General features: G+C 65.0%; 57 protein-coding genes and 1 tRNA gene (1 of these 58 only partly in view). 30 read left to right on the top strand and 28 right to left on the bottom strand.

Annotated features, from left to right (window positions below; genetic code table 11):
* Window positions 1-178: 178 nt before the first annotated feature.
* Both ACODS5_RS19080 and ACODS5_RS19085 read right to left on the bottom strand, forming a co-directional pair.
* Window positions 179-499, bottom strand: a complete 321-nt coding sequence (locus tag ACODS5_RS19080) for a hypothetical protein (protein ID WP_489109399.1) — start codon at window positions 497-499, stop codon at window positions 179-181.
* 88 nt (window positions 500-587) lie between these two features.
* Entirely contained in the window at window positions 588-1,178 is a 591-nt protein-coding gene (locus tag ACODS5_RS19085) for a cysteine hydrolase family protein (RefSeq protein WP_134693725.1), read from the bottom strand.
* A 179-nt stretch (window positions 1,179-1,357) separates the two neighbouring features.
* On the opposite strand from ACODS5_RS19085, the gene prmB reads away from it, so the two are divergent.
* Entirely contained in the window at window positions 1,358-2,266 is a 909-nt protein-coding gene (gene prmB / locus ACODS5_RS19090; RefSeq protein ID WP_134693726.1) for a 50S ribosomal protein L3 N(5)-glutamine methyltransferase, read from the top strand.
* A gap of 154 nt (window positions 2,267-2,420) precedes the next feature.
* Here the strand turns inward: prmB and ACODS5_RS19095 are convergent, their stop codons facing one another.
* Complete coding sequence (locus tag ACODS5_RS19095; protein WP_489109400.1) at window positions 2,421-3,203, bottom strand: hypothetical protein; 783 nt, start codon at window positions 3,201-3,203, stop codon at window positions 2,421-2,423.
* A 110-nt stretch (window positions 3,204-3,313) separates the two neighbouring features.
* Window positions 3,314-4,276 (bottom strand): alpha/beta hydrolase, encoded by a 963-nt coding sequence (locus ACODS5_RS19100; RefSeq protein ID WP_489109401.1) that lies wholly within the window; start codon window positions 4,274-4,276, stop codon window positions 3,314-3,316.
* A gap of 187 nt (window positions 4,277-4,463) precedes the next feature.
* Here ACODS5_RS19100 and aroC point away from each other — a divergent pair, with 187 nt between their 5' ends.
* From aroC to ACODS5_RS19115, 3 genes are all read left to right on the top strand, one after another.
* Entirely contained in the window at window positions 4,464-5,555 is a 1,092-nt protein-coding gene (gene aroC, locus ACODS5_RS19105) for a chorismate synthase (RefSeq protein ID WP_134693729.1), read from the top strand.
* Window positions 5,556-5,657: 102 nt separating this feature from the next.
* Window positions 5,658-6,812 (top strand): MFS transporter, encoded by a 1,155-nt coding sequence (locus ACODS5_RS19110; protein WP_134693730.1) that lies wholly within the window; start codon window positions 5,658-5,660, stop codon window positions 6,810-6,812.
* Window positions 6,812-7,348 carry an oxidase gene (locus tag ACODS5_RS19115; RefSeq protein WP_134693731.1) on the top strand — a complete coding sequence of 179 codons (537 nt, stop codon included), beginning with the start codon at window positions 6,812-6,814 and terminating at the stop codon, window positions 7,346-7,348. The genes ACODS5_RS19110 and ACODS5_RS19115 overlap by 1 nt, the downstream gene beginning before the upstream one ends.
* A 78-nt stretch (window positions 7,349-7,426) precedes the next feature.
* On the opposite strand, the gene ACODS5_RS19120 is transcribed toward ACODS5_RS19115, so the two are convergent.
* The gene (locus ACODS5_RS19120) at window positions 7,427-7,699 is read right to left on the bottom strand and encodes a DUF3509 domain-containing protein (RefSeq protein ID WP_134693732.1); all 273 of its coding nucleotides are present in this window, start codon (window positions 7,697-7,699) and stop codon (window positions 7,427-7,429) included.
* Window positions 7,700-7,966: 267 nt separating this feature from the next.
* Here ACODS5_RS19120 and ACODS5_RS19125 point away from each other — a divergent pair, with 267 nt between their 5' ends.
* Together ACODS5_RS19125 and ACODS5_RS19130 are read left to right on the top strand one after the other, a co-directional pair.
* Window positions 7,967-8,488: an ankyrin repeat domain-containing protein gene (locus ACODS5_RS19125; protein WP_489109402.1), complete on the top strand. Its 522-nt coding sequence runs from the start codon at window positions 7,967-7,969 to the stop codon at window positions 8,486-8,488.
* A gap of 61 nt (window positions 8,489-8,549) precedes the next feature.
* Entirely contained in the window at window positions 8,550-9,080 is a 531-nt protein-coding gene (locus ACODS5_RS19130; protein WP_489109403.1) for a hypothetical protein, read from the top strand.
* 224 nt (window positions 9,081-9,304) lie between these two features.
* On the opposite strand, the gene ACODS5_RS19135 is transcribed toward ACODS5_RS19130, so the two are convergent.
* Entirely contained in the window at window positions 9,305-10,243 is a 939-nt protein-coding gene (locus tag ACODS5_RS19135) for a ZIP family metal transporter (RefSeq protein WP_489109404.1), read from the bottom strand.
* A 126-nt stretch (window positions 10,244-10,369) separates the two neighbouring features.
* Here ACODS5_RS19135 and ACODS5_RS19140 point away from each other — a divergent pair, with 126 nt between their 5' ends.
* The 4 genes from ACODS5_RS19140 (at window position 10,370) to ACODS5_RS19155 (ending at window position 13,691) form a co-directional block, all read left to right on the top strand.
* On the top strand, window positions 10,370-10,561 hold the full coding sequence (locus tag ACODS5_RS19140) for a PLDc N-terminal domain-containing protein (RefSeq protein WP_217853524.1): 192 nt from the start codon (window positions 10,370-10,372) through the stop codon (window positions 10,559-10,561).
* 158 nt (window positions 10,562-10,719) lie between these two features.
* Window positions 10,720-12,795: an LTA synthase family protein gene (locus tag ACODS5_RS19145; RefSeq protein ID WP_134693736.1), complete on the top strand. Its 2,076-nt coding sequence runs from the start codon at window positions 10,720-10,722 to the stop codon at window positions 12,793-12,795.
* A 141-nt stretch (window positions 12,796-12,936) separates the two neighbouring features.
* A complete protein-coding gene (locus ACODS5_RS19150) occupies window positions 12,937-13,173 on the top strand; it encodes a hypothetical protein (protein WP_134693737.1) in 237 nt (78 codons plus the stop codon).
* A 185-nt stretch (window positions 13,174-13,358) separates the two neighbouring features.
* Entirely contained in the window at window positions 13,359-13,691 is a 333-nt protein-coding gene (locus ACODS5_RS19155; RefSeq protein WP_134693738.1) for a ribonuclease E inhibitor RraB, read from the top strand.
* A 166-nt stretch (window positions 13,692-13,857) separates the two neighbouring features.
* On the opposite strand, the gene ACODS5_RS19160 is transcribed toward ACODS5_RS19155, so the two are convergent.
* Window positions 13,858-14,664 (bottom strand): cytochrome c, encoded by an 807-nt coding sequence (locus ACODS5_RS19160; protein ID WP_134693739.1) that lies wholly within the window; start codon window positions 14,662-14,664, stop codon window positions 13,858-13,860.
* 527 nt (window positions 14,665-15,191) lie between these two features.
* Here ACODS5_RS19160 and ACODS5_RS19165 point away from each other — a divergent pair.
* Complete coding sequence (locus ACODS5_RS19165; RefSeq protein WP_489109405.1) at window positions 15,192-15,917, top strand: amidotransferase; 726 nt, start codon at window positions 15,192-15,194, stop codon at window positions 15,915-15,917.
* A 39-nt stretch (window positions 15,918-15,956) separates the two neighbouring features.
* Here the strand turns inward: ACODS5_RS19165 and ACODS5_RS19170 are convergent, their stop codons facing one another.
* The 3 genes from ACODS5_RS19170 to ACODS5_RS19180 all read right to left on the bottom strand — a co-directional run bounded on the left by ACODS5_RS19170 (window position 15,957) and on the right by ACODS5_RS19180 (window position 18,615).
* Window positions 15,957-16,928: a magnesium and cobalt transport protein CorA gene (locus tag ACODS5_RS19170; RefSeq protein WP_134693741.1), complete on the bottom strand. Its 972-nt coding sequence runs from the start codon at window positions 16,926-16,928 to the stop codon at window positions 15,957-15,959.
* Between the two features lie 104 nt (window positions 16,929-17,032).
* Window positions 17,033-17,752: a lysophospholipid acyltransferase family protein gene (locus ACODS5_RS19175; RefSeq protein ID WP_134693742.1), complete on the bottom strand. Its 720-nt coding sequence runs from the start codon at window positions 17,750-17,752 to the stop codon at window positions 17,033-17,035.
* Between the two features lie 173 nt (window positions 17,753-17,925).
* On the bottom strand, window positions 17,926-18,615 hold the full coding sequence (locus ACODS5_RS19180) for a crotonase/enoyl-CoA hydratase family protein (RefSeq protein ID WP_134693743.1): 690 nt from the start codon (window positions 18,613-18,615) through the stop codon (window positions 17,926-17,928).
* Window positions 18,616-18,905: 290 nt separating this feature from the next.
* Here ACODS5_RS19180 and ACODS5_RS19185 point away from each other — a divergent pair.
* A tRNA-Ser gene (locus ACODS5_RS19185) sits at window positions 18,906-18,995 on the top strand.
* Here ACODS5_RS19185 and ACODS5_RS19190 read toward each other — a convergent pair.
* From ACODS5_RS19190 to ACODS5_RS19200, 3 genes are all read right to left on the bottom strand, one after another.
* The gene (locus tag ACODS5_RS19190; RefSeq protein WP_167659522.1) at window positions 18,974-19,141 is read right to left on the bottom strand and encodes a hypothetical protein; all 168 of its coding nucleotides are present in this window, start codon (window positions 19,139-19,141) and stop codon (window positions 18,974-18,976) included. The two genes, ACODS5_RS19185 and ACODS5_RS19190, sit on opposite strands and share 22 nt — an antisense overlap.
* A 27-nt stretch (window positions 19,142-19,168) precedes the next feature.
* The gene (locus ACODS5_RS19195; protein ID WP_489109406.1) at window positions 19,169-21,301 is read right to left on the bottom strand and encodes a TonB-dependent siderophore receptor; all 2,133 of its coding nucleotides are present in this window, start codon (window positions 21,299-21,301) and stop codon (window positions 19,169-19,171) included.
* Between the two features lie 203 nt (window positions 21,302-21,504).
* Complete coding sequence (locus ACODS5_RS19200) at window positions 21,505-21,882, bottom strand: hypothetical protein (RefSeq protein WP_134693745.1); 378 nt, start codon at window positions 21,880-21,882, stop codon at window positions 21,505-21,507.
* A 442-nt stretch (window positions 21,883-22,324) separates the two neighbouring features.
* Here ACODS5_RS19200 and ACODS5_RS19205 point away from each other — a divergent pair, with 442 nt between their 5' ends.
* Together ACODS5_RS19205 and ACODS5_RS19210 are read left to right on the top strand one after the other, a co-directional pair.
* The gene (locus ACODS5_RS19205) at window positions 22,325-23,782 is read left to right on the top strand and encodes a serralysin family metalloprotease (RefSeq protein WP_134693746.1); all 1,458 of its coding nucleotides are present in this window, start codon (window positions 22,325-22,327) and stop codon (window positions 23,780-23,782) included.
* Between the two features lie 64 nt (window positions 23,783-23,846).
* Window positions 23,847-24,212, top strand: a complete 366-nt coding sequence (locus ACODS5_RS19210; protein ID WP_256660324.1) for an AprI/Inh family metalloprotease inhibitor — start codon at window positions 23,847-23,849, stop codon at window positions 24,210-24,212.
* On the opposite strand, the gene ACODS5_RS19215 is transcribed toward ACODS5_RS19210, so the two are convergent.
* Window positions 24,193-24,366, bottom strand: a complete 174-nt coding sequence (locus tag ACODS5_RS19215) for a hypothetical protein (protein WP_256660326.1) — start codon at window positions 24,364-24,366, stop codon at window positions 24,193-24,195. The two genes, ACODS5_RS19210 and ACODS5_RS19215, sit on opposite strands and share 20 nt — an antisense overlap.
* Here ACODS5_RS19215 and ACODS5_RS19220 point away from each other — a divergent pair.
* Genes ACODS5_RS19220 through ACODS5_RS19230 form a run of 3 tightly spaced genes read left to right on the top strand, consistent with a single transcriptional unit; the run spans window position 24,332 to window position 28,629 of the window.
* Window positions 24,332-25,978, top strand: a complete 1,647-nt coding sequence (locus ACODS5_RS19220; protein WP_489109418.1) for a type I secretion system permease/ATPase — start codon at window positions 24,332-24,334, stop codon at window positions 25,976-25,978. The two genes, ACODS5_RS19215 and ACODS5_RS19220, sit on opposite strands and share 35 nt — an antisense overlap.
* On the top strand, window positions 25,975-27,267 hold the full coding sequence (locus ACODS5_RS19225; protein ID WP_134693067.1) for an HlyD family type I secretion periplasmic adaptor subunit: 1,293 nt from the start codon (window positions 25,975-25,977) through the stop codon (window positions 27,265-27,267). Before ACODS5_RS19220 ends, ACODS5_RS19225 begins: the two co-directional genes overlap by 4 nt.
* A gap of 9 nt (window positions 27,268-27,276) precedes the next feature.
* Entirely contained in the window at window positions 27,277-28,629 is a 1,353-nt protein-coding gene (locus tag ACODS5_RS19230) for a TolC family outer membrane protein (RefSeq protein WP_489109407.1), read from the top strand.
* A gap of 129 nt (window positions 28,630-28,758) precedes the next feature.
* Here the strand turns inward: ACODS5_RS19230 and ACODS5_RS19235 are convergent, their stop codons facing one another.
* Together ACODS5_RS19235 and ACODS5_RS19240 are read right to left on the bottom strand one after the other, a co-directional pair.
* Window positions 28,759-29,958, bottom strand: a complete 1,200-nt coding sequence (locus ACODS5_RS19235; RefSeq protein WP_489109408.1) for an MFS transporter — start codon at window positions 29,956-29,958, stop codon at window positions 28,759-28,761.
* Window positions 29,959-30,127: 169 nt separating this feature from the next.
* Window positions 30,128-30,877 (bottom strand): 3-oxoacyl-ACP reductase family protein, encoded by a 750-nt coding sequence (locus ACODS5_RS19240; RefSeq protein ID WP_134693070.1) that lies wholly within the window; start codon window positions 30,875-30,877, stop codon window positions 30,128-30,130.
* A gap of 124 nt (window positions 30,878-31,001) precedes the next feature.
* On the opposite strand from ACODS5_RS19240, the gene ACODS5_RS19245 reads away from it, so the two are divergent.
* Entirely contained in the window at window positions 31,002-31,931 is a 930-nt protein-coding gene (locus ACODS5_RS19245; protein ID WP_489109409.1) for a LysR family transcriptional regulator, read from the top strand.
* A gap of 7 nt (window positions 31,932-31,938) precedes the next feature.
* Here ACODS5_RS19245 and ACODS5_RS19250 read toward each other — a convergent pair whose 3' ends face one another.
* Both ACODS5_RS19250 and ACODS5_RS19255 read right to left on the bottom strand, forming a co-directional pair.
* Window positions 31,939-32,421 (bottom strand): GreA/GreB family elongation factor, encoded by a 483-nt coding sequence (locus ACODS5_RS19250; protein WP_134693072.1) that lies wholly within the window; start codon window positions 32,419-32,421, stop codon window positions 31,939-31,941.
* Between the two features lie 2 nt (window positions 32,422-32,423).
* Window positions 32,424-32,822, bottom strand: coding sequence for a hypothetical protein (locus ACODS5_RS19255; RefSeq protein ID WP_489109410.1), 399 nt, complete (start codon window positions 32,820-32,822; stop codon window positions 32,424-32,426).
* A gap of 135 nt (window positions 32,823-32,957) precedes the next feature.
* Between ACODS5_RS19255 and earP the strand changes: the two genes are divergently transcribed.
* Complete coding sequence (gene earP / locus ACODS5_RS19260) at window positions 32,958-34,091, top strand: elongation factor P maturation arginine rhamnosyltransferase EarP (RefSeq protein WP_489109411.1); 1,134 nt, start codon at window positions 32,958-32,960, stop codon at window positions 34,089-34,091.
* Window positions 34,092-34,139: 48 nt separating this feature from the next.
* A complete protein-coding gene (efp, locus tag ACODS5_RS19265; RefSeq protein WP_060483780.1) occupies window positions 34,140-34,709 on the top strand; it encodes an elongation factor P in 570 nt (189 codons plus the stop codon).
* 128 nt (window positions 34,710-34,837) lie between these two features.
* Here the strand turns inward: efp and ACODS5_RS19270 are convergent, their stop codons facing one another.
* The 3 genes from ACODS5_RS19270 to ACODS5_RS19280 all read right to left on the bottom strand — a co-directional run bounded on the left by ACODS5_RS19270 (window position 34,838) and on the right by ACODS5_RS19280 (window position 36,861).
* Complete coding sequence (locus tag ACODS5_RS19270; RefSeq protein ID WP_134693075.1) at window positions 34,838-35,266, bottom strand: organic hydroperoxide resistance protein; 429 nt, start codon at window positions 35,264-35,266, stop codon at window positions 34,838-34,840.
* 127 nt (window positions 35,267-35,393) lie between these two features.
* The gene (locus ACODS5_RS19275) at window positions 35,394-35,849 is read right to left on the bottom strand and encodes a MarR family winged helix-turn-helix transcriptional regulator (protein ID WP_134693076.1); all 456 of its coding nucleotides are present in this window, start codon (window positions 35,847-35,849) and stop codon (window positions 35,394-35,396) included.
* 58 nt (window positions 35,850-35,907) lie between these two features.
* Window positions 35,908-36,861, bottom strand: a complete 954-nt coding sequence (locus ACODS5_RS19280) for a LysR family transcriptional regulator (protein ID WP_134693077.1) — start codon at window positions 36,859-36,861, stop codon at window positions 35,908-35,910.
* 113 nt (window positions 36,862-36,974) lie between these two features.
* On the opposite strand from ACODS5_RS19280, the gene ACODS5_RS19285 reads away from it, so the two are divergent.
* Entirely contained in the window at window positions 36,975-37,724 is a 750-nt protein-coding gene (locus ACODS5_RS19285) for a sulfite exporter TauE/SafE family protein (protein WP_134693078.1), read from the top strand.
* Window positions 37,725-37,761: 37 nt separating this feature from the next.
* Here the strand turns inward: ACODS5_RS19285 and ACODS5_RS19290 are convergent, their stop codons facing one another.
* Window positions 37,762-38,613: a LysR substrate-binding domain-containing protein gene (locus tag ACODS5_RS19290; RefSeq protein ID WP_489109412.1), complete on the bottom strand. Its 852-nt coding sequence runs from the start codon at window positions 38,611-38,613 to the stop codon at window positions 37,762-37,764.
* Between the two features lie 96 nt (window positions 38,614-38,709).
* Here ACODS5_RS19290 and ACODS5_RS19295 point away from each other — a divergent pair, with 96 nt between their 5' ends.
* Window positions 38,710-38,928, top strand: a complete 219-nt coding sequence (locus tag ACODS5_RS19295; RefSeq protein ID WP_031316004.1) for a DUF1127 domain-containing protein — start codon at window positions 38,710-38,712, stop codon at window positions 38,926-38,928.
* 70 nt (window positions 38,929-38,998) lie between these two features.
* Window positions 38,999-40,219, top strand: a complete 1,221-nt coding sequence (locus ACODS5_RS19300; protein ID WP_489109413.1) for a winged helix-turn-helix domain-containing protein — start codon at window positions 38,999-39,001, stop codon at window positions 40,217-40,219.
* Here ACODS5_RS19300 and ACODS5_RS19305 read toward each other — a convergent pair.
* Complete coding sequence (locus ACODS5_RS19305) at window positions 40,200-41,546, bottom strand: class II 3-deoxy-7-phosphoheptulonate synthase (RefSeq protein WP_134693081.1); 1,347 nt, start codon at window positions 41,544-41,546, stop codon at window positions 40,200-40,202. The two genes, ACODS5_RS19300 and ACODS5_RS19305, sit on opposite strands and share 20 nt — an antisense overlap.
* Window positions 41,547-41,663: 117 nt before the next feature.
* Between ACODS5_RS19305 and ACODS5_RS19310 the strand changes: the two genes are divergently transcribed.
* Both ACODS5_RS19310 and ACODS5_RS19315 read left to right on the top strand, forming a co-directional pair.
* Window positions 41,664-42,419 carry a spermidine synthase gene (locus ACODS5_RS19310; RefSeq protein WP_134693082.1) on the top strand — a complete coding sequence of 252 codons (756 nt, stop codon included), beginning with the start codon at window positions 41,664-41,666 and terminating at the stop codon, window positions 42,417-42,419.
* 349 nt (window positions 42,420-42,768) lie between these two features.
* Window positions 42,769-44,445, top strand: a complete 1,677-nt coding sequence (locus tag ACODS5_RS19315) for a DEAD/DEAH box helicase (protein WP_134693083.1) — start codon at window positions 42,769-42,771, stop codon at window positions 44,443-44,445.
* 84 nt (window positions 44,446-44,529) lie between these two features.
* Here the strand turns inward: ACODS5_RS19315 and ACODS5_RS19320 are convergent, their stop codons facing one another.
* Window positions 44,530-45,282, bottom strand: a complete 753-nt coding sequence (locus ACODS5_RS19320; RefSeq protein WP_489109414.1) for a DODA-type extradiol aromatic ring-opening family dioxygenase — start codon at window positions 45,280-45,282, stop codon at window positions 44,530-44,532.
* 99 nt (window positions 45,283-45,381) lie between these two features.
* Between ACODS5_RS19320 and ACODS5_RS19325 the strand changes: the two genes are divergently transcribed.
* Complete coding sequence (locus tag ACODS5_RS19325; RefSeq protein WP_489109415.1) at window positions 45,382-46,032, top strand: thiopurine S-methyltransferase; 651 nt, start codon at window positions 45,382-45,384, stop codon at window positions 46,030-46,032.
* A gap of 171 nt (window positions 46,033-46,203) precedes the next feature.
* Here ACODS5_RS19325 and htpX read toward each other — a convergent pair whose 3' ends face one another.
* On the bottom strand, window positions 46,204-47,091 hold the full coding sequence (htpX, locus tag ACODS5_RS19330) for a protease HtpX (protein WP_134693086.1): 888 nt from the start codon (window positions 47,089-47,091) through the stop codon (window positions 46,204-46,206).
* Between the two features lie 278 nt (window positions 47,092-47,369).
* Complete coding sequence (locus ACODS5_RS19335; protein ID WP_134693087.1) at window positions 47,370-48,581, bottom strand: pyridoxal phosphate-dependent aminotransferase; 1,212 nt, start codon at window positions 48,579-48,581, stop codon at window positions 47,370-47,372.
* Window positions 48,582-48,748: 167 nt separating this feature from the next.
* Between ACODS5_RS19335 and msrB the strand changes: the two genes are divergently transcribed.
* Both msrB and ACODS5_RS19345 read left to right on the top strand, forming a co-directional pair.
* Window positions 48,749-49,144, top strand: a complete 396-nt coding sequence (gene msrB / locus ACODS5_RS19340) for a peptide-methionine (R)-S-oxide reductase MsrB (RefSeq protein WP_489109416.1) — start codon at window positions 48,749-48,751, stop codon at window positions 49,142-49,144.
* 25 nt (window positions 49,145-49,169) lie between these two features.
* On the top strand, window positions 49,170-49,658 hold the full coding sequence (locus ACODS5_RS19345; protein WP_134693089.1) for a glutathione peroxidase: 489 nt from the start codon (window positions 49,170-49,172) through the stop codon (window positions 49,656-49,658).
* On the opposite strand, the gene ACODS5_RS19350 is transcribed toward ACODS5_RS19345, so the two are convergent.
* On the bottom strand, window positions 49,648-52,002 hold the full coding sequence (locus tag ACODS5_RS19350; protein ID WP_134693090.1) for a response regulator: 2,355 nt from the start codon (window positions 52,000-52,002) through the stop codon (window positions 49,648-49,650). The two genes, ACODS5_RS19345 and ACODS5_RS19350, sit on opposite strands and share 11 nt — an antisense overlap.
* A 108-nt stretch (window positions 52,003-52,110) precedes the next feature.
* On the opposite strand from ACODS5_RS19350, the gene ACODS5_RS19355 reads away from it, so the two are divergent.
* Both ACODS5_RS19355 and ACODS5_RS19360 read left to right on the top strand, forming a co-directional pair.
* Window positions 52,111-52,998: an ATP-binding protein gene (locus tag ACODS5_RS19355; RefSeq protein ID WP_489109417.1), complete on the top strand. Its 888-nt coding sequence runs from the start codon at window positions 52,111-52,113 to the stop codon at window positions 52,996-52,998.
* The gene (locus ACODS5_RS19360; RefSeq protein WP_134693092.1) at window positions 52,999-53,481 is read left to right on the top strand and encodes a GAF domain-containing protein; all 483 of its coding nucleotides are present in this window, start codon (window positions 52,999-53,001) and stop codon (window positions 53,479-53,481) included.
* A gap of 123 nt (window positions 53,482-53,604) precedes the next feature.
* On the opposite strand, the gene ACODS5_RS19365 is transcribed toward ACODS5_RS19360, so the two are convergent.
* Window positions 53,605-54,036, bottom strand: the 3' portion of a protein-coding gene (locus ACODS5_RS19365; protein WP_134693093.1) for a hypothetical protein. Its footprint extends 336 nt past the window's final position; the window shows 432 of its 768 coding nt (coding positions 337-768); its start codon lies beyond the right edge, outside the window; the stop codon is at window positions 53,605-53,607.

A 54,036-nucleotide genomic window follows, 5' to 3' on the forward strand; every position in this document is an offset into this window, starting at 1 on the left:
GCTCAGGGCAGCAGCATGAACCTTAACCGGTGTCCAAAATTACTTGACCAGATCACCTTGTGTCGCGAAAGGGCCGCAAAGCGGCCCCAGGATTTCAGCGTTGATGCAAGGAACGCCGGGGCCGCTGCGCGGCCCTTTCGCGACACAAGGCCGCTCCTACAGGGGATGGGTAAATCGGTCAGTCGTGCTTCTTCATCAGGTGCGGCGACAGGTTCAGTTCGCGCCCGCGGCGCAGGCGGATACGGCTGCGCCGCCAGAGGCGCACGCCGAAGTACAGCAGGGCCAGCCCGATGACGGTCAGTGTCGCCGACAATGGACGGTTGGCATTGAGTTCGGCCAGGGCGGCGTAGTTGCCCAGCAAGCCGGCGAAGCCGGCCATGGCCAGCAGGATGCCCAGGGTGGCCAGCAGTACCGAGAGTGCCGCGGCGGTGCGCGCGCCCCAGTTGCTCGGCTCGCGCTGGCGCAGGCGCTTGGCATCGAAACTGCCTTTGAGCTTCATTCGAATTCCTCAGGATCGGGTAGTGCTGATCCGGATTTCGACCTGCGGGTCACCTTGGGGTTCCGCCCGTCCGCCGGGCGGTCGTGGTTCAGACCAGGCTGGCGGTGGGGGCGACGCAGGCGAAGTTGTCGGCCATCACGGCCATTTCGCACTGGTGGATCTGCGCGGCAGGAATCACGCTGTCCTTGAACGCCAGGTCACGGGTCGCCGAGGCATCCTCGACCAGGGTGCAGCGATAACCATAGTCCTTGGCGCGGCGCACGGTGGTGCTGACGCTGGAGTGGCTCATGAAGCCGCAGACGATCAGGTCCAACGGGCCGAAGGCCTGCAGCGTCTCGTGCAGCTTGGTGTTCTTGAAAGCATTGGGCATGCGCTTTTCGATGACGGTTTCGCCTTCGCGTGGCTCCAGGCCCGGGATGAACTCACCCGCCGGGCCCTGCGGGTCGAAGCGACCGCCGACGGTGCCGAGGTGGCGGACATGGATGATCGGGCGGCCAGCCTTGCGGGCGGCGTCGAGCAACCTGGCAATGTTCGCCACGGCCTCGTCCATGCCCGACAGCGCCAGCGGACCGCTCAGGTACTCCTTCTGCGCATCGATGACGATCAGGCTGGCTTGGCTCAGCTTGGCCGGCGGGTAGTCGCGGCCAGTGAGGCGGAACATCGTGGTTGGAACGGACATCAAGGGCTCCTTGGGTAGGGCTTTTGTCTACCTATTCTCCCTTGCCTTGGCGCCAATGTGAATGGTTGACATTGCAGGCGGCATGGTTACTGGCTTGTGGCTATCCATTCGGCTATCGCAGGGAACATTTGTGCGGTGCGGGCTGTTAGACTTTTGTCCTGTCTGAAAAGGAGTACCCCGTGATCACATCCCGCCTGCGCACCCTGCGCGACCACATCCGCTGGGCGGTCAGCCGCTTCCATGAGCACGAGCTGTTCTTTGGCCACGGTGCCGACAATGCCTGGGACGAGGCGCGCCTGCTGGTGCTCGGCGCCGTGCACCTGCCTTGGGAAGTGGCCGACAGCTACCTGGACTGCGCGCTCGAGGATGACGAGCGGGTGCGCCTGCAGCACTTGCTCAAGCGCCGCATCGAGGAGCGCGTGCCCACCGCCTACCTGCTGGGCGAGGCGTGGTTCTGCGGCATGTCGTTCATCGTCGACGAGCGCGTGCTGGTACCGCGCTCGCCGATTGGCGAGCTGATCGAGAAGCGCTTCGAGCCGTGGCTGGCCGCCGAGCCTGCGCGCATCCTCGACCTGTGCACCGGCTCTGGCTGCATCGGTATCGTCGCCGCCGACGTGTTCCAGGAGGCCGAGGTGGTGTTGGCCGACCTATCGTTCGACGCGCTGGAGGTGGCGAATCAGAACATCGAGCGCCATGGCCTCGATGAGCGGGTCTACACCGTGCAGGGCGATGGCTTCGGCGGGTTGCCGGGGCAGCGTTTCGATCTGATCCTGTCCAACCCGCCGTATGTCGATGCCGAGGATTTCGGCGACATGCCGGCCGAGTACCACCACGAACCCGAGCTGGGCCTGGCCTGTGGCAACGATGGCCTGGACCTGGTGCGGCGCATGCTCGCCGAGGCGGCCGACCACCTGACCGACAAGGGCTTGATGATCGTCGAGGTAGGCAACAGCCAGGTGCATGTAGCGTCGCTGTACCCAGAGGTGGACTTCACCTGGCTGGAGTTCGAGCGCGGCGGGCACGGCGTGTTCATGCTGACCGCCGAGCAGTGCCGGCAGCATCAGGAGCTGTTCAAGGCGCGGGTCTGACGGATTCACGCCGTTCCCCTGTAGGAGCGGCCTCGTGTCGCCAAAGGGCTGCGTAGCAACCCCAGGACGACAGTATTGACGCAAAGATCGCTGGGGCCGCTTTGCGGCCCTTTCGCGGCGCGAGGCCGCTCCTGCAGGGATCGCGTAGGGTGGGTCAGCGGGTCGCGATCCAGATCAGCAAGCCTGCCTGGAATACCGCAAACGCCACCAGGCAGGTGATGGTGAAGCGCAGTCCGCTGTCCTCACGGCGGTACTTGGCTACCCGCTCGTCACGCTCGCGCAACTGGGCTTCCTTCTCCGCCAGGTTCTGCTCGGCCTGTTGCAGCATGCCGGCCGCCTCGAGGATATCGACGCGCTGGACCTTCTCGGTATTCCAGCCACCTTTGAGCTGGCCCACCGGCGTCTCCACCACGCGGCCCTTGAGCAGCTGGCCATCGGTGTATTCCACTGGCAGGCCGATGCTGGCCAGCACATGGTCGCGGCGCAGGCGGGTGTCTTCGTTCAGGGCATCCTTGTTCGGCAGGCTCATGCCTTCGACCTGATAGTGCGAGCAACGCTGCTGCAGCCATTGCACCGCCTGGCCCAGCAGGTAGCGGCCGACCCCGCGGTTGAGCGGTTCGAGCTGCAGGCCGGCGGAATCGCCGATGCGCACCAGGCGCTGCTCGTGATCGACCCGTACATCCAGCTGATTCTGCTCCTTGCGGGTCTTCTGTCCGGGCAGGCGGATTTCCATGCGCAGCAGGCTGTGGGCCTTGTCATGGCGCTCGGCATAGCCGAACTGGACGAAACGCAACGGGCGCGCGCCACTGTTGCGGTCGGTGGGCTGCGGGGCCAGGCGCAACAGCTGGAAGTGCTCTGCGGCAAGGTCCGCCCAGGGCAGGGGCGCGCTTTCTGGCGTTTGTTCTTCAGTCGCCTCGGCGGCGGGGGCATCGGTCATCAGGGGTTTCCTCAGGTGCACGGCGGCTGATCGATCGCCGTGGCACGCCCGCGATCATCGCCTTGTTGTCCGCGTTATCGGCAGAGGCCGCCAAGACCTGAGCCTGGTCGTCACGTCGCAGGCAATCCGCGGATGAAGGCCACCATCCGTTCCCCCAGTTCTCGCGCCAGTGGCAGTTCGGGATTGCGGTAGCTGTCGCGCTGCTGGTGCATGTCCCTGGGGCTGATGCGCAGCATGTGGTTCATGCCGTCGATCAAGGCCAGTTCGGCATCGGGTTTGGCCGCCTTGAGCCGCTCGGCGTCAGCCACGTCCACCTGCACGTCGTTGCGCCCCTGGATGATCAGGGCCGGCACCTTGAGGCGGGCGAAGGCCGCTGCCGGGTCCTGGCGCAGCAGCGAGATCAGATAGGGCTGCACGCTGGGGCGGAACACCTGGCGCAGCGGCGCGGGCACGTCGAGGCTGGTCTGCCCGGCTTGCAGGCGGTCGATCAGCGCCACCCCCGCGCCCAGTTGCGCCGGGGGCAGGCGCTGGGCCAGCTGCTCGCGCAGCACATCGGCCACCGGACGGCCGCTGCCGGCCAAGGTGATCACGGCGCTCGCGCCGGCCTGCTCGGCGGCCAGGCTGGCGATCAGCGCGCCTTCGCTGTGGCCGACCAGGATCAGCCGGCCAAAGCGCGGGTCGTGGCGCAGCGCCTGCCCCCAGGCCACCACGTCGGCGACATAGCCTTCGACGCTGAGGTCGCGCTCATCGGGGCTGGCCGGCTGGCTGGCGGCCACGCCGCGCTTGTCGTAGCGCACGCTGGCGATATGCTCGCCGGCCAGTAGCAGGGCCAGGCGCTTGAGGTTATCGATGCGCCCGCTAGCCGGGTTGTTGCCGTCGCGGTCGGTGGGGCCGGAGCCGGCGATGATCAGTACCACCGGTGGCGGGGTGGCCTGCTGCGGTAGCAGCAGGCTGCCGTGCAGCACCCCGTGGCCGGTGTCCAGCTCGATGGGGCGTTGCAGCACGGTCGGGGCAGCGGCATGGGCGAGGTGGGCGCAGAACAGCAGGAGCAGGGCGACGAGGCGCGACTTCATGGATGGGGCACTACCTGGGAAGTTGCTGCTTCGACCTTGCGCCCTGCTGAAGGTTCTCGACCTTGAACCCGGGCGCCCTCGTGGGCGCGCGCTGGCCCCGCGATAAGGCCGGTACAGGCAACCACAGCCCCGTGGTTTTCCGTATACTGGCGCTTTCGTTCACCTCAGGCTGATTCGCGGAGCGTCCATGTCCGGCAATACCTACGGCAAGCTGTTCACTGTCACCACCGCTGGCGAAAGCCATGGGCCGGCGTTGGTCGCCATTGTCGACGGCTGCCCGCCCGGCCTGGACATTTCCCTGGCCGACCTGCAGCACGACCTCGACCGGCGCAAGCCGGGCACCAGCCGGCACACCACCCAGCGCCAGGAGCCGGATGAAGTGGAAATCCTTTCCGGGGTGTTCGAAGGGCGCACCACCGGCTGCTCGATCGGCCTGCTGATTCGCAACACCGACCAGAAGTCCAAGGACTATTCGGCGATCAAGGACCTGTTCCGCCCGGCCCACGCCGACTACACCTACCACCACAAGTACGGCATCCGCGACTACCGTGGCGGTGGCCGCAGCTCGGCGCGGGAAACCGCCATGCGCGTGGCCGCCGGCGCCATCGCCAAGAAATACCTGGCCACCCAGGGCATTCGCGTGCGTGGCTACATGAGCCAGCTCGGCCCGATCGAGATCCCGTTCAAGAGCTGGGATTCGGTGGAGGACAATGCCTTCTTCAGCCCCGACCCGAGCAAGGTGCCGGAGTTGGAGGCCTACATGGACCAGCTGCGCCGCGACCAGGACTCGGTCGGGGCGAAGATCACCGTGGTCGCCGAAGGCGTGATGCCGGGCCTGGGCGAGCCGATCTTCGACCGCCTCGACGCCGAGCTTGCCCACGCGCTGATGAGCATCAACGCGGTCAAGGGCGTGGAGATCGGCGCCGGTTTCGCCAGCGTCGCCCAGCGCGGCACCGAGCACCGTGACGAGCTGACCCCAGACGGTTTCCTCAGCAACAATGCCGGCGGCATCCTCGGCGGCATCTCTTCGGGCCAGCCGATCGTCGCCCACCTGGCGCTCAAGCCGACCTCGAGTATCACCACCCCGGGCCGCTCGATCGACGTCGACGGCAACCCGGTCGAGGTCATCACCAAGGGCCGTCACGACCCGTGCGTGGGCATCCGCGCCACGCCGATCGCCGAGGCGATGATGGCCATCGTGCTGATGGACCACCTGCTGCGTCACCGGGCGCAGAATGCCGACGTGAGGGTCAACACCCCGGTGCTGGGCCAGCTCTGACAGTCCCGGCTCCATCGCGGGGCAAGCCCGCTCCCACGAATTCCAGCGTGGGGAGCGGGCTTGCCCCGCGATAGGGCCGGAAGCCTCTGAACGGACTTCCCAATGCCTCCAATCCCCTACTGGCGCCTCTCCAGCTTCTACCTGTTCTACTTCGCCCTGCTCGGTTCCACCGCGCCGTTCCTGGCGCTGTACTTCGACCACCTGGGTTTCTCCCCGGCGCGCATCGGCGAACTGGTGGCCATCCCCATGTTGATGCGCTGCGTGGCGCCCAATCTGTGGGGCTGGCTGGGTGACCGTAGCGGCCAGCGCCTGCTTATTGTGCGCTTGGGCGCGTTGGCGACCCTGGCGACCTTCTCGTTGATCTTCTTCGGCAAGAGCTACGCCTGGCTGGCCCTGGTGATGGCCTTGCATGCGTTCTTCTGGCACGCGGTGCTGCCGCAGTTCGAGGTTATCACCCTGGCCCACCTGCACGGCCAGACCGCTCGCTACAGCCAGGTGCGGTTGTGGGGCTCGATCGGCTTCATTCTCGCCGTGGTCGGCCTGGGGCGGTTGTTCGAATGGCTGAGCCTGGACATCTACCCGGTGGCCCTGGTGACCATCATGGCCGGGATCATCGTCGCCAGCCTGTGGGTGCCCAACGCGCAGCCAGCGGAGCACGCCGAACGGCGCTCAGTCGGGGGTTTTCTCAAGCAGGTACGGGCGCCTGGGGTGTTGGCGTTCTATGCCTGCGTGGCGCTGATGCAACTGAGCCACGGGCCGTACTACACCTTCCTCACCCTGCACCTGGAACACCTGGGCTACAGCCGTGGTGCCATCGGCCTGCTGTGGGCGCTGGGGGTGGTGGCCGAGGTGCTGGTGTTCCTGGCCATGAGCCGAATCTTCGCGCGCTTCTCGGTGCGTCGGGTGCTGCTGGCGAGTTTCCTGCTGGCCGCGCTGCGCTGGCTGCTGCTGGGCAACCTGGCCGATGTGCCGGCGCTGCTGGTGTTCGCCCAGGTGCTGCACGCGGCTACCTTTGGTTGTTTCCACGCCGCCAGCATCGCCTTCGTCCAGGCCAGCTTCGGCGCCCGCCAGCAAGGCCAGGGCCAGGCGCTGTACGCGGCGTTGTCGGGTACTGGCGGCGCGCTGGGCGCGCTGTACTCGGGCTACAGCTGGAAACTGCTGGGTCCGCACTTCACCTTTGGTATGGCCAGCGTCGCGGCGCTGGCTGCAGCCGTTATCATTGCCCTTTGTCTTGAAGAAAGCAGGAAACACCCCTGATGAGCATCCTCAGCGTATTCGATCCCTCCAGCCCGGACCTGCCGCACAAGGTGCTGACCCACCACGAGGACATCGCCGCGACCCTGGCCGAGCAGGGCGTGCGCTTCGGTCGTTGGCAGCCCGGCGTGCGCCTGCGCCCTGGCAGCAGCACCCAGGAAGTGCTGGACGCCTGCCGCGAACCATTGGACCGCTTGATGACCGAGCATGGCAGTGCCAGCTTCGCCGTGTTCAGCCGTGACGGCCAGGCACCGGGCCAGGCCGACCTGCGCGACGAGCATGTGCATGACAGCGAGGAGGTGTTCGCGATGATAAGCGGTCGAGCCCAGCTCAGCTTGCGCCTGGGCGGCTTCGTCTACGCGGTGCTGTGCGAGAAGGATGACCTGCTGGTGGTGCCCGCCGCTACCCGCCGCTGGCTGGACATGGGCGACACCCCGTTCTGCCTGGCGCTGCGCCTGTTCGCCAGCGAAGCCGGCGCGCAGCCACGCTTTACCGGTGATGCCGGGGCCCGGCGGTTCCTGGGGCTTGATGAACTCTGAGGGAAATGGCTCGCGGGGCGCTCCTGCGCCACTCAGTCCCTTGGTGGCCGGGGAGCGCCCCGCGAAGGGGGGCCGCGATCAACGATAGGTTGGCAGGGCGAAGCGCTGCTGGCTTTGCAGCCGCGAGATCACGGGCAGTTCGCTGGCTTGTTCGGCCAGGTCGCGGCGAATGGCACTGATGGCCCAGGACAGCTGTTCGGCACTGTGCAGTTGTGCGTACGACAGCACGCGGCGGGTCACCACGCCGTCGGCGGCGCGCAGGGTCAGCAGGACGCCGCCGTCCGGGCGGGATTGGGTGGCGACCTGGTAGGCGGCGAACACCGAGGCGAATTTTTCCTGGATGAGGTCCATATCAACTCCTGACTGTTGTGTGGGCAGACGTGAGTTGAATATTGCAGTGACCATGCCAGCTTTTTAATTGTAAAAAATCCTTATAAATCAATGTGTTGTGATTGATTTAGGATTGTTCGTCATTGCATTGTGCATGGTCGTGCATTTTGCACAGTGCAATTTGCACGGTGATAGGCTGGCTCTGTTCGCCCCATAGAATCTGAACCTTTGACCCGTGGCGGCTGCCTGACGAACACTAGGGCCCACGCCATTACCAGGAGGTTCCCGATGTCCGATCAACAGCCCAGCACCATGACCGCCGAGGAAACCGCCGCCTTCGCCGAGGAGGTTTTCGAGCGCGCCCGCCGCGGTGACGCGCCAATGCTTGCGCGTCTGCTCGCCAGTGGCCTGCCCGCCGACCTGCGCAATCACAAGGGCGATACCTTGTTGATGCTGGCCAGCTACCACGGCCATCATGATGCCGTGCGCGTGCTGCTCGAACAGGGCGCCGATCCGCTGATCGCCAACGACAACGGCCAACTGCCCATCGCCGGCGCGGCGTTCAAGGGTGACCTGGCGATGATCCAGTTGCTGCTCGAGCACGGTGTGCCGGTGGATGCCGCCGCCGCTGATGGCCGCACGGCCTTGATGCTGGCGGCGATGTTCAATCGCCTGGCGATCATCGACTACCTGCTGGCCCAGGGCGCCGACCCGGCGCACCGCGACGCCGCTGGCGCCACCGCGCTGATGGCGGCCCGCACCATGGGCGCGCTAGACGCCGCCAAGCGCCTCGAGACGCAGGCCAGCTAACCGTTCGGGGGCGTTTGCGGCTATCCTTGGCGCCTTTTACGCCAATGCGCAGGGCCCCCAAATGAAAGACCAGTTGCTCGAATTCATCCGCCTCGTCGGTGCCGGCTGCATGCGCGAGGAAGACATCGAGCGCATTGCCGCTGAAGCCGCCCAGGCCTACGCCGACCCCGCCGCCTTCCTGGCCGCCAACCCCGACATCAATTACGACGACAGCTTCCCGTTTTCCCTGGGGGAATGGGTGGTGGTCGGCAGCCTGCCGGACACCGTGCTGTTCCAGGCCGACAGCTACCAGGATCTGTTCCAGCAGATCAGCGACTCGTTCGACAAGAGCGTGCCGTTCACCCTCAAGCCCAAGCAGTTGGCGCGCACCGAGGCGCTGACCGCGCTGAACCGCATCCAGGTGCAAATGGGCGCGCTGAACAAGGAGGCTGGCGGCTATGTGCTGCTGAACTTCAGCCAGTTGCTCGACGATGAGTTGCAGATGGTGATGGTTGGCCAGCACGATCTGGCCCGGGTGCTGGAGCTGGGGGCGGTGCTGGGGATCAAGGTGGAGCCGGCGCTGGAAACCCTGAAGGTGGCGCTGCACGTCTAAGCAACGTTCTGTAGGCGCCAGCCTTGCTGGCGAAGCAAGCAACGCGGTGCATGGCACCGGCAACGCCGGTGTTCGCCGGCAAGCCGGCTCCTACAACGGTTATGACCTGCAATACCTGTAGGAGCCAGCTTGCTGGCGAAGCAGGCGACACGGTGCATGGCACCGGCTCCTACGGTATGTGTGGGTAGCCCCGGGCGGCGTTGCCGTCATTGCCTGGATAGCGCTCAACCCAACGCCGTATCGAGGAACATCATCACCGCGAACCCGCCCATGAGCCCAAGGGTCGCCGCAGTCTGGTGGCCGTTGCGGTGAGTCTCCGGAATTACCTCGTGGGACACCACGAAGATCATCGCCCCCGCCGCCAGGCCCATGCTGACCGGGTAGGCCAAGGCAAAGCCGGTGGAAATCCCCAGGCCGATCACCGCCCCCAGCGGTTCCATCAGGCCCGAGCCAATCGCCACCAGTGCCGCCTTGAAGTTCGACAGCCCGGTGGCTCTCAGGGCCAGGGCCACGGCCAGGCCTTCGGGGATGTCCTGGATGGCAATGGCGCTGGTCAGCGGCAAGCCGATATTCATGTCGCCATTGGCGAAGCTCACGCCGATGGCCATGCCTTCCGGCAGGTTGTGCAGGGTGATGGCCAGCACGAACAACCAGACCCGGCTCAGGCGCTCGGTCTCTGGGCCGCAAGGGCCGGTGCTTTCATGCTCGTGGGGGGTGAAACGGTCGAGGCCGAGCATCAGCAGCACGCCCAGGCCCATGCCCAGCACCACGGTGAAAGCCGCCGCCGGGCCATTGCCGGTGATTGCACGGGCGGCGTCCAGGCCCGGCAGAATCAGCGAAAACGAACTGGCGGCGAGCATCATGCCGGCGGCAAAGCCGAGCATCACGTCCTGGGTGCGGGCGTTGACATCGCGCAGGATCACCGCCAGCACCGCGCCCAGCGCCGTGGCGCCGAAGCCGGACAGGCCGCCGAGCAGGGCCAGGTGCAGGTTATCGGCGTGGTCGCCGTTGACCGCGTTCCAGAGACTCGCCAGCAACAGGGCGATGATCGCCAGCAGGCTCAGGGCCAGGCCGGCACTGAGCCAGGGAGTGCTCAGCGCCTGTTGGCGCCAGGCGCTGAGCAGGGACGGGGGAGCGGGGCTATGGGCGTGAGCAGGGGGCATGCGTACCTCGAAACAATGAATGACAGCAGTCTAGACAGTGACCTGCCCAGCTGGCCAAGGATTCCCTTCTATCGCCGCCATAGGCGGCTATGCTGTGCACCAGGCACATCGCACGGGAGCAGCGATATGGGTTCTACCTTCAATAGCCTGGTCGGGCTGATCATTCTGGCCCTGGACATCTGGGCGATCCTCAACGTGCTCAAGAGCGGTGCCGAGGTGGGCATCAAGGTGCTGTGGATCTTGTTGATCGTCCTGTTGCCGGTGTTGGGGCTGATCATCTGGGCCATCGCCGGACCACGGGGCAATGTGCGTATCTGAGGCCTAACTTTGTAAGGACAGGCTGCTCTCGACAAAATTTTCACACTCGATTTTTGAAAATCCGCGCCGCACAATGCGGCCTTGGTTGGACGGTCGCACCTCAGGCTGCAGGCGACTCTCGCCTTCCCGCAAACCGCAATCCTAGGATCTCTCCATTCATGGCTAACACGGACGCCTTGAAGCAACAGGGTGCGCGAGGCTCGTTCTCGCCGACCCTGAAATCCCACCTGGCCTACACGCTGCTCAGCGGCCTGGTGATCATGCTGATGCTCAGCCTGGTGCGCCTGGCGCTGCTGGTCTACAACAGCGACATGGTCGGCGACACCCCCACCGCCACGGTTGCCGAAGGCTTCTTCAACGGCCTGCGCTTCGACCTGCGGGTGGTGGTATACATCAGCATTCCGCTGCTGCTGGCACTGCTCAGCCCCTGGCTGATGGCCCGCCGTGGCTTTTTCCGCCTCTGGCTGACGCTCGCCTCCAGCGTGGTGATGTTCCTCGGCCTGATGGAGATGGACTTCTACCGTGAGTTCCACCAGCGGTTGAACGGCCTGGTGTTCCAGTACATCCAGGAAGATCCCAAGACGGTGCTGAGCATGCTCTGGTATGGCTTCCCCGTGGTCCGCTACCTGCTGGCCTGGCTGATCGGCACCTGGCTGTTGAGTCTGCTGTTCAAGGGCATCGATCGCATGACCCGTGGCACGGCGGCTGCCGCTGGTGGCGCCAGCCGTGCGCTGGCGCCATGGTATGGCCGTTTGGCGGTGTTCATGGTGGTGCTGCTGGTGGCGGTGGTCGCCGCCCGTGGCACCTTGCGCCAGGGCCCGCCGATGCGCTGGGGCGACGCCTTCACCACCGACTCGAACTTCGTCAATCAGCTCGGCCTCAACGGCACCCTGACCCTGATTGATGCCGCCAAGAGCCGCTTCGGCGAAGACCGCGCCAACATCTGGAAGCCCGTGCTCGACCAGGCGCTGGCCACCCAGACCGTGCGCGAGCAACTGCTGACCGCCAACGACACACTGGTCGATGCCGACGAGGCTCCTGTGCGCCGTGATTTCCTGCCGCCAGAAAAGAACACCCTGGCGATCAAGAACGTCGTGGTGATCTTGATGGAGAGCTTCGCCGGCCACTCGGTGGGCGCCCTGGGCAGCGATGCCAACATCACCCCGTACTTCGACAAGCTGGCCAAGGAAGGCCTGCTGTTCGACCGCTTCTTTTCCAATGGCACCCATACCCACCAGGGGATGTTCGCCACCATGGCCTGCTTCCCCAACCTGCCAGGCTTCGAGTACCTGATGCAGACCCCCGAGGGCGGCCACAAGCTGTCTGGCCTGCCGGCGTTGCTCAGCGCCCGGGACTACGACGATGTCTACGTGTACAACGGCGACTTCGCCTGGGACAACCAGTCCGGGTTCTTCGGCAACCAGGGCATGACCACCTTCATCGGCCGCAATGATTTCGTCGACCCAGTGTTCTCCGACCCGACCTGGGGCGTGTCCGATCAGGACATGTTCGACCGGGGTAACCAGGAGTTGGCCAAGCACGACGGCAAGAAACCGATCTACGCGCTGCTGCAGACCCTCTCCAACCACACGCCGTACGCCTTGCCCACCGAGTTGCCGGTGGAGAAGGTCAGCGGCCACGGCCGCTTGGACGAACACCTCACCGCCATGCGTTATTCCGACTGGGCGCTGGGCCAGTTCTTCGAGAAGGCGCGCAAGGAGCCTTATTTCAAGGACACCTTGTTCGTCATCGTCGGCGACCATGGTTTTGGCAACAACCAGCAGGTCACCGAGCTGGACCTGGGGCGCTTCAACGTGCCGCTGCTGTTGATTGCCCCCGGCATCCAGGAGAAATTCGGCGCGGTCAACCATACCGTCGGCACCCAGGTCGACATCGTGCCGACCATCATGGGCCGCCTGGGCGGCCATGCCCGCCACCAGTGCTGGGGCCGCGACTTGCTCAACCTGCCCGAGGGCGACCAGGGCGTGGGCATGATCAAGCCCTCCGGCAGCGAGCAGATCGTCGGACTGGTGCAGGGCGACCGGATCCTCATCGAGTCCAAGGACATGACCCCGCGCCTGTACCGCTATCAGCTGGGCCGCGAGTTCAAGGCCGAACTGATCGAAAGCCCGGACCAGCCGGACATGCTCAAAAGGCTCGAGGCCTATATCCAGACCGCGACCAAGAGCCTGCTGGACAACACCGCCGGTGTCGTCCACGGCACGCCGAAGTAAGCCGGCCGCCGTCATGAACAAGCCCGCCGTTGCCCGGCGGGCTTTTTTCATGGTGTTTGATGCGCCCGGCTGAACATCGTCTGCTGCCCATGGTCAAGCTAGTACGGAGTGTCATTCACCGTTTCCAGCGAGGGCTGATCGATGAAAGCGTGGGAAGTCAGCTTTGCCAACCAGAAGGGCGAACCGCAAACCCTGCTGCTCAACGCCGAGCAGTGCCCCAGCGAGGAAGATGCCGCACGGGCGATTCGCTCGCGGCTGTTTCCATTGATGGACGAGCTGGACCTCAACGACTTCCAGGACCGCAGTTATTCCCCTACGGCACGCTGGCTCAAGGAGCAGAGCGGGGTGATCATCACCACCATCCGTGAAGCGCCCTGAAGGAGTCTGTCTGGCGTAGTGCCTGTACAGGCGCTACGCTGCAATGAGGCGCCGGTCTTCTCTGCGGGCCGCCGCCGTTTACATTCGCGTCTCGCAATCCGCTCGTAATGTCAGGCATGACCTTGTTGCCAGGCAGGTGCGTTGTGCACGGAAAGTCTATCCATTGCTTTGCAGGAGGACGTTTCATGAGCAGCTCGAACGACGATATCAGCAGCAGCGTCCTGCGCCAGATGAAAGCTGGCGGTTTCGATTTCACCCGCATCCATCCCATCGAGTTCTATGCCGTGTTCCCCGACGAAGTCGGTGCGCGCCGGGCGGCTGGGCAGTTTCGCGGCGAGTCGCTCAACGCCCAGGTGAGCGAGCGTGACGACGGCGCCTGGCACCTGGAACTGAGCAAGGTCATGTACGCCACCCATGGTGGTATCGGCGCTTTCGAGCAGGCTTTCGAACTGGTCGTGTCGCCTTATGGCGGCGAGGTCGAGGGCTGGGGCGTCAAGCAGGAACGGCCCATCGCCTAGAATGGCACCGGCAAGTCGATTGCAGCGTGCTTCAGGCCCGTAGGAGCCAGCTTGCTGGCGAACCAGGCAGCGCGGTGGATGGTACCGGCGATGCCGGTGTTCGCCGGCAAGCCGGCTCCTACGCGATTGCAGCGTGCTTTGGACCCGTTGCTGGCGAACCAGGCACCTACGGGTGGACCTTGCGTCCGGCCATGTGCCCCAGGTAGGCCAGCAGGGCATCGAGCTCCTGCTCGTTCAGCACCTGCGGGGCAAACCCGGGCATTTTTGCCTGGGGCCACTGGCGCAAGCTTTGCGGGTCGCGGATGTACTGGCGCAGGAACGCCGGCTGGAAATACTCGGTCGGGTTGTGCGGCAGGTTCAGGTCCGGGCCGAATTGCGCATCACCTGCGCCATTGAGCCGGTGGCAGGCCAGGCAGTTCTGCTGGAACAGGGCGAAACCTTGGCGCACCGGGTCGTTGGCCGCCAGCGCCGGGTCGGGCAGCAGGGCCGGAAAGCGCGCTTCGACCGGGGGCAGCCGGCGAATGGTGGCGATCTGGAACGGCCACTGTTCGGGGCGGATGCCGCTGGCCTGCGGGTTGTGCCAGACCAGGTAGAACGGCCCGGCCCCGGGCTTGCCCTTGGCCAGTGGTGGCCAGGGCTGGCTGGGGTCCTCGATGGCCAGCCAAGCCTGGGCCGGCCCAGCCTGCAACAAGGGGCCGGCAGGCATTTCCGCGGCGAAACCGTCCAGCGCCACGGCCTGCAGGTGATCGCCCGGTTGCACGCCCTCGAGCAGCACGGCCAGGGGAATGGCGCGGTAGTGCATGGCGCGCTTGTAGGCAACGTCTTGCTCGACCCTGAGGTCGCGGGTTTGCGGGTGGGCGAGCAGTTGCGCGGTTTGCCACTGGCGACTGCCACCCTCGAGCTTCAGGGTCAGTTGCGCTGCCGACAGCGGCAAGGCGAACAACAGGCAGAGCAGGGTGAGGCACAGGCGCATGGGCAATCTCCAACCGTCAGGGCTGGCAGATTACCTGCGCATGGGCGGCCAGGGCCACTGCCGTTTCAGCCGAACAACCGGGTAAGGTTGGGCAGGATCAGCAGCAGCGTCGTGGCGAAGAGAATGAGCCCGGCTTGGCGTACTTTCGATTGTCTGAACATGGCGGACCGCCTTCTTGTTGTTATTCCTGAATAACCCTTGGCTTCCTTGTCGCACGTCGGGTCGATCGCAGTGGCTTGGTGAAACGCCGAACCTGCTTGCCTCGTGTGTCTGGATATACAACCAACAGTAGGGCCCGCGTCATCCCTGATTCAGAACCCTTTGTTCTAAGCAAATTGTGGCAAATTTCCGAGTGATTTAAGGCCACTAGCCACCCCGCTGGCGTGCTTGGGCTAGACGAGTGCGCGGCCAGGGTTACCGAGGGTTACAGGGCCTACCGTCCGTCTGGATATCCTACTTGCTTGTACTGGTTTTTCGCGTCAGTCTCTACAGCAAATCCCACCCACATGTCGTTCAGGACTACCCCTATGTCGTTACGCATCTGCATCCTTGAAACCGATGTCCTGCGGCCGGAGTTGATCGCGCAGTATCAGGGCTACGGCAGGATGTTCGAGCAGCTGTTTTCGCGCCAGCCGATCGCCGCCGAGTTTGACGTGTACAACGTGATGAACGGCGAATACCCGGCCGAGAGCGAACGGTTCGATGCGTACCTGGTGACGGGCAGCAAGGCTGACTCGTTCGGCGACGACCCATGGATCCAGACCCTCAAGGCCTACCTGCGCAAACTCTACGAGCGTGGCGAGAAGTTGTTGGGCGTGTGTTTCGGCCATCAGTTGCTGGCCCTGACCCTGGGCGGCAAGGCCGAGCGCGCCGACAAGGGCTGGGGCGTGGGCATCCACCGCTACAGCCTGGCTGCCCATGCACCGTGGATGGACCCGCAGGTATCCGAGCTGACCCTGCTGATCAGCCACCAGGACCAGGTCACCGAGCTGCCCGAAGGGGCCACGGTGATTGCCTCCAGCGACTTCTGTCCGAACGCGGCGTATCACATCGGTGACCAGGTGCTGTGCTTCCAGGGGCATCCGGAGTTCGTCCACGATTACTCGCGGGCGCTGCTCGATGCGCGGCAGGCTTCCCTGGGGGCAGAGGTGTACACCAAGGCAGTGGCCAGCCTGGCCAGCGAACACCAGGGGGATCTGGTGGGCGAGTGGATGCTGCGCTTCATTCAGCAGCCCGGTAGTCGCGTGATCTGAGATCCACGTTGACTGAGCCCGCTCCCACGTTCCTTGGCGTTACAACCAACCCGAGCGCTTGAAGCTGTAATACAGCCCCGAACAGCCCAGGCCGATCACCCCCAGCACGGTGAAGTAGCCGTAGTGCCAGCCCAGCTCGGGCATGTTCTGGAAGTTCATCCCGTAGATCCCGGCAATCGCCGTGGGGAACGCCAGGATCGCCGCCCAGGCGGCGAACTTGCGCTGGGTGATGCTTTGTCGCGAGGCCTCCAGCAACATGCCGATCTCGATGGTCTGGCTGGCGATGTCGCGAATCCCGGCGAGGTCTTCCATCTGCCGGGTCACGTGGATCTGCACATCGCGAAAATACGGGCGCATGTTCTTGTCGATGAACGGGAAGCTCAGGCGCTGCAGCTCCTCGCTGACCTCGACCATCGGCGCCACGTAGCGACGCAGGCGCAGGATGTCGCGGCGCAGGCTGTGCAGGCGCTGGATGTCCTCTTCCTGCAGCGAGTTGCTCAGCACGCTCTGCTCCAGCTCTTCGATCTCGCCGTGGATGGCCTCGCTGACCGGCTGGTAGTTCTCGGTGACGAAGTCGAGCAGGGCGTAAAGCACGAAGTCTTCGCCATGCTCGAGCAGCAGCGGGCGCGCTTCGCAGCGTTGGCGCACCAGGGCGTAGGACTTCGAATGGCCGTTGCGGCAGGTGATGATGTAGCCGTTGCCGGCGAAGATATGGGTCTCGATGAACTCGAGCTTGCCTTCATGGCGCACCGGCGAGTAGGTGACGATGAACAGCGCGTCGCCGAAGGTCTCGAGCTTCGGCCGGCTGTGCTTCTCCAGGGCGTCCTCGATGGCCAGTTCGTGCAGGCCGAACTGGCGCTGCAGGTTGGCCAGTTCCTCGGCGTTGGGCTCTTCCAGGCCGATCCACACGAAGTGTCCGGGCTTGCGTGCCCATTCGGCGCCCTCATCGAGGCTGATGTTGGTGACCTTCCTGCCGGCGCTGTACACCGCCGCGGCGACGACTCGACCCATGGTTGTCCGCTTGTCTGGTTGAACACCCAGACAGCTTGGGCTGTGTCGCGCGGCAGGGCAACCTGTCGCGCATGAAGAAATGCGCGGTTTGGCCAAGCCTGCGGTTATTGGCTGGTGACTTCGCTTTCCATATGGTCGATGCAATGCTGCATCTGGTTGCGGCACTGCTCGATCAACGCCGGCAGGTCCTGCTGGGTCAGGCCGGCGGTGGCGATGGGGGCCAGGGAGCGGACGATCACCGTGCGCTGGCGCCAGCTATTGAGGCCCAGGCGCTGCGAATAGCGGCTGACGCACACCGGCACGATCGGCACGCCGGCCTCCACCGCCATGTGGAAGGCGCCCTTCTTGAATGGCAGCAGGTGTTCACCTGGGTTGCGCGTGCCTTCGGGGAAGATCCAGATCGAGGTGTCGTCGCGCAGGGTCCGGGTGGTGGCTTGCATGGCCTTGCGTGCCTGGTAGGCGTTCTTGCGGTCGACCAGCACGTTGCCGCCAAGCCAGAACAACTGGCCGAACAGCGGGATCCAGCCCAGGCTCTTCTTGCCGATGGCCACGGTGCGGCGCGGCACCACCTGGCCGAGGATGAACAGGTCGTAGTTGGATTGGTGGTTGGCGATGATCACGCAGCCGGGCGGCTGGTCCCACAACGGGCCGACCTCGGCCTTGACCTTGATGCGCATGAACCAGGCGGCTGGCACGCTGTACAGGCGCGCGAACAGGCGGCTGTTGTCAGGGTTGAACGGGCGCAGCAGGCCGATCACCAGGCCGACGACACCGACGAACAGGAAATGCAGCGCCAGCAGGAGCATGCGAAACAGATAGAGCATGGTACGACTCACACCAGACAGTCGCCGCGCAGTGTACGGGTGTGCACTGGCTGGGGCAAACCTTGGTGTGGCATAGGAGCTTGGCCATGGCTTTCTGTAGGAGCGGCCTTGTGTCGCGAAAGGGCCGCATAGCGGCCCCAGGATTCGTGCATCAAGTTGATATAGCCAGGGCCTCAGCCGAGGTGGTTCTGGTCGACCAGGATCGCTTCGTCCAGGGCCTCCAGCAGGCTCTTGCGCACTTTCAGCTTGGTGTTCTTGTGCGCCAGCATGTTCAGCTTCTTCAGTTCGCGGGCGGCGGCCAGGGCCACTTCCTGCAACTGCTCGGCCGGCACCACCTTGTCGAGGAAGCCGGCTTCGCGGGCGCCTTGCGGGTCGAAGATCTCGGCATTGTTGACCGAGCGCTGGAAGGCGGCACGGCCCAGGCGATCACGGGCCAGTTCGATGCCGGCGTGATGCATGGTCATGCCGATCTGCACTTCGTTCAGGCAGATCTTGTACGGGCCTTCGACACCGATGCGGTAGTCGGCCGACAGCAGCAGGAAGGCACCCTTGGCCACGGCGTTGCCGGGGCAGGCGACGATCACCGGGAACGGGTGCGACAGCAGGCGACGGGCCAGGGTGGAGCCAGCGGTGACCAGGCCGACGGCCTCCTTGGGCCCGGCGGTCATCACCTTGAGGTCGTAACCGCCGGAGAGGATGCCTGGCTGGCCAGTGATGATCACCACCGCGCGTTCTTCCACCGCGCGGTCCAGTGCGGCATTGAAGGCTGTGATCACGTCCGGCGAGATGGCGTTGACCTTGCCGTTGTTCAGGGTCAGGGTGGCGATGCCGTCTTCGGCATGGTAGGTAAGCAGCTCGCTCATGGCGGAGTCCTTTGGATGGCGTGGCGACGACGTTACCCAGCCCGGGAGGCGAGGTAAAGCGTCAAGACTGACTGGCCGGTCAGTGTCCGGGCGCCATGCCTAGCGCTAGCGGGGCAGGGGCCAGGGCATGGGGAAAAGCGCTGGGCACAATGGCAGCATTGCCTTGATTGCCAGGGGTTTTCCATCGGTTGGCTTAAGCACATGAAAATTCTGAAAAAAATGCTTGCCAAAGAAAAGCTCTTCTACTAAATTAGCGCGCCTCGACAGGCTGAACAGCTTGAAGAGAAAACGGTGAAGTGTCCGAGTGGTCGAAGGAGCACGCCTGGAAAGTGTGTATACGAGAAATCGTATCAAGGGTTCAAATCCCTTCTTCACCGCCACATTCTACGAGAAGCCCCCGAATCGAAAGGTTCGGGGGCTTTTTGTTTTCCGTCTTGAGGCGCGCCTCGCCCTTGTAGGAGCCGGCCTTGCCGGCGAACACCGGCGTGGCCGGTGCCCAACTGCGCATCGCCTGGTTCGCCAGCAAGGCTGGCTCCTACAGGAGCAAGCGTCCTTAGAAGTTGACCGAGGCCGACAGCCTGGCTGTGCGCGGGGCGCCCTGGAACAGGTAGTTGTCGCCCAGGTAGTCGCCCACGTCGCGCCAGTAGCGCTTGTCGAAGACGTTGTCCACGGTCAGGCGCAGCACGGTGTCGTAGCCGCCGATGTTCGTGCGATAGCGGCTGCCGATGTCGAATACGGTGTAGCCGCCGACTTCGACATTGCCTGCTGAGCTTGCGTACTTGCTGGCGCTGTAGCGTGCACCGCCGAGTAGGGCCAGGCCGGGGACGGGCAGGGCGTAGTCGGCCTGCAGCGCGGCGCGCAGGCGCGGCACGTTGATTGCCTGGTGGCCTTCGTAGGCGGCGGTGTCGCTGTTCTGCACCCGGGCACGGATCACTGCGGCGCTGGCCTGGATCTGCAGGTTGGAGGTCACCCAGCCGCTTGCCCCGAGTTCCAGGCCGGTGTTCTTCTGCTGGCCCGACTGTACGTAGGTCGGCGCCGGGGTTCCGTCGGGGCGGGCGTACTGGTACGCCTGGCGGATCTGGAACAAGGCCGCGCTGAAACTCATGCCCTGCCAGTCACGCTTGATGCCGACTTCGAGCTGGCGCGACAGGGTCGGGGCGAGGATTTCGAACGCGTTGCTGGCATACCAGGGGGCGGTGCCGCCCGAGGACAAGCCTTTCGCATAGCTGGCGTACAAGGTGGTGTCTGGCTGCGGCTTGTAGATCAAAGCTGCGTTGGGTAGCAGTTGGTACTGTCGGGTGTGGCGCCCGGCGACGCCATTCTGGTCCCAGGTCTTTTCATCCAGGCGCACTTCCCGGGCGCCGATCACGGTCTGCCAATTGTCATTGAAGGTGATACGGTCGCTGAAGAACAGGCCGTACTGGCGGCTGTCCAGGCGGCGCTCACTGCTGCCAATGGGCTTGTCCGACGGCTCCACGGCTGGCGCACCGGTATGGATGTTGCCTGTGCCTCGCCACTCGTTGTAGCCCGGTCGCTGGTCGAGCGTGCGGCGTTGCGCACTGGTGCCGACGGTCAGCTCATGGCTCACGCCCAAGGCATCGAAGCGCCCGTCGATCATGGCCTGGGCTTCGTCGATGCGGCGGGTATCGTCAGGGCTGCGGAAATCGTAGATGTCGTAATCGCCATTGCTGCCGAAGTAGGCCCCTTCGCTCGAACCCCAGGCGAAAGCGCTGTAGTCATCGATCACCACCTTGCTGCGCGAGGCGCTCAAGGTACCGTTCCAGTTGTCGTTGAACTGGTACTTGAAACGCCCGCCCAGGGTCAGGGAGTCGTTCTGCACGGGTTTGGCCCAGGACTGCCAGGCCAGGTGATCCTTGGGGTCGACGCCATGGGGTAGCTGGTTGCCGCCAAGCAGTTGATAGCCGGGCACCGAATACTGCTCGCGATGCTGGTACTCGGCATCCAGCTCCAGGACGGCATTTGGGTTGATCTGCCAGTCGAGCGCCACGGAGGCAAAGTCGCGCTTGCCGTCGGCATGATCGACATAGGAGCGAATGTCCTCGTGGGCCAGGTTTACCCGCAGTCCCAGCTGGCGCTCGGCACCGAACCAGCCACCCAGGTCGGTGGCCAGGTAGCGCTCGCCCTGTTCGTTGCTCGACACGCTTATGCTGCGCACATCCTCAGGGCGCTTGGTCACGTAGTTGACCAACCCGCCAGGCTCCGACACGCCGCTTTGCAGCCCGGACAAGCCCTTGAGCAGTTCCACCTGCTGCTTGTTCTCCAGCGCCACGTTCTGCTCGCCAGCGATGGTCTGGCCGTTGATCCGGTAGCTGCTGGCGGCGTTGAGCTCGAAGCCGCGAACGTTGAAGTTCTCGTAGTAGCCGACTGGCGCATAGCTTTCGCCCACCGAGGCATCGCTCTGCAGCACCTCGCTGAGCTTGCGCACCTGGCGGTCGTCTAGCAGTTGGCGGCTGAACACGCTGACCGCGGCCGGGGTGTCGAGCAGCGGCGCCGTGCGCAGGCCGCCGACCTGGGCCTCGCGTGCCTGGTAGCCGCTGTTGTCCTGCACATCGGAGATGCGCACCGGGGCCAGCGTCACGCTGTCGGCGGCCAGGCCCTGGCCACTGTGCAGGGCAAGGCCCAGGCCGAGCAGGCCAAGGGGCAGGCGAGGGCGAAGCGGGGTCATGCGGGGCTCCTTCAAAGGCGGACGCGCCGTTATCGGTCGGCAGCTGTCGGGCGGGCAAACGGGCGCCATGTTAGCAGGCCATCGGGCACTTTTTCAGGAGAAGACTGGGGCGTGGAAGCGGCGCAAGCAGGCTCCAGCGCTGCCGGAGCCGGCTTGCCGGTGAAAAGGCCAATACTGTGAAGACGAACGACTCGGGCCGCGCTTCAGGCCGCGACAGGGCGTTGGTGGCGGCGCCAGCTGTCGTCGATCTTCGACCAGGTCTTGCCGTCGGTAATGGCCAGCAGCTTGCGGCCATCCTTGAAAGTGGCGAGGAAGGTCACCTCGTCCTCCTTGCCGCCGAGCAGCAGGCCGGCGAGCAGGCCCACCGGCCCGGCCACCAGCGCGCCGGCCACCCCCCAGCCCAGGGCGCTGCCCAGGCTGCGGGTGGTTTCGAGGTTGGCCAGCTTCAGGTCCTGGATGCGCGTCAGCGAAATGCGCTCGCCGGGCGAGGGGCTGCGTGGGGTCTTGAGAGTGAGCGCTCCATTGCGATACTCGCCTTCACCTTGCAAGAAATCGCCGGATTGCACCGTGAGTCTTGTCATTGTGTCGTCCTGTCAGGAAGGGGCTTTTGACCAACGCCTACTGAGCGCCTGGTACGCTGGCAAGTCAACGGCCAGGCGACGGAGGGTCGTGTGACCCGTGGTCGCACGCGTCGGGCCAAAACGAAGGGGCGCGAATGAACACCAGGCGCAAGTCGCGTTTTCATAACTAAACTTCGATTGGTTATATAAATAAGTCAGGACCCATGACTGTAACTAATGCTTTCAGGTGTCGCGGCTGATCCATCGCAGATTGTGCAAATTAGTACGGCGCAGATTAATTTTCGAAAACGAAAAAATGACGTCAAAAAAGGCTGGACATTAAGTTTCATTTTGTGTCAGTTTTTTTGCGCCTCATAAGGGCGAGTGACAGGACGTTCTCGCGAGGTGCAAGAACGCCTGTCTGACATCAATGGCTTTTTTGTTAAACAAGGAAGTAACCTGCATGTCGAAAGTCAAAGAAAACGCTATTGCATCGGCCGTCTCCGCAGTGCAACCGAAGGGGCCAAGTTCGTCCTTCGGCCTGATCGATAGCTTTGCCCACCAGTACGATCGCGGCGGCGCCAACATCAATGGCAAGAAGTCCTTCACGGCCGACCAGGCCGCCGATCACCTCCTGCGTGATGGCGCAGCCTGGAAAGACCTGAACAAGGACGGCACCATTAGCCTCAGCTACACCTTCCTGACCAAGGCGCCTGGCGACTTCACCGCGCGCAAGCTCGGTACTTTCAGCCAGTTCAGCGACCTGCAGAAAGAGCAGGCCAAGCTCGCCATGCAGTCCTGGTCGGACGTGGCCAAGGTCACCTTCACCGAGGCCGCCTCGGGTGGCGACGGTCACATGACCTTCGGCAACTTCAGCGCCAGCAATGGCGGCGCGGCGTTCGCCTACCTGCCGTTCGATGGCCCAGGTTCGCACAAGGGCGAGTCCTGGTACCTGATCAACAGCGGCTACCAGGTCAACATCACCCCGGGCACCGGCAACTACGGCCGCCAGACCCTGACCCACGAAATCGGCCACGTGCTCGGCCTGTCCCACCCCGGCGACTACAACGCCGGCCAGGGCAACCCGACCTACCGTGACGCCGACTACGCCCAGGACACTCGCGGCTACAGCGTGATGAGCTACTGGAGCGAAAGCAACAACGGCCAGAACTTCGTCAAGGGCGGCGGGCAGTACTACGCCTCGGCCCCGCTGATGGACGACATCCTGGCGATCCAGAAGCTCTACGGCGCCAACTACGCCACCCGTGCCAGCGACACCACCTACGGCTTCAACTCCACCGCTGATCGCGACTTCTACTCGGCCACCTCGGCCTCGTCGAAGCTGGTGTTCTCGGTGTGGGACGGTGGCGGCAACGACACCTTCGACTTCTCGGGCTTCACCCAGAACCAGAAGATCAACCTCAACGAAGCGTCGTTCTCCGACGTTGGCGGCATGGTTGGTAACGTGTCCATCGCCAAGGGCGTGACCATCGAGAACGCCATCGGCGGCTCGGGTAACGACCTGCTGATCGGCAACGCGCTGGCCAACGTGCTCAAGGGGGGTGCCGGCAACGACATCATCTACGGCGGTGGCGGTGCTGACCAGCTGTGGGGCGGCACTGGCGCGGACACTTTCGTGTACGCGGCCATCAGCGACTCGACCAAGGCGGCGCCGGACCGGATCATGGACTTCACCTCGGGTGTGGACAAGATCGACCTGTCGGCCATCTCGGCCTTCGCCGTGAACAAACTGCCGCTGCAGTTCGTCAACGCCTTCACCGGCCATGCCGGCGAAGCGCTGCTGACCTACGACCAGGCCACCAACCTGGGCAGCCTGTCCATCGACTTCACCGGAAACGCCTCGGCCGATTTCCTGGTGACCACCGTTGGCCAGGCCGCTGTCACCGACATCGTGGTCTGATGTAACAGGGGGCGGCGCTTGCGCGTCGCCCTTTTGTCGGCGAGGCAGACGAATGAAAGCAACCTTGCAAACGATCGCGCTGGCCGCGATTACCCTGATGTCGATGACCGAGGTAGGTATGGCGAGCAGCCTGTTACTCCCCAACGCCGCGCAAATGGCCGGTGATTGGACGCTTCAACCCGAAGAGCAGGGGGGGCAATCCTGCAACCTGCGCCTGGGCGCCACGGAAGGCGAAATCGAAGGCGACTTGGATTGCGCCAGGGACTTGCTGGGCCTGCGCCCCGGCAGCTGGCTGGTGACGCCCGACACACTGGCCCTGGTGGGGGGCGATGGCAGCAGCGTGGTGCACTTCAACCGCGAGGGTGCCAAGCGTTACGCCTGGACCCGGCCGGATGGTACCCAACTGGTGCTCAAGCACCTGGACAAATAACCCCGGCCTGAAACTTCAAAGTTTCAGGCAAGCAAGGGCGAAACATGAAACTACCGAGCAAAAAGCCCGGGGCGCCTTTGTGGGCGGCACTCGGCGAATATAAATCGACCTTGATCAGCGTGGGCTGTTTCACGGCCTTGATCAACTTGCTCATGCTGGTGCCATCGATTTATATGCTTCAAGTGTACGACCGTGTACTGAGTTCGCAGAACACCACAACTTTGTGGATGCTGACCCTGATGGTGGTCGGCTTCTTCGTTTATATAGGCGCGCTGGAAGCGGTGCGCAGTTTCATTGTCATCCGGGTGGGCAACCAACTGGAAAAAAGTTTCAACCTCAAGGTCTATCGGGCGGCTTTCGAGCGCAACTTGCGCCAGCGTGATGGTGCCGCCGGACAGGCCCTGGGCGACCTGACCCAGCTGCGCCAGTTCATTACCGGCCCGGCGTTGTTTGCCTTCTTCGACGCGCCCTGGTTTCCCCTCTACCTGGCGGTGATCTTCGTCTTCAACGTCTGGCTCGGGGTGATGGCCACGGTCGGCGCGTTGCTGCTGATCGCCCTGGCCGTGCTCAACGAGCGCATGACCCACGCGACCCTGGCCGAGGCCAGTGGCTTCCAGCAGCAGTCGACGCAGCTTGCCGGCAGCCAGTTGCAGAGCGCCGAGAGCATCCAGGCCATGGGCATGCTCGGCGCGCTGCGCCAGCGCTGGTTCAGCCTGCACGGGCGATTCCTCGACCTGCAGAACAAGGCCAGCGACACCTCGGCGGTTATCACCGCCACCAGCAAGGGCCTGCGCCTGTGCCTGCAATCGCTGGTGCTGGGGTTGGGCGCGCTGCTGGTGATCGAAGGGCAGATGACCCCAGGCATGATGATCGCCGGGTCGATCCTCATGGGCCGGGTGCTGGCGCCGATCGACCAACTGATCGCGGTGTGGAAGCAATGGAGCGGCGCCCAGCTGGCCTATCAGCGCCTGGACAGCCTGCTGCGCGAGCACCCGGAGCCACCTGCGCCGATGCCGTTGCCGGCGCCGACCGGGCAACTGAGCGTGGAGCAGGTCAGCGCCGCCCCCCCCGGGCGTAACCAGGCCACCTTGCAGCAAGTGCACTTCGCCCTGGCGGCGGGGGAGTTGCTGGGGGTGCTGGGGGCCTCGGGATCGGGCAAGTCGACCCTGGCCAAGGTGCTGGTTGGCGTGTGGCCGACCCTTGGCGGCCATGTCCGCCTGGATGGCGCCGAGCTCAGCCAGTGGGACCGCGAGGCCCTCGGCCCGCACATTGGCTACTTGCCACAGAATATCGAATTGCTGCGCGGCAGCATCGCCGAGAACATCGCCCGCTTCGGCGAGCTGGACAGCCACAAGGTGGTCGAGGCCGCGCGCCTGGCTGGGGTCCACGAGCTGATCCTGCGTCTGCCCCAGGGCTACGACACGCGCCTGGGCGAGGAGGGCGTCGACCTGTCCGGTGGGCAGAAGCAACGCATCGCCCTGGCCCGCGCCTTGTACGGCAACCCCAGCCTGGTGGTGCTCGACGAGCCCAACTCCAACCTCGACAGCCACGGCGAATCGGCCCTTGCCAGCGCGCTGGTGCAGCTCAAGGCCCAGGGCCGTACCGTGGTGCTGGTGACCCACCGCAGCGCGGCGCTGGCCCAGGCCGACAAGTTGCTGGTGATGAACGAAGGCCGCATGCAGGGCTTCGGGCCTGCCCGCGACATTCTCCACGCCATGGGCCAGGCCCAGGCGCAACGACCGCTGCAGGCCGGAGGTGGCGCATGAGCCGACACGAACGCGATGCCCGATTCCATGTGCGCCTGGGCTGGGCGCTGACGCTGCTCGGCTTTGGTGGCTTCATGGCCTGGGCCAGCCTGGCGCCGCTCGACCAGGGGGTGCCGGTGCAAGGCACCGTGGTGGTTTCGGGCAAACGCAAGGCGGTGCAGTCGATGGCGGCGGGCGTGGTAAGCCGGATTCTGGTCAGCGAGGGCCAGGCGGTGCGCCAGGGCGAGCCGCTGTTCCGCCTTGACGGCACCCAGGCGCAGGCCGATGTCGACGCCTTGCAGGCCCAGTACCGCATGACCCGCGCCAGCCTGGCACGTTGGCAGAGCGAGCGTGACAACCTGGCCCAGGTGCAGTTTCCCGCCGAGCTGCTGGAAGACCCCGACGCCCGTCTGGCGCTGATCCTCGAAGGGCAGCGGCAGTTGTTCGACAGCCGTCGCCAGGCCCAGGCCCGCGAGCAGGGCGCGTTGGCGGCGAGCATCGATGGCTCCCAGGCCCAGTTGGGCGGCATGCGCCGCGCCCGTGGCGACTTGCAGGCCCAGGCCGACTCGCTGCGCGAGCAACTGGACAGCCTGCGCCCGCTGGCTGGCGATGGCTACATCCCGCGCAACCGCGTGCTCGAGTACCAGCGCCAGTTGTCCCAGGTGCAGCGCGACCTGGCGCAGAACGCCGGCGAAAGCGCGCGCCTGGAACAGGTGATCGTCGAGGCGCGGCTGAACCTGCAACAGCGCCGCGAGGAGTACCAGAAGGAGGTGCGCAGCCAGCTGGCCGAGGCCCAGGTCAAGGCCGCGACCCTGGAGCAGCAGCTCAACTCCGCGCACTTCGAATTGCAGCACAGCGAGATCCTGGCGCCGGCCGACGGCATCGCGGTCAACCTTGGCGTGCACACCGAAGGTGCCGTGGTGCGCGCCGGCGATACCTTGCTGGAGATCGTGCCCCAGGGCACCGCGCTGGAAGTGGAAGGGCGCCTGCCGGTGAACCTGGTGGACAAGGTGGCCTTGCAACTGCCGGTGGACATCCTGTTCACCGCCTTCAACCAGAACCGCACGCCGCGGGTCACCGGGGAGGTGGCGTTGGTTTCCGCCGACCAGTTGATCGACGAACGCAGCGGCCAGCCGTACTACGTGCTGCGCAGCACCGTCAGCGAAGAGGCGTTGGCGCGCCTGCAGGGCCTGGCGATCCGCCCGGGCATGCCGGCCGAGCTGTTCGTGCGCACCGGTGAGCGCTCGCTGCTCAACTACCTGTTCAAACCCCTGCTCGATCGCGCAGGTACCGCCTTGACCGAACAATAAGGACGCCCAGTGAAGAAGTACCCACTGATCGGGCTGCTGGTCGCCTGTGCCTGGCTGCCGGCAGCCACCCAGGCGGCCATGGGGCCATTCCAGGTCTACGAGCAGGCCCTGCGCCGCGACCCGACCTACCTCGCCGCCTTCAAGGCCCGCGAGGCGGGCCAGGAATACCGCGCCATCGGCCGCGCCGGCCTGCTGCCGAACATCTCGTACAGCTACAACAAGGGGCGCAACGACTCCGAGGTGCGCTACCTGGGGGATTCGCGGCGGCAAAAGGAAGACCGCAACTACAACAGCATGGGCTCGACCTTCATCCTCCAGCAGCCGCTGTTCGACTACGAGGCCTATTCGAGCTACCGCAAGGGCGTGGCCCAGGCGCTGTACGCCGACGAGAGCTTCCGCGACCAGAGCCAGCAACTGCTAGTGCGGGTGATGACCAGCTACACCCAGGCGTTGTTCGCCCAGGACCAGATCGCCATCAGCGTTGCCAGCAAGCAGGCCTACCGCCAGCAGTTCCAGCAGAACCAGCGGCTGTTCGACGCCGGCGAAGGCACGCGCACCGATATTCTCGAAGCCCAGGCCCGCTATGAGCTGGCCGATGCCGAAGAGATCCAGGCGCGCAACGACCAGGACGCGGCCCTGCGCGAGCTGGGCGCGCTGATCGGCGAGCCGGCGGTGCGGGTCGAGGACCTGGCGCCACTGCGCGTCGGTTTCGCCTTGCCGGTGGTCGACCCGAGCGGCTACGAGGCCTGGCAGGAGCGCGCGCTGGCCAATAACCCGCAACTGGCCTCATCGCGCCAGGCGTTGGATGTGGCGCGTTACGAAGTGGAGCGCAACCGTGCCGGACACCTGCCCAAGGTCACCGCGTTCGCCACCTCGCGGCGCCAGGAGTCGGACAGCGGCAACACTTACAACCAGCGCTACGACACCAACACCGTGGGTATCGAGGTCAGCGTGCCGATCTTCGCCGGCGGCGGGGTGATGGCCTCGACCCGCCAGGCCAGCCGGCACCTGGAACAGGCCGAGTACGAGCTGGACGGCAACACCCGCAGTGCGCTGATCGAACTGCGCAAGCAGTACAACGCCTGCCAGTCCGGCGCCAGCCGCCTGCGCGCCTATGAGCGGGCGCTGGTGGCGGCCGAGGCGCTGGTGGTGTCCACGCGCAAGAGCGTGCAAGGAGGCGAGCGGGTCAACCTCGACGTGCTCAACGCCGAGCAGCAACTGGCCACTACTCGCCGCGACCTGGCCCAGGCGCGCTACGACTACCTGCTGGCGTGGATCAAGCTGCACTACCAGGCGGGGATGCTCAGCGAAACGCAACTGGCACGGGTGGACGAGGCGTTCATCGAGGGCAAGCCAGGCTGACCAGACATGCGCAAAACCCTGTAGGAGCGGCCTTGTGCCGCGAAAGGGCTGCGAAGCAGCCCCGGATTCCTGCATCGCTACAAAGATCGTGGGGCCGCTTTGCGGCCCTTTCGCGGCACAAGGCCGCTCCTACAGGGGAGATATCCCAGTACTCAGGCGCTTTGCACGCTTGCGCTCGGCCAGTCCCCACACCACCAGGGCCAGGGCGCCAATCACCAACCCAGCCACCACGATCCCATCCCATCCATGCACCTCGAACAACTGCGTGCCCAGCAGCGACCCCAGCGCACCGCCAATGAAATAGCAGGTGATATACCCGGCATTGAGCCGTGTGCGGGCCTCGGGGCGCAGCACGATCACCGCGTTCTGGTTGCTCACGTGCACCAGTTGCACCGCCAGGTCCAGCAGCAGCACCCCTACCAGCAAGGCCAGCAGCGAGTTTTGCGCAAAGGCCAGTGGTATCCACGACAGCAGCAGGGCCAGCAGGCCAACGGTGGTGCCCAGCGGGCCCTTGCCGCGGTCGGCCAGGCGCCCGGCCCAGTTGGCCGCCAGCGCGCCGACCGCGCCTGCCAGGCCGAACAGGCCGATCACCGCGTCGGAGTAGTGGTAGGGCGCATCGCTCAGCAGGAATGCCAACGGCGTCCAGAACAAGGCGAACAGGCTGAACGCCAGCAGCCCGAGCAACGAGCGCAGGCGCAGCACCGGCTCCTCGAGGAACAGGCGAAACACCGAGCCGATCAGCGCCGGGTACTTCAGCCCGGCGTGGCTATGGTGCTGTGGCAGGCTGCGGTACAGGGCCAAGGCGCTGAGCGCCATCAGCAGCGCCGCCAGCACATAGATGCTGCGCCAGCCGCCCAGCTCGGCCATGAAGCCTGCGGCGGTGCGCGCCAGCAGGATGCCCAGCAACAGGCCGCTCATCAGCGTGCCCACGGCGCGGCCGCGTTGATCCGGAGCACTGAGCGCGGCGGCCATGGGCACCAGCACCTGGGCCACCACCGAGAACAGTCCGGTCAGCGCCGTGCCGAACAACAGCCACGGCAGACTCGGCGCGCAAGCGCTGATCACCAGGCCGGCGGTGGCGATCAGAACCATGCTCACGATCAGCCGGCGCTGCTCGAACAGATCGCCCAGCGGCGCCAGCAACAGCAGCCCGGCGCCGTAGCTGAGCTGGGCGGCGATGACGATGGTGCCGGCGCTGGCGGTGCTCAGGCCGAACTGCTCGGCGATGCTGTGCAACAGCGGCTGGGCGTAGTAGTTGCTGGCCACGGCCAGGCCGGTGGCGGTGGCCATCAGCAGGATCAGGGCGCGACTCAGAGTCGGGGAGTTCATGGGCAGTCTCGGTGCAGGCAAGGTTGAATGGCGGCAAGTATCAGGAAGTGCCCGGCAGGATGCCAATTTATGGTTATCAACTTAACCGTGTTGACAGCAGCACGGGGCAAGCCCGCTCCCACGCGTGACTGCGCATGGGAGCGGGCTTGCCCCGCGATAGGGGGTTCGTTCAGGCCGCGAAACCACCATCGGCCAGCAGGCTCGCCCCGGTAATGTAGCCGGCCTCAGGCCCCGCCAGGTAGGCGACGAAGCTGGCGATCTCGTCCGCCTGCCCATAGCGGCCGATGGCCATCAGCGGGATCAGGCTCTCGGCGAACTCGCCACTGGCCGGGTTCATGTCGGTGTCCACCGGTCCAGGCTGCACATTGTTGACGGTGATTCCCCGCGGCCCGAGGTCACGGGCCAGGCCCTTGGTCAGGCCGACCAGCGCCGACTTGCTCATGGCATAGGGCGCGCCACCGGCGAACGGCATGCGCTCGGCGTTGGTGCTGCCGATGTTGATGACCCGTCCACCCTGGCCCATGTACTTCACCGCCGCCTGGGTGGCCACGAACACGCTGCGCACATTGACCGCCAGCAGCCGGTCGAAGTCGGCCAGGTCGAACTCGGCGACTGGCGCCACCGCCAGCACGCCAGCGTTATTGACCAGGATATCCAGGCCGCCGAAGGCCTTCGCGGTGTCGGCCACGGCCTGCTGCACGGCCTGGGTGTCGGCGCTGTCGGCTCGCAGGGCCAGGGCTTGGCCGCCGCCGCTGTTGATCTCGTCTGCCAAGGCCTCGGCGCTGGCGCTCGAACTGACATAGGTGAAGGCGACCTTGGCGCCGTCGCGGGCCAGGCGGCGGACGATGGCCGCGCCGATACCACGGGAACCGCCCTGGACCAGGGCCACCTTACCGCTGAGAGGAAGTGCTTGGGACATGCTGATCTCCTGCGTTCAAGCAAGGCCGGATGCCTTGGATGGACACAGTATCGAACGTGGATTGCATGCTGATAAGATTGTAATCGCTATCTACAGAGTAAACCTTTGGTTGGCAATGAAGAATATGGAATCGTTCAGTAGCCTGGAATGCTTCGTGCGCAGTGCCGAGGTCGGCAGTTTCGCCGAGGCGGCCCGGCGTCTGTCTTTGACCCCTGCGGCGGTGGGCAAGAACGTCGCTCAACTGGAGGCGCGCCTGGGGGTGCGGTTGTTCCAGCGCAGCACGCGCAAGCTCACTTTGACCGAGGCCGGGCAGCGCTTCCTGGGCGAGGTTGGTGACAGCCTGCGTACCATCCAATATGCCATGGCCAACCTTGCCAGTGCCGAGGGGCAACCGGCAGGGCTGCTGCGGGTGAGCATGGGCACGGTGTTCGGGCGTTTGTACGTGGTGCCGCTGTTGGGCGAGTTTCTGCGCCGCTACCCGGCGATCTCGGCGGACTGGCATTTCGACAACCGCCAGGTCGACCTGATCGGCCAGGGTTTCGACGCCGCCCTTGGCGGTGGTTTCGAGCTGCCGCCCGGGGTGGTGGCACGCAAGCTGACGCCCGCGCACCGAGTACTGGTGGCCTCGCCGGGCTTTCTACGGCAGCACGGGCCGATCGATCGGCCGGAACAGTTGCAGGCTTGCGCCGGCATCCTCATCCGCTCGCCGCAGACTGGCAGGGTGCGCAGTTGGCCGCTGACCAGCCGCTGGCAGGAGCAACAACCCTTGCGGCTGCCCCAGCACATGACCATGAGCGATTCGGATGCGGCCTGCGCGGTGGCTGAGCAGGACCTGGGCATCGCCCTGGTCAGCCTGCCGTTCGCCTTGCCTTACCTGACCTCAGGCCGCCTGTGCCGGGTGCTGGCGGACTGGTACGTCGACGATGGGCACATCAGCCTGTACTACGCCGAGCGCAAGCTGTTGCCGGGCAAGACCCGCGCCTTCATCGATTTCGTGGTGGAGCGGTTTGCCGAGCAGGGGCTGGCAAAGCGCTTCGACGCCTTGCAGCGATAACGCCCGATCAGACGATATCGATGATGAACTGCACCTGCGCCACCCCAGCCAGCACCAGGCGTACTTCGTCATCCACGCGCTTGCCAAGCAGTTGCTGGCCGAGCGGTGCGCGAGGCGTGATTACCGTCACCAGCGCATCTCCCTCGCCAATCTTCAAGCCGGCGCCCTCGGGACCGAGGAACAGCCTGCGCCGTAGGCCCTGTTCATCCTCCAGGGTCACCAGGCAGCCGACCTGGATCCCCCGGGCCGGGTCATACTCGCGCGGCACCAGTTGCTGGTAGGTCTGCAGCGCCTGGCGGATCTCAGCGGTGCGCCGAGCCTGTCCGGTGGCCAGGTAAGAAGCCTCGAGCCCCAGGGTGTCGTACTTGTTCTCGGCGATGTTCTCTTCGGCGGTGGCGGCCTCGTAGGCGGTCTGGGCGGCGCGGCGCAGCACCTCCATGTCGTGCTCGAGGGTGGTGACGATGCGCTGCAGCAGGGTGGCCTTGTCCATGGTCAGTAGCAGAACTCCAGCACGTTGGCCTGGCTCTTGTCGGTCGGCGCGGTGCGATTCTGCTGCAGCCAGAACTGGCATTTGGGGCTGTTCAGGTTGCGCGGGTTGCCCTGGGCGGCCTCGGCGGCCTGCTGCAATTCCTGCTTGTGCAGGATGTCTTTGTAATGTTCGAACATCTGTGCCTGGGCATCGGCCGGTGGCGCTGGAGGAGCGGTTGGCGCAGACCGGACCTGCGCGGGAGCGGTGGCCTCGACCAGCGGTTGCACCTGCTGTGGCCACAGGTGCAGGGCCAGCCACAGGCTCACGGCGATCGCCAATGCGCCGAGCCACAGGCCGAGGGCGACGCAAAGCACCAGTTGCACCGGTTTCAGGGTGATCTTCAATTCGCGGGGGCGGGGCATGGTGGCCTCCTGGCAGGCGGGGCGAGGGTGCCATTCTCGCATGCCGCGGCAGGTATTTTCAGCGCCGCGCTTTTGTTGGCCGGCATTTTTCAGCAAAATCCGCGGTCTTTTTTCCGCAGGTTACGGAACGTGGCGATGAAAACCACCTGGGACATCTTCTGCACGGTTGTCGACAATTATGGCGATATCGGCGTCACCTGGCGCCTGGCGCGCCAGCTGGCGAGCGAGCATGACCTGGCCGTGCGCCTGTGGGTGGATGACCTGCAAGCCTTCGTGCGCCTGTGCCCAGAGGCCGACCGCCAAGCCGAGCAGCAGTGGCGGCAGGGGGTCGAGGTACGCCACTGGCCGGCCACGTGGCAAGGCGCGGAGCCGGCGCAGGTGGTGGTGGGCGCCTTCGCCTGCCAGCTACCACAGGCCTATGTCGAGTCCATGGGCAAGCAGGCCACGCCGCCCTTGTGGCTGAACCTTGACTACCTCAGCGCCGAAGACTGGGTGGATGGCTGCCATGGCTTGCCGTCACCCCAGGCCAATGGGTTGCGCAAGTTCTTTTTCTTCCCGGGTTTCACCGACAAGACCGGTGGCCTGCTGCGCGAAGCTGCCTTGCTGCCCCGTTGCCAGGCGTTCCGCCAGGCGCCGGACGAGCGGGCGAGGTTCCTGGCAGGGCTGGGCGTCCGCCCCGAGGCCGGGGCGCGGCTGATCTCGTTGTTCGCCTACGAGAACCCGCAGTTGGGCAACTGGCTCGACGTACTGGCCGAAGGCGCGCAGCCCAGCCACCTGCTGGTACCTCAGGGGCGCATCCTGGGCGATCTCGGCCACTGGCTGGGCGAGGCGGACTTGGCCGTGGGGGCGCTGCATCGGCGCGGTGCCTTGACGGTCCAGGTGTTGCCTTTCGTCAGCCAGGACGACTACGACCGGTTGCTGTGGAGCTGCGATTTCAACGCCGTGCGCGGCGAGGACTCGTTCGTGCGGGCGCAATGGGCTGGCGTGCCGATGCTGTGGCACATCTACATCCAGGAAGAGAACGCCCACTGGGAAAAGCTCGAAGCATTCCTCGCCCTCTATTGCCATGGGCTGTCGGCCGCCGCCGGGCAGGCGCTGAGCGAACTGTGGCGGGCCTGGAACATGGATCGCCCGATGGGCCAGGCCTGGCAGGCACTGCAGCCGTTCTGGGAGGAAGTGCGCGAACATGCCCGGCAGTGGCAGGCCGCGCAGGCCGCTCGGCCGGACCTTGCCACGAGGCTGGTACAGTTTTACCGAAATTCGCTATGATACGCGGCCTCGATTTTTATAAATCCATCCAGATTCGGATACTTCGTAATGAAAACTGGTAAAGAACTGAAACCCGGTACCGTACTGCGGATCGACAACGACCCGTGGCTGGTTCAGAAAGCTGAGTTCACCAAGTCGGGCCGTAACAGCGCGATCATGAAGACCAAGCTGAAGAACCTGCTGACCGGCTACAAGACCGAAACCGTATACGGCGCGGACGACAAGCTGGACGACGTGATCCTGGATCGCAAAGAAGCGACCCTGTCGTTCATCAGCGGTGACTCGTACACCTTCATGGACACCACCGACTACACCATGTACGAACTGAACGCCGAAGACATCGACGCCGTTCTGCCGTACATCGAAGAAGGCATGGAAGACATCTGCGAAGCGGTGTTCTTCGAAGGCCGCCTGGTATCGGTAGAACTGCCGACCACCATCAGCCGTCAGGTTGTCTACACCGAGAACGCTGCTCGCGGCGACACCTCGGGCAAGGTCATGAAGCCTGCCAAGCTGAAGAACGGTACCGAGATCTCGGTTGCCGACTTCATCCAGATCGACGAGTGGATCGACATCGACACTCGCGACAACAGCTTCAAGGGCCGTTCCAAGAAGTAATCCTTCTTGCGACGCGCACGAAAAACCCGGCCTTGGCCGGGTTTTTTTGTGCCTGTGAACTCGCGTTGACTCGTTCCCTTGTAGGAGCGGCACAAGGCCGCTCCTACAGGGGGCAGGTTGCCTGAGTGTCAGACCGTCACATGCAAGCGCACATCCACATTGCCGCGGGTGGCATTGGAGTAAGGGCAGACCTTGTGCGCCTTCTCCACCAGCCCTTCGGCGTCGGCCTGGGCCAGGCCCGGCAGGTTGATGTGCAGGTCGATGTCCAGGCCGAAACCGCCAGGGATCTGGCCGATACCGACCTTGGCGGTGATCGAGGCATCGGCGGGCAGGGCTTTTTTCTCTTGCCCGGCAACGAACTTCAGTGCGCCGATGAAGCAGGCCGAGTAACCGGCGGCGAACATCTGCTCGGGGTTGGTGCCCTCGCCACCAGCGCCGCCCAGTTCCTTGGGGGTGCTCAGCTTGACGTCCAGCTTGCCGTCGCTGGAGCGGGATTTGCCGTCGCGACCGCCGGTGGAGGTGGCTTCTGCGATGTACAGCGGAGTGACCTTTTGCATCTTGAGCCTCGCTTGTGTTGCGCGCCGTCGGCGCTGAGTGGGTATGGATTTAAATTAACGCGCAATTATTTAGTGCGCAAGTTAAATGTTCGACCATTCATCGAACAGCCCGCTCACAGCATAGCCGTCAGAGGTGATCTTGCAGTTGCGCGCGCAGTGCCAGCAGGTCGGCTTGCAGTTTTTGCAGTTGTTCGGCGCTGTGGCCGCTGGCCTGGAGGATGCATTGAGGCACGCGGCGGGCCTCGTTTTGCAAGGCGCGGCCCTTGTCGGTCAGTTGCACCAGCACCACGCGCTCGTCCTCGCGGCTGCGGCTGCGCTTGAGTAGGCCTTCGCTTTCCAGGCGCTTGAGCAAGGGGGTCAGCGAGCCGGGGTCGGTGAGCAGGCGCTGGCTGATCTCGCCCACGGTCATGCCGTCTCGTTCCCACAGCACGAGCATGGCCAGGTATTGCGGATAGGTCAGGCCCAGGGCCTGCAGCAGCGGCTTGTAGACCTTGGTCATCAGCAACGAGGTGGAGTGCAGGGCGAAGCACACCTGGTTGTCCAGCAATAGCTCGTTGCAGGGAGCTTGGGTGTCGGCGTTCATGCAGGTCCTTGGTATCGATGAGGATGGAAATCTAGCACGCCAAAGCTTGGTGCGCTCACTACCAGCGCAGCTCGCTTCTCAGGGCCAGGTCCCACGGTGGTAGCGGACTGAATCGGCTCTTGAGGAATTCGAGCAGCAAACGGCTACGAGAGTTCGTTTCGTGTTCCAGGCGCAGGGCATAAATGCCGCTGGTTTCGGGTTCGGGCAGGCCGCCTTGGCAAAACAGCGGGAGCAATTCGCCACGCAGCAGGTAGTCGCTGATCAACCAGGTGGGCAGGTGGGCCACGCCCAACCCTGCGAGGGCACCGAACAGCAGGGTCTCGGCGTTGTTGGCGGCCATGCGCATGCGGGCGGGGCGGTATAGCCGGGTCTGGCCGTCGACGTTGAAGCGCCAGGCGAACGGCGGCGCCAGGCCATCCCAGTCCAGACCATCGTGGCCGGGCAACTCGCTGGGGCAGGCCGGCACCCCGCGGCTAGCCAGGTAGGCAGGGCTGGCGCAGGCGATGCGCACCATGTAGGCCAGGGGCGTGGCCACCAGGCGGGTGTCGGCCAGGGGGCCGGCGCGCAGCACCAGGTCGACTTCGCCCAGGTGGCTGCCGTGCAGGTCGACGAAGCTGTCGATCAGGCGCAGTTGCACGTCGAGCCCGGGGTAGGCCACCAGGAAGTCGGCAATGGCCGGCGCCAGGTGGCGCCGGCCAAAGGCGGCGGGGGCGTCGATGCGAATCAGCCCTTCGGGGGCATTGCTCAGCGACACCGCCTCGGCCCGCGCCAGGCGTAGCTCTTCGATGATACGCCGGGCCCGCTCGGCGAACGCGTTGCCCGCCGGAGTTGGCCGCACGGCATGGGTGCTGCGCGAGAACAGGCGGCTGCCCACGGCGCTTTCCAGGCTGTCGATGCGTCGGGCCACGGCGGATGGGGTCAGCGGGTGGCGACGGGCGGCGGCGGAGAAACTGCCGGTTTCCAGCACGTCGAGAAACAGGCTCAGTTGTTCGGTAAGGATATTGGGGGTCATAGGGGTGCTTATGCAGATTACGCACAGCCATTGTGCGCTGCTGTGCGTTTCCCCGCTAGCCGCGACTGGGTAGCATGCCGCTCATTCTCTGAAAACAGGCGGATGAGGCCCGGATGATCGAGTGGTTGATGTATATCGTGTTGGGCGCGGCACTGGGCACCCTGGGTGGCCTGTTCGGTATTGGCGGCGGGTTGATCGCGATTCCGGCGCTGGGGGTGTTGTTCGGTCTTGACCAGCAGTTGGCCCAGGGCACGGCGCTGGTGATGGTGGTGCCCAACGTGCTGTTGGCGTTGTGGCGCTATCACCAGCGCAACCGCATCGAGCTGCGCCATGCCGTGCCGTTGTCGTTGTGCAGTTTCGTGTTCGCCTGGCTGGGGGCGATCTGGGCTGTCGGGATCGATGCCCAGTCGATGCGCCTGTATTTCGTCGGTTTTCTGGTGGTCCTGGCGGTGTGGAACGTGGCGCGGATGTTCCTGCCAGTGAGGCCGCCGAGCAACCAGCTGCGCTATCCGTGGCCATGGCTGGGCGTGTTGGGCAGCTTTGCCGGGACCATGGGCGGGCTGTTCGGCGTGGGCGGGGCGGTGGTGGCGACGCCGATTCTCACCTCGGTGTTCGGCACCACCCAGGTGGTGGCTCAGGGCCTGTCACTGGCGCTGGCGGCGCCGAGCACCCTGGTGACGCTGCTGACCTATGGACTGCACCAGAGTGTTGTCTGGAGCGTCGGCATCCCCTTGGCGATCGGCGGGTTGCTCAGTATCAGCTGGGGCGTGAAGCTGGCCCATGCGTTGCCGGAGAAGGTGCTACGGGCGATGTTCTGCGGCTTCCTGGTGGTGTGCGCGGTGATGCTCGGGTTCGAGCTGTAGTATCCAGGGGCCACAAGGCGGCCCTGGATCTCACCTGTCATTTGAACCCTTCGACGATGTATTCGGCCATGCAGTCGGTGATGGGGGAATGCTGCTGGTCGTTGCGCAGCAGCATCACATTGGCCATGTGCAACTGTGGCAAGCCGTCTTCTTCGCCGAGAATGCGCAGTTGCCCGCCGACCAGGCTGTGCAATTGCGCGGTCACCGCCAACCCCGCGGTGACGATGGCGAAGATCGCCGCCAGGCTGGGGCTGGTGTAGGCGATGCGGTACTCGATGCCCTGGCGCTCCAGGGCGTTGCAGGTCCAGGCCCGGCAGAAGCAGTCGGTATTGAACAGCGCCAAGGGCATCGGTCGCTGCTCCTGGGGGCAGAAACCCTCGGCGGCGGCCCATACCAGGCGCTCCTGGCGCAGCAACTGGCCGACTTCATTGCCCGGCTCGCGGGTGACGATGGTCAGGTCCAGGTCCTGGCGCAGCATCAGTTGCTTGGACGAGTCGCAGTGTACCTCGACATGGATCAACGGGTAGGCCTGGGCGAAGCGGGTGAGGATGCTGGGCAGGTAGCGCATGGCGTAGTCGTCCGGCGTGCCGATGCGTACCACCCCGACCATGTGCGGCATGCGCAGGGTGTTGAACACCTCGCCATGCAGCTTGAGGATGCGCCGGGCATAGCCCAGCAGCACCTGGCCTTCGGCGGTCAGGCGTACCTGGCGGCCGTCGCGCTCGAACAGCTGGCGCTGGAGGATGTCTTCCTCCAGGCGTTTCATCTGCATGCTGACCGCCGACTGGGTACGGTTGACCACCTCGCCGGCACGGGTGAAGCCGCCTTGCTCGGCGATGGCGACGAAGGTGCGCAGCACATCGGCATCGAGACTCTGATACTGGGACATGGCATCAATCTCCTAGATGCACGGCATCAGAAACATTCGTTGGATTGATCTTAAGCCTGGGCAGAGACTGGAGCCATCCACAAGGAGGGCGTCATGATGAAAGGTCATTTCAACGTAGCTCACCAACCGGCCGCATCCCTGGGCCATCTGTGGCACGACGCCAGCGGGCTGGTGCTGCGCTGGTTCGAACTGCACCGCCAGCGCGACGAGCTGGCGCGCCTGAGCGATGCCACGCTGCACGACCTGGGGTTGTCGCGGGCGGATATCCAGCAGGAGGCCGACCGGCATTTCTGGGAGGACCCGTTGCGTAAATGAAGGTGGCGACAATCGCGGGCTTGCCCCGCGATTGCGTCTTTACTGTCTGGATACCAGACGGAGCCACCTTATGTCCTTCAGCCTGTCCCTCGCCCAGGCCCGCCGCCTGGCCTTGTCCGCCCAGGGTTTTGGCAAGTCGCCCGCGCGCCCGCCGACCCTCGCCAATCTCAAGCGCATGCTCCAGCGCCTGGGCGTGGTGCAGATCGACTCGGTCAATGCCCTGGTGCGCTCCCATTACCTGCCGTTGTTCTCGCGCCTTGGCGACTATCCAGCCGACCTGCTGGACCAGCTCGCCTGGGGCAAGCGCCGCCAGCGGCGGCTATTCGAATACTGGGGGCATGAGGCCTCGCTGCTGCCGTTGGAGCTCTACCCGCTGATGCGCTGGCGCATGGCCCACGCCGCTGACGGCAAGGGCATCTACCGGCAACTGGCGACCTTTGGCCGTGAGCGGCGCGAGGTCATCGACCGGGTACTGGCCGCCGTGCGCGAGCGTGGCGCGCTAGGTGCAGGCAGCCTGTCGACCCGCGAGGAGCGTGCCGGCCCCTGGTGGGACTGGAGCGAAGAAAAGCACGCGCTGGAATGGCTGTTCGCCGCTGGCGAGGTCACCGTGGCCGGGCGTCGCGGTTTCGAGCGCCTGTACGACCTGCCCGAGCGGGTGCTACCAGCGGAAATCCTAGATCAGGCCCAGCCCAGCGAGGCGGAAGCGCACCAGGGCTTGCTGCTGCACGCCGCCGGCGCCCTGGGCGTGGCCACCGAACAGGATCTGCGTGATTACTTTCGCCTCTCGCCGCAGCAGAGCAAGGCCGCCCTGGCGGTTTTGCTCGAGGACGGGCGCCTGCAGGCTTGCGCCGTGCAGGGCTGGAAACAGCCGGCCTATGTCGCGGGCGTGCCACGGATTCCCCGCCGCATCGAAGCCAGCGCCTTGCTCTCGCCGTTCGATTCGCTGGTCTGGGCGCGCGAGCGTACCGAGCGCCTGTTCGATTTTCGCTATCGCCTGGAGATCTACACCCCGGCGCACAAGCGGGTGTACGGCTACTACGTGCTGCCGTTCCTGCACGGCGGGCGCATCGCCGCGCGCCTGGACCTGCGCGCCGAACGCACCCACGGGCGCCTGGCGGTACATGCAGTGCACGAAGAGGCGCAGGAGCTGGGCGAGACGGGCTACCTGGCGCTGGCGGCCAGCCTGTTGCGTATGGCCAACTGGCTGGGCCTGGCACAGGTGCAGCTCAACTGCCCCCGCGCCGAGGGCAGCCGGCTGCGTCAGGCCTTGCTCAGCGGCGCACCTGCTTGAGGGTTTCGGCGATCAGGAACGCCAGCTCCAGCGACTGGTCGGCGTTCATGCGCGGGTCGCAATGGGTATGGTAGCGGTCGGACAGGCCGTCTTCGGTGATCGGCCGCGCGCCGCCGATGCACTCGGTGACGTTCTGCCCGGTCATCTCGATATGGATGCCGCCGGCATGGCTACCCTCGGCCTGGTGCACCTGGAAGAACTGCTTCACTTCGTCGAGGATCTGCGCGAAGTCGCGGGTCTTGTAGCCGCTGCTGGCCTTGATGGTGTTGCCGTGCATCGGGTCGGAGCTCCACAGCACCTGCCGGCCCTCGCGCTCGACGGTGCGGATCAGCCCCGGCAGGTGGTCGCCGACCTTGCTGGCACCCATGCGCACGATCAGGTTCAGGCGGCCGGGGTCGTTGTCCGGGTTGAGCACGTCGATCAGGCGGATCAACGCTTCAGGGTCCATGCTCGGGCCGACCTTGACCCCGATCGGGTTGTGCACGCCGCGCAGGAACTCGACATGGGCGCCGTCCAGCTGGCGGGTGCGGTCGCCGATCCACAGCATGTGCGCCGAGCAGTCGTAGTAGTCGCCGGTGAGGCTGTCGCGACGCACGAAGGCTTCTTCGTAGTTGAGCAGCAAGGCTTCGTGGGCGGTGAAGAAGCTGGTTTCGCGCAATTGCGGTGCGCTGTCCAGGCCGCAGGCGCGCATGAACGCCAGGGTTTCGTCGATGCGGTTGGCCAGTTGCTGGTATTTGTCGGCCAGGGCTGAGTTGGCGATGAAGTCCAGGTTCCACTTGTGCACCTGGTGCAGGTCGGCGAAGCCGCCCTGGGCGAAGGCGCGCAGCAGGTTGAGGCTGGCGGTGGCCTGGTGGTAGGCCTGCAGCAGGCGCTCGGGGTCGGGCACGCGGCTGGCGGCGTCGAAGCCGATGCCGTTGACGATGTCGCCACGGTAGGCGGGCAGGGTGATGTCGCCGATGGTTTCGTCGTTGGCCGAGCGCGGCTTGGCGAACTGGCCGGCCATGCGCCCGACCTTGACCACCGGGCAGCCGGCGGCGAAGGTCATGACGATGGCCATCTGCAACAGCACCTTGAAGGTGTCGCGGATCTTCGCCGCGGAAAACTCGGCGAAGCTCTCGGCGCAGTCGCCGCCTTGCAGCAGGAATGCCCGGCCCTGGGTGACCTCGGCGAACTGCCGGCGCAGCTCGCGGGCTTCGCCGGCGAATACCAGCGGCGGGTAACCGGCCAGGGTCTGCTCGACCTTGAGCAGGTGCGCGGCGTCGGGGTAGGTCGGTTGCTGCTGGATCGGCAGGGCGCGCCAGCTGTCAGGGCTCCAGGGTCGGGTCATCACAGGCTCTATCTATAGTGTCGGTTCGGGCGTGCCTGTCATGGTAACGCTGGCGACGTGCTTGTTGCACCACCGGCATTGACGGACAATGCGCGTTTTGCGCGGGCAGGTGGCGGGATGGCGACGGAGCGGGAAGAGCGGCTGCTGGCACGGGTCGAGGATGCCTTTGGCGTCATCAGCGTGTACGAGGTGGAGGACTACCGCTTCCTCGAGTTCGGCGACGCCATCGAGCAGAGCTGTACCTTCACGGCCGACCCCAGTTGGCTGGAGTACGACTATACCCGCGCCATGCTGGTCGGCGCACTGTGCCATGCGCAGCCCGAGAGCGCGTTGTTCCTGGGCCTTGGCGCCGGCACCCTGACCCAGGCATGCCTGAAGTTCCTGGCGCTGGAGGACGTCGAGGCCATCGAGCTGCGTCCGGATGTGCCGCGCCTGGCCATGGAGTTCATGGGCCTGGACGACGACCCACGGCTGTACGTGCGGGTGGGCGATGCCCTGGAACTGCTGCCTACGGCCGAGAAGGCCGATTTGCTGTTCGTCGACCTGTATACCGACCATGGCCCTGGCGTCGGGCACCTGGCCTGGGGGTTTCTGGAGCGCTGCCAGCAGCAGCTCAACCCCGGTGGCTGGCTGGTGATCAACCAGTGGGCCGGCGACGATGGCCGGCCGTTGGGGGCGGCGTTGTTGCGAGGCCTGTACCACCGGCATTACTGGGAGTTGCCAGTGAAGGAGGGCAATGTGATCCTGCTGGTGCCGGCGGACCTGGAGCAGAGCCTGGATATCGATGCCGTGCGGGCGCGCGCCACAGCGCTGGCGCCGCAGTTGGGGTATGCGCTGGAGTACCTGATCAAGGCCATCCGCCCGGCGACCTGATGTAATCGCCCAACGCGATCCCTGTGGACGCGACACAAGGCCGCGTCCACAGGGAAACGATTCAGCCTGGATCCAATGTGGGTCGTCACTGTCGAAATATTTCTCACAATTCACGGCTATTTCGGGTATAGTACGCGCCGGTCTTTTAGCGGACCTCAAAATCAGGTGGTGCAAATCCTCCGAATCCAGCTTCGGCTGCATGTCCGCTAGGCGGACCCTCTCACACGTTTCTTTTTCAATCGTTTTCGCAAATCCCCGCCGCCAAAGCTGCCTGGGTGACCTTCGGGTCTTTCAAGGCATGTGCAGCTTTGGAGCATGGGTCTTTGCGGATGCACCTAGAGGCAGACCCATGACCCAGGAAACCGGCGGATTCGCCGCTCTCGATCTCAACCCGAATATCGTTGCTGCCGTCCTGGCTACCGGCTATGAAGAGCCGTCGGCCATCCAGCAACAGTCGATCCCGATCATCCTCGCCGGTCACGACATGATCGGCCAGGCGCAGACTGGCACCGGCAAGACCGCTGCCTTCGCCCTGCCGATCCTCAACAAGATCGACGTGAGCAAGCGCGAACCGCAAGCCCTGATCCTGGCGCCAACCCGTGAGTTGGCGCTGCAAGTAGCCACCGCCTTCGAAACCTACGCCAAGCAGATGCCGGGCGTGAACGTGGTGGCCGTGTACGGTGGCGCCCCGATGGGCCCACAGTTGCGTGCCATTCGCAATGGCGCCCAGATCGTCGTCGCTACCCCTGGCCGCCTGTGCGACCACCTGCGCCGTGACGAGAAAGTCCTGTCCACCGTGCAGTACCTGGTGCTCGACGAAGCGGACGAAATGCTCAAGCTCGGCTTCATGGACGACCTGGAAGTGATCTTCAAGGCCATTCCCGAGTCGCGCCAGACCGTGCTGTTCTCCGCCACCCTGCCGTCGTCGATCCGTTCGATCGCCGAGCGTCACCTGCGCGAGCCCAAGCACGTCAAGATCCAGAGCAAGACCCAGACCGTCACCGCGATCGACCAGGCTCACCTGATGGTCCACGCCGACCAGAAGATCCCGGCCGTGCTGCGCCTGCTGGAGGTCGAAGAGTTCGACGCGCTGATCGCCTTCGTGCGTACCAAGCAAGCCACCCTGGACCTGGCCTCCGCTCTGGAAGCCAAGGGCTACAAGGCTGCCGCGTTGAACGGCGACATCGCCCAGAACCAGCGTGAGCGGGTGATCGACTCGCTCAAGGATGGCCGCCTGGACATCGTCGTCGCCACCGACGTCGCCGCCCGTGGCCTGGACGTACCGCGTATCACCCACGTGTTCAACGTCGACATGCCGTACGACCCAGAGTCCTACGTGCACCGTATCGGCCGTACTGGCCGTGCCGGTCGCGAAGGTCGTGCACTGCTGCTGGTCACCCCGCGTGAGCGCCGCATGCTGCAGGTCATCGAGCGTGTGACCGGGCAGAAGGTCGCCGAAGCCCGCCTGCCGAACGCCCAGGCCGTGCTGGACGCGCGCATCAAGAAGCTGACCAACAGCCTGGCCCCGCTGGTGGCCGACGCAGAGGCCAGCCATGGCGATCTGCTCGACCGTCTGACCGAAGCCCTGGGTTGCAGCCCGCGTGCCCTGGCCTCGGCCCTGCTGCGCAAGGCCACCAACGGCCAGGCGCTGGACTTGGCTTCGGTTGAGCGTGAGCAGCCGCTGGTGCCGACCTACACCCCGCGTGAGCGAGGCGAGCGTACCGAACGCGCCGAGCGTCCTGACCGTGGTGATCGCGAGCGTCGTGCGCCGATGCCGCTGGCCGAAGGCCGCGTGCGTTGCCGTACCGCCCTGGGTGCCCGTGACGGCATCGCGGCCAAGAACCTGCTGGGGGCGATCCTCAACGAAGGTGGCCTGGCCCGTGACGCCATCGGTCGCATCCAGGTGCGCGACAGCTTCAGCCTGATCGAGCTGCCGGAAGAAGGCCTGGAGCGTCTGCTGTCCAAGCTCAAGGACACCCGTGTGGCCGGCAAGCAGCTCAAGCTGCGTCGCTACCGCGAGGACTGATCCTGGCGCTGCAATGAAAAATCCCCGGCCCGTGCCGGGGATTTTTTTTGCCTGTCTATCAGCTGATCATGCTCCCGGCAATCTTCAGTCGAACCGATAGATATCCATCCCCAGCGCCCCCAGCGTGAACCCCTGATGCACGATGCCAAACCGTGCCCCGGCACCCATGGCAAAGAACAAGGGCAGCAAATGTTCGTCACTGGGATGGTTGCGCGCAGCAAACGGCGCCTGTCGACGATAGTCCAGCAGCGCTTTCTCGTCCCCCGCCTCCAGCCGTTCCACCACCCAGTCGCGAAACGCCAGTGCCCAGGGTGCGACCGCGTCCGGCCCAGCATGCCAGTCCAGTTCGCCCAGGTTGTGGGTGATGCTGCCCGAACCGAGCAGCAGGATGCCTTCCTCGCGTAGTGTCGACAGCGCTTGGCCAACCTTCAGCTGCAGGGCGGGGCCGGCCTGGCTGGGCAGCGACACCTGGATCACCGGGATGTTGGCTTCTGGATACATCAGTGACAGCGGCACCCAGGCGCCGTGGTCGAATGGCCGCTGCGTATCCAACCGCGCGCCCAGGCGCTCGGCGACCTGTCGGGCCAGCTCCGGCGCGCCTGGCGCGGGGTACTGCACGGCATACAGGGCCGGCGGAAAACCATGGAAGTCGTGCCAGGTCTGCGGCTGTGGGTTGCCCATTACCAGCAGCTCGCGGCTTTCCCAATGCGCCGACACCACCACGATTGCCTTGGGGTGGGGCAGGGCGCGGGCCAGCCCGGCCAGTGCCGGGCCGCTGGCGCCGGGTTGCAGGGCAAGCATGGGGGAGCCGTGGGAAATGAACAGGCTGGGCAGCATGGCGGGATCCTGAGGGGTAAGATGCCCCATCTTCGGTCAGCCAAAGATCGAGATCCAATATAAGTTTTCATAAGCTTTTATCGAAAAACCGGAGGAATCATGGAGCCAGCGTTCTGGCACAAGCGGTGGGCGGATAACCAGATCGGTTTTCACCAGCTCCAGGTGAACCCTTACCTGCAGGCGCATTGGCCGACGTTGGCGCTGGCGCCTGGCGCGCGGGTGCTGGTGCCTTTGTGCGGCAAGAGCCTGGACATGCTCTGGCTGGCCGCGCAGGGGTATCAGGTGTTGGGGGTGGAGCTATCGCGCCAGGCGGTGGCGGATTTCTTCACCGAGCATGGGTTGCAGGTGCAGGTGACTCGGCACGGCGCGTTCGAGAGCTGGCGCAGTGATGAGGTGGAGATCTGGTGCGGGGATGTATTCGCCTTGCGTGCCGAGGACCTTGCCGATTGCCCGGGGATCTATGACCGCGCGGCCTTGATTGCGCTGCCGCCTGAAATGCGCGAGCGGTACATGGCGCTGCTGGGCGAGCAATTGCCGAAGGCGTGTCGTGGCTTGCTGGTGACCCTGGATTACGACCAGGCGTTGATCGACGGGCCGCCGTTCTCGGTGGCGGATGCCGAAGTGCGGGCAGGGTTTGCCGGGTGGCAGGTCGATGAGGTCGAAGGGCGGGAGATTCTTGGTGAGAGTCCGAAGTTTCTGAAGGCGGGCGTTGAAAGCCTGGTAGAGCGCGTCTATCGGCTACGACGCTAAGCTGGCTTCGACCCTGTAGAGCCGGCTTGCCGGCGAACACCGGCATGGCCGGTGCCATCCTGCGCGGCGCCGGGTTCGCCAGCAAGCTGGCTCCTACAGGTATTGCAGGCCGAGGAGCGACATGGGCGCAAAAAGGGCGACCGAAGTCGCCCTTTTTCGTAGCTGCCAGGATCAACCGCGACGGCGCAGTGCGTCGATACGGTCTTCCAGTGGCGGGTGGCTCATCAGCAGGCCGGCCAGCCCGTGCTTGAGGCCGCCATTGATGCCGAAGGCCTTCATGGTGTCGGGCATGTGCACCGGCAGGCCTTGCTCCGAGCGCAGGCGCTGCAGGGCGCCGATCATCGCGTTGGTGCCGGCCAGGTGGGCGCCGGCTTCGTCGGCGCGGAACTCACGGCGGCGCGAGTACCACATGACGATGATGCTGGCGAGGATGCCCAGGACCAGCTCGGCGACGATGGTCGCGACGAAGTAGGCGATGCCGTGGCCTTCCTCGTTCTTGAAGATCACCCGGTCGACGAAGTTGCCGATGATACGGGCGAAGAACATCACGAAGGTGTTCACCACGCCTTGCACCAGGGCCATGGTGACCATGTCACCGTTGGCCACGTGGCCGATCTCGTGGGCCAGCACCGCGCGCACCTCGTCGGGCGAGAAACGCTCGAGCAGGCCCTGGGACACGGCCACCAAGGCATCGTTGCGGTTCCAGCCGGTGGCGAAGGCGTTGGCCTCGTAGGCCGGGAAGATACCCACCTCGGGCATCTTGATGCCGGCTTCACGGGACAGCTCCTCGACGGTCTGCAGCAGCCACTGCTCGTGACGGGTGCGGGGCTGGCTGATGATCTGGGTGCCGGTGGTCATCTTCGCCATCCACTTGGAGATGAACAGCGAGACCAGCGAACCCGCAAAACCGAACACGGCGCAGAAGACCAGCAGCTGGCTGAGGTTGAGGTCAACCCCGTTGGCTGCCATGAACCCGTTGAAGCCGAACAGGCTCAGGGTAATGCTTGCAACCAGCACCACCGCGAGGTTGGTGGCTACAAACAACAGAATGCGCATCATGGTTGTTACGTTCTCCTGACGGATGAGTTCGTTGCGTACTGCGGGGTATATAAGGGGGAGGCCACGCCGATTCAACCGGGGGACTATTTCAAACTGTGTACGCGGGGAAGTATGGCAGAGGATGCCGCAGGGGCTGTGGGGCAGAGCGTTGCAGGATGTAAAGGTCCCGTTGGGTGATCGGCGTAGGAGCCTTGCCGGCGAACACCGGTGTCGCCGGTGCCCTGCACCGCGGCGCTTGGTTCGCCAGCAAGGCTGGCTCCTACGGTTGGCCCTGGCGCTTACTGCGAATAAGTGCGCAGGAAATTGCCGATCCGGCCGATGGCCTGCTCCAGGTCGTCGACCCGCGGCAGGGTGACCACGCGGAAGTGGTCTGGCCACGGCCAGTTGAACGCCGTGCCCTGGACGATCAGCAGCTTCTCCGAGAGCAGCAGGTCGAGGGCGAATTTCTCATCGTTGAGGATCGGGCAGACCTTCGGGTCGATGCGCGGGAAGGCATACAGTGCGCCCATCGGCTTCACGCAGCTGACCCCGGGGATGTCGTTGAGCAGCTCGTAGGTGCGGTTGCGCTGCTCCAGCAGGCGGCCTGGCGGCAGCACCAGATCGTTGATGCTCTGGTAGCCGCCCAGGGCGGTCTGGATCGCGTGCTGGGCCGGCACGTTGGCGCACAGACGCATGTTGGCCAGCATGTCGATGCCTTCGATGTAGCTCTGGGCGTGGTGCTTGGGCCCGGAGATGATCAGCCAGCCAGAGCGGAAACCGGCCACCCGGTACGACTTGGACAGGCCGTTGAAGGTCAGGCACAGCAGGTCCGGGGCCAGTGACGCGGTGCTGATATGCACGGCCTCATCGTAGAGGATCTTGTCATAGATCTCGTCGGAGAACACCACCAGGTTGTGCTGGCGCGCCAGTTCCAGCATGCCTTGCAGCAGCTCGCGGGAGTACACCGCGCCGGTCGGGTTGTTCGGGTTGATGATCACCAGGGCCTTGGTGTTCGGGGTGATCTTGGCCTTGATGTCGTCAAGGTCGGGGAACCAGTCGGCCTGCTCGTCGCACAGGTAGTGCACCGGCTTGCCGCCGGCCAAGCTCACCGCGGCGGTCCACAGCGGGTAGTCGGGAGCCGGGATCAGCACTTCATCGCCGTTGTTGAGCAGCGCCTGCATCGACATCACGATCAGCTCGGACACGCCGTTGCCCAGGTAGATGTCCTCGATGGTGACGCCTTCGATTTCTTTTTGCTGGCAGTACTGCATCACTGCCTTGCGCGCGCTGAACAGGCCCTTGGAGTCGCTGTAGCCCTGGGCGGTCGGCAGGTTGCGGATAACGTCCTGGAGGATCTCGTCCGGCGCTTCGAAACCAAACGGCGCCGGGTTGCCGATGTTCAGCTTGAGGATGCGGTGGCCTTCCTCTTCCAGGCGTTTGGCGTGCTTGAGCACGGGGCCGCGAATGTCATAGCAGACATTGGCGAGCTTGTTCGATTTGCTGAACTGCATGATGAGATCCCGAGTGAGAATACGCACCGCCCTTTATCGAAAGGTTTGAAAGGGCGGGAAGCGGGTGCCAGACTTGCTGCCTTGCACACGAAGCCAACTAATATACGTGCCACCCGCGCCAGGGAAAAGCCAGCGCGAGGTGAAATTCAGCCTGCCGAGGTTCCACCATGCAAAAGATCGACAAAACCCTGGACGAATGGCGCGCCATGCTCGACCCGGCCCAGTATCAGGTGTGCCGCCTCAAGGGCACCGAACGGCCGTTCAGCGGCAAGTACAACAGCGAGCGCCGCGACGGCATCTACCATTGCATCTGCTGCGACCTGGCGCTGTTCGACGCCAAGGCCAAGTTCGATTCCGGCTGCGGCTGGCCGAGTTTCTATGAGCCTATCGAGGCCGCCGCGATGATCGAGATTCGTGACACTTCCCACGGCATGATTCGCACCGAGGTCACCTGCGCCCAGTGCGATGCCCACCTCGGCCATGTGTTCCCCGACGGCCCGCCACCGACCGGGCAGCGCTACTGCATCAACTCGGTGTGCCTGGACCTCAAGCCCCGCGACTGACCCCGTCACCGAAGGAGCGCCAATCATGGCCGATCCACTGCTGGACATCCCCTGTGTCACCCTGGGCGGCGAGCACAAGAAGCTCGGTGATTTCCCCGGCAAGGCGCTGCTGGTGGTCAACACCGCCAGCCAGTGTGGCTTCACCCCCCAGTACAAGGGCCTGGAGCGCCTGTGGCAGGAATACCGCGAGCAGGGCCTGGTGGTGCTGGGCTTTCCCTGCAACCAGTTCGGCAAGCAGGAGCCGGGCGATGCCCGCGAGATCGCGCAGTTCTGCGAGCTCAATTTCGGCGTGAGCTTCCCGCTGTTTCGCAAGGTCGAGGTCAATGGCCCTGGTGCCCACCCGCTGTTCGCCGAGCTCAAGCGTCGCGCCCCAGGGCTGCTGGGCACGCAGAAGATCAAGTGGAACTTCACCAAGTTCCTGCTCGACCCGGCCAGCGGCCAGGTCACCCGCTTTGCCCCGACCACCAAGCCCGAAGCGCTGAAGTCGGCGATCGAACCTTTGCTCAGCCGCTGAGCGGCACCCAGTGGTCGATCAGCGCCAATAGCTCCTCGCGGCGAAACGGCTTGGCCAAATAGTCGTTCATGCCCGCGGCGCGGCAGCGTTCGCGCTCCTCGGGCATGGCATTGGCGGTCAGCGCGACGATCGGCAGCTCTGGCCAGCGCCCGCCCTGGCGGATGCGCCGGCTGGCCTCGTAGCCGTCCATCACCGGCATGTTGCAGTCCATCAGCACCAGGTCGAAGTCCTCCTGTTCCAGGCGCTCCAGGGCCTCGCCGCCATGGGCGGCGACCTGCACCTGGCAGCCGAGCTTGCCGAGCATGCCCTTGGCCACCAACTGGTTCACCGGGTTGTCTTCCACCAGCAGCACCCGCGCGCGGCGCTCCAGGGTCGCCGGTACCTCGTGGGGCAGGGGCGCGCTGGGCTCGCCCAGGAGGGTGCGGCGCAACGTCTGGTACAGCGCGTTGCGCGCCAGGGGCCGGGCCAGCTGGTGCAGCGGCGCCAGTTGCGTGGCCTGCTCGCTGGGCAGGAAGTTGCCGTAGGCGGTCACCAGCAGGATTGGCGCGAGGATGGTCGGGCGCAGGTCGAGCACATGGTCGAGGTCGTCGGTGATCAGCAGGTCGACCGTGCTGCCGGCCAGTTCGGCGGCATTGTCATGGCGGGTGTAATCCAGCCCCCAGCGCGGCAGCAGTTGTCCGAGCAGCTCGGCCAGGCCGCTACCAGCGTTGCCCAGGGCCACCACGCGCCCGGCCAGTGGCGCCGGCGGGATGGCCTCGGTGTGGGCGGCCAAGGGCAGGTCGGCGCTGAAGCGGCTGCCAAAACCGGTCTCGGAATGGATGGTCAGGTGCCCCTGCATGGCCTTGCACAGGTTGCGCGTCAGGGTCAGGCCCAGGCCGGTGCCGCCGTATTGGCGGGTGATGCCGGCGCCGGCCTGGGTGAACGGCTGGAAGATCCGCGCCTGGGCCTCTTCGGGGATGCCGATGCCGGTGTCGCAGACCTCCAGGCGCACGCCGCCGACAATGCACGACAGGCGCAGGTCGACGCGGCCGAAGCGGGTGAACTTGAGGGCGTTGGACAGCAGGTTGCTGACGATCTGGCGGACCCGGGTCGGGTCGCCGAGCACCGTGCTGGGGAAGTCCGGGGCGATCAGGCAGGTCAGCTCGACGCTGGGCGCGGCATTCTGCGACAGCAGGTTGGCGGTGTCCTCGACCATCGCCCCGAGGTCGAAGGCAATGCGCTCGAGCTCCAGTTGCCCGGCATCGAACTTGGACAGGTCGAGGATATCGTTGAGCAATTCCACCAGCACCTTGCCCGAGTCGTGGGCGATCGATAGCTGCTGGCGCTGTTCGGCGGCCAGGCCGCTGTCCAGGGCCAGGGCGATCATGCCGAGCATGCCGTTGAGCGGGGTGCGGATCTCGTGGCTCATGTTGGCCAGGAACGCCGCGCGGGCCTGGGCCATGTCCAGGGCGCGCTGGCGGGCCTCGTCCAGCTCCTGGTTGGACAGGCTCAGGCGGCTGTTGCTGGCCTTGAGCTCGTCGGTGCGCGCCGAGACGATGTCTTCCAGCTCGTTGAGGTACTGGGTCAGGCGGTTCTCGGCGGCGCGCCGTTGCTGGATCTCGGTGGCCATGCTGACGAACTGCTGATTGGCGACCCGCACCAGCACGCCGATCTCGTCGTTGTCGTGGCCCTTGGGGCAGTCGAGGCGGGTTTGCCGCGGGGTGCGCGCGTCGTTGCCGCTGAGCGCGCCGATCACCGTGACCAGGGGCTTGGTCAGCATCAGGTAGAACAGCGCCAGGAGGATGCCGGTGAGCACCAAGCTGCGGGCGAAACCGTTGACCAGGGTGACTCCGGCGCGGTCGAGAAAGCGCCCGCCGAAGGCGTAGGTATCGACGTCCAGGTACAGGGTGCCGAGGTATTCCTTGGGCATGTGGGCGAGGAACAGGCGGTCGCGGAACTGGCGTTGCTCGCCGAACAGGAAGTCCGACAGCGGCCGGTAGCGGCTCTCCAGGCGTGGACGCTGGACATCGGCCAGCACCGTGTCATTGTTGTCGATCAACTGCGCGCGGATCACCGCCGGCGATTGCAGCAGGCCGCCGGTGAGCTCCTGGGCAAGCTCGGTGTCGATGTTGTAGGCAATGCGCGAGGCCGTGTCATGGCTGATCTTCATCAACGCCTGAATTTCACGGTTGATGGACGCGTCTTCGCTGGCATAATCGATGCCGATCTGGATGAGACTGAGCAATGTTCCCAGGATGAAGCCGACCAGGACTGTCAACCGGGCTTGCTTGTATGACAGGCGATTGGTGAACTTGATATCCATGGGTCCCAAGCCGGTTACTTGCTCCGTGCGCTGCGCAAGCATAGCCGATCAGCCCTGGCTGCTGGCGGGTCTGTCTGTTCATTTCAGTTGAGCGTGAATCTAAGGGCCGCTTTGCGCGCCCTGACAAACTGAAATTCACTAGGAGTCGTCATGGACGCCCGACTTACCGCTTTTCTCGACCGCGCCGAATCCGTGCTTGCGCGTCTGGAACCCTTGTTGCCCGCGCAACGCCCGAACATCGACTGGGGCCATACCCTGGCTGCCCGCTGGCAGCGCGATGGCCGCAGCGGCTATCTGATGCCGTTGGAGGTCAGCCTGGATATCCGCCTGACCGACCTGATCGGCGTCGACCAGCAGCGTGACCAGCTGGGCCGCAATACTCACCAGTTCATCAGCGGCATGCCGGCCAACCACGCCTTGCTGTGGGGCTCGCGTGGCACCGGCAAGTCGTCGCTGGTGCGCGCGCTGCTGGCCGAACACGCAGGCCAGGGCTTGCGCCTGATCGAGATCGAGCGCGATCACCTGGCCGACCTGCCGCGGGTGGTCGAGCAACTGCAAAAGCTCGAGCAGCGTTTCATCCTGTTCTGCGACGACCTGTCGTTCGAGGCCGGGGAGGGCGACTACCGGGTGCTCAAGAGCGTGCTCGACGGCTCGCTGGAACAGGCGCCGGACAACGTGCTGCTGTACGCCACCTCCAACCGTCGCCACCTGGTACCGGAAAAACAGAGCGACAACGAAAACTGGAAGATGGTCGATGGCGAGCTGCACCCCAACGAGGCGGTGGAGGACAAGATCGCCCTGTCCGACCGTTTCGGCCTGTGGCTGTCGTTCTATCCGTTCTCCCAGGAGCACTTCCTCAACGTGGTCGAACACTGGATCGGCCAGCTGGCGCGCCCAGCCGGGCTGCGCTGGCAGCGCAACGAAGAGCTCGACATCCTCGCCGTGCGCTGGGCCACCGGCCGCGGCAACCGTAATGGCCGCTGTGCCTATCAGTTCGCCCGCTACTGGGTCGGGCTGCAATTGCTGGAGCAGAAATAAATGATCGACCTCAATGCCAGTGGCAAGGGCCTCGACGGCTACGACCTGCTGGCTGCGCAAGTGCGGGCGTTGTTTGCCGACGAGCGCGACTTCATCGCCAATGCCGCGCAGTTCTCGGCGTTCCTGTTCAGCCAGGTCGAGGACTTGAACTGGGCGGGGTTCTACCTCAATCGCAACGAGGAGCTGGTGCTCGGCCCGTTCCAGGGCCAGGTGGCGTGCGTGCGCATTCCATTCGGCCGGGGCGTGTGCGGTGCCGCGGCGGCGAGCCGGCAAACCCAGCGGGTCGAGGATGTGCATGCCTTCCCCGGGCACATCGCTTGCGACAGCGCGTCCAACAGCGAGCTGGTGATTCCGCTGGTGAAGGGCGGTCGGCTGATTGGCGTGCTTGATCTGGACAGCCCGAAACTGGCGCGTTTCAGCGAGGCCGACCAGGTGGGGCTGGAGCGCTTGGTCGAGGTGTTCCTCGAGTTGAGCGACTGCTGAAAATGAAGAAGGGGCCTGCAAAGGCCCCTTTCTTTTTGTTTGCTCCTGTTCGCCGGCAAGCCGGCTCCTACACGCGATCTGTAGGTGCCGGCTTGCCGGCGTGCAGGCCTTGGCCTCGCTCGATCAATCGTAGATGACCTTCTTCTTCCAGGTTTCGTCCTCGTCGGTCTTCAGGCCCTGGGTCAGCGCGTTCTGGTCGTTCTCCGCCGGCTCCATCTGGTCCAGAACCTGGGCGTTGGCGCGGTTCAGCAGTTTTTCCAGGTAAGTCAGCTGCTCTTCATACTGCTTGGGCTCAGGTTGTTTGCGCAGGTATTGCACGCCACGCTCGAAGGCCAGGCGCGCCTGGCCCGGCTGGTTCTGCTGCAGGGCCTGCTGGCCCAGGTTGTTGAAGAACTCGATGTGCAGCAGCACCAGGATATGGCGGATCTCCTTGACCCAGTACTTGCCTTCGTTGGTGGCCAGGAAGCCTTCCTGGGTGGCGCGCACGATCTGGTTGTGCAGCAGCTCCAGCAGGAAGCGCACATCCTTGGCCTTGGCTTCGGTATGGATCGGCGA

It is taken from the genome of Pseudomonas sp. FG47 (assembly GCF_057809115.1).

Coding starts and splice junctions, on each gene's coding strand:
- ACODS5_RS19080 (WP_489109399.1), bottom strand. CDS start 499: ATGAAGCTCAAAGGCAGTTTCGATGCCAAGCGCCTGCGCCAGCGCGAG.
- ACODS5_RS19085 (WP_134693725.1), bottom strand. CDS start 1,178: ATGTCCGTTCCAACCACGATGTTCCGCCTCACTGGCCGCGACTACCCG.
- ACODS5_RS19095 (WP_489109400.1), bottom strand. CDS start 3,203: ATGACCGATGCCCCCGCCGCCGAGGCGACTGAAGAACAAACGCCAGAA.
- ACODS5_RS19100 (WP_489109401.1), bottom strand. CDS start 4,276: ATGAAGTCGCGCCTCGTCGCCCTGCTCCTGCTGTTCTGCGCCCACCTC.
- aroC (WP_134693729.1), top strand. CDS start 4,464: ATGTCCGGCAATACCTACGGCAAGCTGTTCACTGTCACCACCGCTGGC.
- ACODS5_RS19110 (WP_134693730.1), top strand. CDS start 5,658: ATGCCTCCAATCCCCTACTGGCGCCTCTCCAGCTTCTACCTGTTCTAC.
- ACODS5_RS19115 (WP_134693731.1), top strand. CDS start 6,812: ATGAGCATCCTCAGCGTATTCGATCCCTCCAGCCCGGACCTGCCGCAC.
- ACODS5_RS19120 (WP_134693732.1), bottom strand. CDS start 7,699: ATGGACCTCATCCAGGAAAAATTCGCCTCGGTGTTCGCCGCCTACCAG.
- ACODS5_RS19125 (WP_489109402.1), top strand. CDS start 7,967: ATGTCCGATCAACAGCCCAGCACCATGACCGCCGAGGAAACCGCCGCC.
- ACODS5_RS19130 (WP_489109403.1), top strand. CDS start 8,550: ATGAAAGACCAGTTGCTCGAATTCATCCGCCTCGTCGGTGCCGGCTGC.
- ACODS5_RS19135 (WP_489109404.1), bottom strand. CDS start 10,243: ATGCCCCCTGCTCACGCCCATAGCCCCGCTCCCCCGTCCCTGCTCAGC.
- ACODS5_RS19140 (WP_217853524.1), top strand. CDS start 10,370: ATGGGTTCTACCTTCAATAGCCTGGTCGGGCTGATCATTCTGGCCCTG.
- ACODS5_RS19145 (WP_134693736.1), top strand. CDS start 10,720: ATGGCTAACACGGACGCCTTGAAGCAACAGGGTGCGCGAGGCTCGTTC.
- ACODS5_RS19150 (WP_134693737.1), top strand. CDS start 12,937: ATGAAAGCGTGGGAAGTCAGCTTTGCCAACCAGAAGGGCGAACCGCAA.
- ACODS5_RS19155 (WP_134693738.1), top strand. CDS start 13,359: ATGAGCAGCTCGAACGACGATATCAGCAGCAGCGTCCTGCGCCAGATG.
- ACODS5_RS19160 (WP_134693739.1), bottom strand. CDS start 14,664: ATGCGCCTGTGCCTCACCCTGCTCTGCCTGTTGTTCGCCTTGCCGCTG.
- ACODS5_RS19165 (WP_489109405.1), top strand. CDS start 15,192: ATGTCGTTACGCATCTGCATCCTTGAAACCGATGTCCTGCGGCCGGAG.
- ACODS5_RS19170 (WP_134693741.1), bottom strand. CDS start 16,928: ATGGGTCGAGTCGTCGCCGCGGCGGTGTACAGCGCCGGCAGGAAGGTC.
- ACODS5_RS19175 (WP_134693742.1), bottom strand. CDS start 17,752: ATGCTCTATCTGTTTCGCATGCTCCTGCTGGCGCTGCATTTCCTGTTC.
- ACODS5_RS19180 (WP_134693743.1), bottom strand. CDS start 18,615: ATGAGCGAGCTGCTTACCTACCATGCCGAAGACGGCATCGCCACCCTG.
- ACODS5_RS19195 (WP_489109406.1), bottom strand. CDS start 21,301: ATGACCCCGCTTCGCCCTCGCCTGCCCCTTGGCCTGCTCGGCCTGGGC.
- ACODS5_RS19200 (WP_134693745.1), bottom strand. CDS start 21,882: ATGACAAGACTCACGGTGCAATCCGGCGATTTCTTGCAAGGTGAAGGC.
- ACODS5_RS19205 (WP_134693746.1), top strand. CDS start 22,325: ATGTCGAAAGTCAAAGAAAACGCTATTGCATCGGCCGTCTCCGCAGTG.
- ACODS5_RS19215 (WP_256660326.1), bottom strand. CDS start 24,366: ATGAGCAAGTTGATCAAGGCCGTGAAACAGCCCACGCTGATCAAGGTC.
- ACODS5_RS19225 (WP_134693067.1), top strand. CDS start 25,975: ATGAGCCGACACGAACGCGATGCCCGATTCCATGTGCGCCTGGGCTGG.
- ACODS5_RS19235 (WP_489109408.1), bottom strand. CDS start 29,958: ATGAACTCCCCGACTCTGAGTCGCGCCCTGATCCTGCTGATGGCCACC.
- ACODS5_RS19240 (WP_134693070.1), bottom strand. CDS start 30,877: ATGTCCCAAGCACTTCCTCTCAGCGGTAAGGTGGCCCTGGTCCAGGGC.
- ACODS5_RS19245 (WP_489109409.1), top strand. CDS start 31,002: ATGGAATCGTTCAGTAGCCTGGAATGCTTCGTGCGCAGTGCCGAGGTC.
- ACODS5_RS19250 (WP_134693072.1), bottom strand. CDS start 32,421: ATGGACAAGGCCACCCTGCTGCAGCGCATCGTCACCACCCTCGAGCAC.
- ACODS5_RS19255 (WP_489109410.1), bottom strand. CDS start 32,822: ATGCCCCGCCCCCGCGAATTGAAGATCACCCTGAAACCGGTGCAACTG.
- earP (WP_489109411.1), top strand. CDS start 32,958: ATGAAAACCACCTGGGACATCTTCTGCACGGTTGTCGACAATTATGGC.
- efp (WP_060483780.1), top strand. CDS start 34,140: ATGAAAACTGGTAAAGAACTGAAACCCGGTACCGTACTGCGGATCGAC.
- ACODS5_RS19270 (WP_134693075.1), bottom strand. CDS start 35,266: ATGCAAAAGGTCACTCCGCTGTACATCGCAGAAGCCACCTCCACCGGC.
- ACODS5_RS19275 (WP_134693076.1), bottom strand. CDS start 35,849: ATGAACGCCGACACCCAAGCTCCCTGCAACGAGCTATTGCTGGACAAC.
- ACODS5_RS19280 (WP_134693077.1), bottom strand. CDS start 36,861: ATGACCCCCAATATCCTTACCGAACAACTGAGCCTGTTTCTCGACGTG.
- ACODS5_RS19285 (WP_134693078.1), top strand. CDS start 36,975: ATGATCGAGTGGTTGATGTATATCGTGTTGGGCGCGGCACTGGGCACC.
- ACODS5_RS19290 (WP_489109412.1), bottom strand. CDS start 38,613: ATGTCCCAGTATCAGAGTCTCGATGCCGATGTGCTGCGCACCTTCGTC.
- ACODS5_RS19295 (WP_031316004.1), top strand. CDS start 38,710: ATGAAAGGTCATTTCAACGTAGCTCACCAACCGGCCGCATCCCTGGGC.
- ACODS5_RS19300 (WP_489109413.1), top strand. CDS start 38,999: ATGTCCTTCAGCCTGTCCCTCGCCCAGGCCCGCCGCCTGGCCTTGTCC.
- ACODS5_RS19305 (WP_134693081.1), bottom strand. CDS start 41,546: ATGACCCGACCCTGGAGCCCTGACAGCTGGCGCGCCCTGCCGATCCAG.
- ACODS5_RS19310 (WP_134693082.1), top strand. CDS start 41,664: ATGGCGACGGAGCGGGAAGAGCGGCTGCTGGCACGGGTCGAGGATGCC.
- ACODS5_RS19315 (WP_134693083.1), top strand. CDS start 42,769: ATGACCCAGGAAACCGGCGGATTCGCCGCTCTCGATCTCAACCCGAAT.
- ACODS5_RS19320 (WP_489109414.1), bottom strand. CDS start 45,282: ATGCTGCCCAGCCTGTTCATTTCCCACGGCTCCCCCATGCTTGCCCTG.
- ACODS5_RS19325 (WP_489109415.1), top strand. CDS start 45,382: ATGGAGCCAGCGTTCTGGCACAAGCGGTGGGCGGATAACCAGATCGGT.
- htpX (WP_134693086.1), bottom strand. CDS start 47,091: ATGATGCGCATTCTGTTGTTTGTAGCCACCAACCTCGCGGTGGTGCTG.
- ACODS5_RS19335 (WP_134693087.1), bottom strand. CDS start 48,581: ATGCAGTTCAGCAAATCGAACAAGCTCGCCAATGTCTGCTATGACATT.
- msrB (WP_489109416.1), top strand. CDS start 48,749: ATGCAAAAGATCGACAAAACCCTGGACGAATGGCGCGCCATGCTCGAC.
- ACODS5_RS19345 (WP_134693089.1), top strand. CDS start 49,170: ATGGCCGATCCACTGCTGGACATCCCCTGTGTCACCCTGGGCGGCGAG.
- ACODS5_RS19350 (WP_134693090.1), bottom strand. CDS start 52,002: ATGCTTGCGCAGCGCACGGAGCAAGTAACCGGCTTGGGACCCATGGAT.
- ACODS5_RS19355 (WP_489109417.1), top strand. CDS start 52,111: ATGGACGCCCGACTTACCGCTTTTCTCGACCGCGCCGAATCCGTGCTT.
- ACODS5_RS19360 (WP_134693092.1), top strand. CDS start 52,999: ATGATCGACCTCAATGCCAGTGGCAAGGGCCTCGACGGCTACGACCTG.